Source organism: Pseudomonas sp. BTN1, assembly GCF_001907715.1.
GTDB lineage: Bacteria > Pseudomonadota > Gammaproteobacteria > Pseudomonadales > Pseudomonadaceae > Aquipseudomonas > Aquipseudomonas paracarnis.
In genome coordinates this window covers 1-57671 of sequence record NZ_MPBM01000029.1, presented here as the reverse complement: position 1 = coordinate 57671, position 57671 = coordinate 1, and the positions used below count along the sequence as shown (strand labels likewise).

Annotated in this window: 48 protein-coding genes; 37 read left to right on the top strand and 11 right to left on the bottom strand. The window is 56.4% G+C overall.

The window, feature by feature from the left end:
• Window positions 1-40 precede the first annotated feature (40 nt).
• The 3 genes from mupP to BMH52_RS15435 form a co-directional block, all read right to left on the bottom strand.
• Window positions 41-712, bottom strand: coding sequence for an N-acetylmuramic acid 6-phosphate phosphatase MupP (mupP, locus tag BMH52_RS15445; protein ID WP_073844218.1), 672 nt, complete (start codon window positions 710-712; stop codon window positions 41-43).
• Between the two features lie 4 nt (window positions 713-716).
• Entirely contained in the window at window positions 717-1415 is a 699-nt protein-coding gene (ubiG, locus tag BMH52_RS15440; RefSeq protein ID WP_003189760.1) for a bifunctional 2-polyprenyl-6-hydroxyphenol methylase/3-demethylubiquinol 3-O-methyltransferase UbiG, read from the bottom strand.
• Between the two features lie 64 nt (window positions 1416-1479).
• Complete coding sequence (locus tag BMH52_RS15435) at window positions 1480-2811, bottom strand: TRZ/ATZ family hydrolase (protein ID WP_019820640.1); 1332 nt, start codon at window positions 2809-2811, stop codon at window positions 1480-1482.
• Window positions 2812-2920: 109 nt separating this feature from the next.
• On the opposite strand from BMH52_RS15435, the gene mtnA reads away from it, so the two are divergent.
• The 28 genes from mtnA to BMH52_RS15295 all read left to right on the top strand — a co-directional run bounded on the left by mtnA (window position 2921) and on the right by BMH52_RS15295 (window position 38251).
• Window positions 2921-3991 (top strand): S-methyl-5-thioribose-1-phosphate isomerase, encoded by a 1071-nt coding sequence (gene mtnA, locus BMH52_RS15430; protein WP_073844216.1) that lies wholly within the window; start codon window positions 2921-2923, stop codon window positions 3989-3991.
• Between the two features lie 424 nt (window positions 3992-4415).
• Window positions 4416-7070: a DNA gyrase subunit A gene (gene gyrA, locus BMH52_RS15425; protein ID WP_014717617.1), complete on the top strand. Its 2655-nt coding sequence runs from the start codon at window positions 4416-4418 to the stop codon at window positions 7068-7070.
• Between the two features lie 242 nt (window positions 7071-7312).
• Window positions 7313-8398, top strand: coding sequence for a 3-phosphoserine/phosphohydroxythreonine transaminase (gene serC, locus BMH52_RS15420; RefSeq protein ID WP_019820637.1), 1086 nt, complete (start codon window positions 7313-7315; stop codon window positions 8396-8398).
• Window positions 8398-9492 (top strand): prephenate dehydratase, encoded by a 1095-nt coding sequence (gene pheA, locus BMH52_RS15415; RefSeq protein WP_032902668.1) that lies wholly within the window; start codon window positions 8398-8400, stop codon window positions 9490-9492. The genes serC and pheA overlap by 1 nt, the downstream gene beginning before the upstream one ends.
• A 9-nt stretch (window positions 9493-9501) precedes the next feature.
• Window positions 9502-10614: a histidinol-phosphate transaminase gene (gene hisC / locus BMH52_RS15410; RefSeq protein WP_014717619.1), complete on the top strand. Its 1113-nt coding sequence runs from the start codon at window positions 9502-9504 to the stop codon at window positions 10612-10614.
• A gap of 28 nt (window positions 10615-10642) precedes the next feature.
• Window positions 10643-12853, top strand: coding sequence for a bifunctional prephenate dehydrogenase/3-phosphoshikimate 1-carboxyvinyltransferase (locus BMH52_RS15405; RefSeq protein ID WP_256575793.1), 2211 nt, complete (start codon window positions 10643-10645; stop codon window positions 12851-12853).
• Window positions 12850-13539, top strand: coding sequence for a (d)CMP kinase (gene cmk / locus BMH52_RS15400; RefSeq protein ID WP_003189772.1), 690 nt, complete (start codon window positions 12850-12852; stop codon window positions 13537-13539). The genes BMH52_RS15405 and cmk overlap by 4 nt, the downstream gene beginning before the upstream one ends.
• Window positions 13540-13659: 120 nt before the next feature.
• Window positions 13660-15345, top strand: coding sequence for a 30S ribosomal protein S1 (rpsA, locus tag BMH52_RS15395; RefSeq protein ID WP_003189774.1), 1686 nt, complete (start codon window positions 13660-13662; stop codon window positions 15343-15345).
• A gap of 160 nt (window positions 15346-15505) precedes the next feature.
• The gene (locus BMH52_RS15390) at window positions 15506-15790 is read left to right on the top strand and encodes a hypothetical protein (RefSeq protein WP_003189775.1); all 285 of its coding nucleotides are present in this window, start codon (window positions 15506-15508) and stop codon (window positions 15788-15790) included.
• Between the two features lie 130 nt (window positions 15791-15920).
• Entirely contained in the window at window positions 15921-16217 is a 297-nt protein-coding gene (ihfB, locus tag BMH52_RS15385; protein WP_003189779.1) for an integration host factor subunit beta, read from the top strand.
• A 24-nt stretch (window positions 16218-16241) separates the two neighbouring features.
• Window positions 16242-16472 (top strand): lipopolysaccharide assembly protein LapA domain-containing protein, encoded by a 231-nt coding sequence (locus tag BMH52_RS15380; protein ID WP_073844212.1) that lies wholly within the window; start codon window positions 16242-16244, stop codon window positions 16470-16472.
• A gap of 331 nt (window positions 16473-16803) precedes the next feature.
• Window positions 16804-18159 (top strand): Wzz/FepE/Etk N-terminal domain-containing protein, encoded by a 1356-nt coding sequence (locus tag BMH52_RS15375; protein WP_073844210.1) that lies wholly within the window; start codon window positions 16804-16806, stop codon window positions 18157-18159.
• 646 nt (window positions 18160-18805) lie between these two features.
• A complete protein-coding gene (gene tviB / locus BMH52_RS15370) occupies window positions 18806-20083 on the top strand; it encodes a Vi polysaccharide biosynthesis UDP-N-acetylglucosamine C-6 dehydrogenase TviB (RefSeq protein ID WP_057710877.1) in 1278 nt (425 codons plus the stop codon).
• A gap of 49 nt (window positions 20084-20132) precedes the next feature.
• Complete coding sequence (locus BMH52_RS15365; RefSeq protein ID WP_082628830.1) at window positions 20133-21158, top strand: NAD-dependent epimerase/dehydratase family protein; 1026 nt, start codon at window positions 20133-20135, stop codon at window positions 21156-21158.
• 54 nt (window positions 21159-21212) lie between these two features.
• A complete protein-coding gene (locus tag BMH52_RS15360) occupies window positions 21213-22637 on the top strand; it encodes an oligosaccharide flippase family protein (RefSeq protein WP_073844208.1) in 1425 nt (474 codons plus the stop codon).
• A gap of 7 nt (window positions 22638-22644) precedes the next feature.
• The gene (locus tag BMH52_RS15355; protein WP_073844206.1) at window positions 22645-23550 is read left to right on the top strand and encodes a glycosyltransferase family A protein; all 906 of its coding nucleotides are present in this window, start codon (window positions 22645-22647) and stop codon (window positions 23548-23550) included.
• A gap of 50 nt (window positions 23551-23600) precedes the next feature.
• A complete protein-coding gene (locus tag BMH52_RS15350; RefSeq protein WP_057710881.1) occupies window positions 23601-24818 on the top strand; it encodes an O-antigen polymerase in 1218 nt (405 codons plus the stop codon).
• A gap of 17 nt (window positions 24819-24835) precedes the next feature.
• The gene (locus BMH52_RS15345; RefSeq protein WP_177345091.1) at window positions 24836-25867 is read left to right on the top strand and encodes a glycosyltransferase family 4 protein; all 1032 of its coding nucleotides are present in this window, start codon (window positions 24836-24838) and stop codon (window positions 25865-25867) included.
• A gap of 59 nt (window positions 25868-25926) precedes the next feature.
• On the top strand, window positions 25927-27810 hold the full coding sequence (asnB, locus tag BMH52_RS15340) for an asparagine synthase (glutamine-hydrolyzing) (RefSeq protein ID WP_073844203.1): 1884 nt from the start codon (window positions 25927-25929) through the stop codon (window positions 27808-27810).
• The gene (locus tag BMH52_RS15335) at window positions 27810-28952 is read left to right on the top strand and encodes a glycosyltransferase (RefSeq protein WP_073844201.1); all 1143 of its coding nucleotides are present in this window, start codon (window positions 27810-27812) and stop codon (window positions 28950-28952) included. The genes asnB (BMH52_RS15340) and BMH52_RS15335 overlap by 1 nt, the downstream gene beginning before the upstream one ends.
• Window positions 28952-30910 carry an asparagine synthase (glutamine-hydrolyzing) gene (gene asnB, locus BMH52_RS15330; protein ID WP_057710884.1) on the top strand — a complete coding sequence of 653 codons (1959 nt, stop codon included), beginning with the start codon at window positions 28952-28954 and terminating at the stop codon, window positions 30908-30910. The genes BMH52_RS15335 and asnB (BMH52_RS15330) overlap by 1 nt, the downstream gene beginning before the upstream one ends.
• A complete protein-coding gene (locus BMH52_RS15325) occupies window positions 30907-32037 on the top strand; it encodes a glycosyltransferase family 4 protein (protein WP_073844199.1) in 1131 nt (376 codons plus the stop codon). Before asnB (BMH52_RS15330) ends, BMH52_RS15325 begins: the two co-directional genes overlap by 4 nt.
• Complete coding sequence (locus BMH52_RS15320) at window positions 32034-33005, top strand: SDR family oxidoreductase (RefSeq protein ID WP_057710886.1); 972 nt, start codon at window positions 32034-32036, stop codon at window positions 33003-33005. Before BMH52_RS15325 ends, BMH52_RS15320 begins: the two co-directional genes overlap by 4 nt.
• A 37-nt stretch (window positions 33006-33042) precedes the next feature.
• Entirely contained in the window at window positions 33043-34065 is a 1023-nt protein-coding gene (locus BMH52_RS15315) for a glycosyltransferase family 4 protein (protein ID WP_073844197.1), read from the top strand.
• A gap of 97 nt (window positions 34066-34162) precedes the next feature.
• Complete coding sequence (locus tag BMH52_RS15310) at window positions 34163-36157, top strand: nucleoside-diphosphate sugar epimerase/dehydratase (RefSeq protein WP_057710918.1); 1995 nt, start codon at window positions 34163-34165, stop codon at window positions 36155-36157.
• A 110-nt stretch (window positions 36158-36267) separates the two neighbouring features.
• Window positions 36268-36600: a ComEA family DNA-binding protein gene (locus BMH52_RS15305; RefSeq protein ID WP_073844195.1), complete on the top strand. Its 333-nt coding sequence runs from the start codon at window positions 36268-36270 to the stop codon at window positions 36598-36600.
• Window positions 36601-36743: 143 nt separating this feature from the next.
• Window positions 36744-37388: a GntR family transcriptional regulator gene (locus tag BMH52_RS15300; RefSeq protein ID WP_073454510.1), complete on the top strand. Its 645-nt coding sequence runs from the start codon at window positions 36744-36746 to the stop codon at window positions 37386-37388.
• Between the two features lie 14 nt (window positions 37389-37402).
• Window positions 37403-38251, top strand: coding sequence for a DUF1989 domain-containing protein (locus BMH52_RS15295; protein ID WP_073844193.1), 849 nt, complete (start codon window positions 37403-37405; stop codon window positions 38249-38251).
• Between the two features lie 8 nt (window positions 38252-38259).
• Here BMH52_RS15295 and BMH52_RS15290 read toward each other — a convergent pair whose 3' ends face one another.
• Window positions 38260-38427, bottom strand: coding sequence for a DUF2897 family protein (locus BMH52_RS15290; protein WP_003172675.1), 168 nt, complete (start codon window positions 38425-38427; stop codon window positions 38260-38262).
• A gap of 111 nt (window positions 38428-38538) precedes the next feature.
• The gene (gene eat / locus BMH52_RS15285) at window positions 38539-39903 is read right to left on the bottom strand and encodes an ethanolamine permease (protein WP_073844191.1); all 1365 of its coding nucleotides are present in this window, start codon (window positions 39901-39903) and stop codon (window positions 38539-38541) included.
• A 413-nt stretch (window positions 39904-40316) separates the two neighbouring features.
• On the opposite strand from eat, the gene kdpF reads away from it, so the two are divergent.
• From kdpF to BMH52_RS15255, 6 genes are all read left to right on the top strand, one after another.
• Window positions 40317-40406: a K(+)-transporting ATPase subunit F gene (kdpF, locus tag BMH52_RS15280; RefSeq protein WP_003218754.1), complete on the top strand. Its 90-nt coding sequence runs from the start codon at window positions 40317-40319 to the stop codon at window positions 40404-40406.
• A gap of 8 nt (window positions 40407-40414) precedes the next feature.
• Window positions 40415-42109, top strand: a complete 1695-nt coding sequence (gene kdpA, locus BMH52_RS15275; protein ID WP_073844189.1) for a potassium-transporting ATPase subunit KdpA — start codon at window positions 40415-40417, stop codon at window positions 42107-42109.
• 15 nt (window positions 42110-42124) lie between these two features.
• Complete coding sequence (gene kdpB, locus BMH52_RS15270; RefSeq protein ID WP_177345090.1) at window positions 42125-44182, top strand: potassium-transporting ATPase subunit KdpB; 2058 nt, start codon at window positions 42125-42127, stop codon at window positions 44180-44182.
• A gap of 105 nt (window positions 44183-44287) precedes the next feature.
• A complete protein-coding gene (gene kdpC, locus BMH52_RS15265; protein WP_073844184.1) occupies window positions 44288-44833 on the top strand; it encodes a potassium-transporting ATPase subunit KdpC in 546 nt (181 codons plus the stop codon).
• A gap of 127 nt (window positions 44834-44960) precedes the next feature.
• The gene (locus BMH52_RS15260) at window positions 44961-47612 is read left to right on the top strand and encodes a sensor histidine kinase KdpD (RefSeq protein WP_073844182.1); all 2652 of its coding nucleotides are present in this window, start codon (window positions 44961-44963) and stop codon (window positions 47610-47612) included.
• 131 nt (window positions 47613-47743) lie between these two features.
• The gene (locus BMH52_RS15255) at window positions 47744-48433 is read left to right on the top strand and encodes a response regulator (RefSeq protein WP_019821397.1); all 690 of its coding nucleotides are present in this window, start codon (window positions 47744-47746) and stop codon (window positions 48431-48433) included.
• 115 nt (window positions 48434-48548) lie between these two features.
• Here the strand turns inward: BMH52_RS15255 and BMH52_RS15250 are convergent, their stop codons facing one another.
• Window positions 48549-49586 carry a patatin-like phospholipase family protein gene (locus BMH52_RS15250; RefSeq protein WP_003189836.1) on the bottom strand — a complete coding sequence of 346 codons (1038 nt, stop codon included), beginning with the start codon at window positions 49584-49586 and terminating at the stop codon, window positions 48549-48551.
• A gap of 216 nt (window positions 49587-49802) precedes the next feature.
• Here BMH52_RS15250 and BMH52_RS15245 point away from each other — a divergent pair, with 216 nt between their 5' ends.
• The 3 genes from BMH52_RS15245 to BMH52_RS15235 all read left to right on the top strand — a co-directional run bounded on the left by BMH52_RS15245 (window position 49803) and on the right by BMH52_RS15235 (window position 51772).
• Window positions 49803-50081 (top strand): hypothetical protein, encoded by a 279-nt coding sequence (locus tag BMH52_RS15245; protein ID WP_003189839.1) that lies wholly within the window; start codon window positions 49803-49805, stop codon window positions 50079-50081.
• Window positions 50082-50123: 42 nt separating this feature from the next.
• Entirely contained in the window at window positions 50124-50885 is a 762-nt protein-coding gene (locus BMH52_RS15240) for a CHAD domain-containing protein (protein ID WP_073454505.1), read from the top strand.
• A gap of 89 nt (window positions 50886-50974) precedes the next feature.
• Entirely contained in the window at window positions 50975-51772 is a 798-nt protein-coding gene (locus BMH52_RS15235; RefSeq protein ID WP_003189843.1) for an acyl-CoA thioesterase II, read from the top strand.
• 9 nt (window positions 51773-51781) lie between these two features.
• Here the strand turns inward: BMH52_RS15235 and BMH52_RS15230 are convergent, their stop codons facing one another.
• The 5 genes from BMH52_RS15230 to BMH52_RS15210 all read right to left on the bottom strand — a co-directional run.
• Window positions 51782-52144, bottom strand: coding sequence for an Mpo1-like protein (locus BMH52_RS15230; RefSeq protein WP_003189844.1), 363 nt, complete (start codon window positions 52142-52144; stop codon window positions 51782-51784).
• A gap of 117 nt (window positions 52145-52261) precedes the next feature.
• Entirely contained in the window at window positions 52262-52651 is a 390-nt protein-coding gene (locus BMH52_RS15225; RefSeq protein WP_073844180.1) for a hypothetical protein, read from the bottom strand.
• Window positions 52651-52992 carry a polymorphic toxin type 47 domain-containing protein gene (locus BMH52_RS29990; protein ID WP_073844178.1) on the bottom strand — a complete coding sequence of 114 codons (342 nt, stop codon included), beginning with the start codon at window positions 52990-52992 and terminating at the stop codon, window positions 52651-52653. Before BMH52_RS29990 ends, BMH52_RS15225 begins: the two co-directional genes overlap by 1 nt.
• A 291-nt stretch (window positions 52993-53283) precedes the next feature.
• Window positions 53284-53694, bottom strand: a complete 411-nt coding sequence (locus BMH52_RS15215; protein ID WP_019821405.1) for a hypothetical protein — start codon at window positions 53692-53694, stop codon at window positions 53284-53286.
• Window positions 53691-57671, bottom strand: a 3981-nt coding sequence (locus BMH52_RS15210; protein ID WP_073844176.1) for an RHS repeat-associated core domain-containing protein, incomplete at its 5' end; no start/stop codon positions are given. The genes BMH52_RS15210 and BMH52_RS15215, both read right to left, overlap by 4 nt.

Genomic DNA, 57671 nt, shown 5'->3' with positions numbered 1-57671 from the left:
CACATTTGGATCTCCATCGGTCAGTAAAGTCAGTGAGCCATCAGCAACTGCACAGGGCTTTATCCAGCACCTTGCGCAATTCCAGCGGGTGATCCACCACCACATCCGCGCCCCAGTGGCGGGGGTTGTCGTCCGGGTGGATATAGCCATAAGTGACCGCCGCCGTGCGCGTACCAGCATCGCGGCCGGATTCGATGTCGCGCAGGTCATCGCCCACGAACAGCACGCTGGCCGGGTCCAGGTCGAGCATCTTGCACGCCAGAATCATCGGCTCCGGGTCCGGCTTGCTGTTTTTCACGTGGTCCGGGCAGATCAGCACGGCCGAACGCTCGGCCAGGCCCAGCCGTTGCATGATCGGTTCGGCAAAGCGCACCGGCTTGTTGGTGACCACACCCCAGATCAACTTGGCTTTCTCGATGTCTTCCAGCAGCTCGGCCATGCCGTCGAACAGCTTGCTGTGGACTGCGCAATCCTTGAGGTAACGCTCCAGGAATTCCTGGCGCAGTTCCTCAAAACCCGGCGACTCCGGGTCCATCGAGAAGGTCACCGCGACCATCGCCCGCGCACCACCGGAAATTTCATCGCGGATGTGCTGCGGGTTGATCGGCGCCAGGCCACGGTCGGCGCGCATGGCCTGGCAGATGGCGATAAAGTCCGGCGCGGTGTCCAGCAGGGTACCGTCCATGTCGAAGAGAACCGCTCGCAACTTCACAGGCTTACTCCTCGCGCAGGGTCTGGATCATGTAGTTGACGTCAACATCGTTGGCCAGCTTGTAGTGCTTGGTCAGCGGGTTGTAGGTCAGGCCGATGATGTCCTTGACGGTCAGCCCGGCTTGGCGGCTCCACGCACCCAGCTCGGAAGGGCGGATGAATTTCTTGAAATCATGGGTGCCGCGCGGCAGCAGCTTCATGATGTATTCAGCGCCGATGATCGCGAACAGGTAGGCCTTGGGGTTGCGGTTGATGGTGGAGAAGAACACCTGGCCGCCGGGCTTGACCATACGGAAGCACGCACGGATCACCGAGGACGGGTCCGGCACGTGTTCGAGCATTTCCAGGCAGGTGACCACGTCGAACTGTTCGGGCATTTCCTCGGCCAGGGCTTCGGCAGTGATCTGGCGGTATTCCACGCTCACGCCGGATTCGAGCTGGTGCAACTGGGCTACGGCCAGCGGCGCTTCGCCCATGTCGATGCCCATCACGGTGGCGCCGCGCTGGGCCATGGCTTCGCTGAGGATGCCGCCGCCGCAACCGACGTCCAGCACTTTCTTGCCGGCCAGGTTGACGCGCTCGTCAATCCAGTTGACCCGCAGTGGGTTGATGTCGTGCAAGGGCTTGAATTCGCTCTCGCGGTCCCACCAGCGATGGGCAAGGGCTTCAAACTTGGCGATTTCGGCGTGGTCGACGTTGCTCATGGTGAATCCTCTGAATCTGATAAGTCGGTGTGTCGCGGCTGAACCCAAGGCTTCAGCCGCGTCGTTATTCGCTGTGCCCGCTGATGCGTTGGCCCCAGGCAATGGCCGTGGCGGTCAACTGTTGTTCATCCATGCGGGTCAATTGCCGGTCGTCGAGCAATGGCTTGCCGGCAACCCAAAGGTGTTTCACGCAATCGCGCCCGGTGGCATATATAAGCTGTGAGACCGGATCGTAGATCGGTTGTTGCGCCAGCCCGGAAAGATCAAAAGCGACGATGTCTGCCGCCTTGCCGACTTCCAGGGAGCCAATCTGGCTGTCCAGGCCCATCGCCCTGGCGCCGTTGAGTGTGGCCATGCGCAAGGCGCGGTGGGCATCCAGCGCAGTGGCCGAACCGGCCACGGCCTTGGCCAGCATCGCCGCCGTGCGGGTTTCTCCAAGCAGATCCAGGTCATTGTTGCTGGCGGCGCCGTCGGTGCCGATGGCCACGTTGACGCCAGCCTGCCACAAGCGCTCCACCGGGCAAAAGCCGCTGGCCAGTTTCAGGTTCGATTCCGGGCAGTGAATGACGCTGGTGTTGCTTTCTACCAGTAAAGCCAGGTCGTCTTCGCTGATTTGGGTCATGTGCACGGCCTGAAAGCGCGGGCCCAGCAAGCCAAGGCGAGCCAGGCGCGCCAATGGCCGCTCGCCGGTCTGCTCGATGGCTTGCTGCACTTCAAAGGCGGTTTCGTGAACGTGCATATGGATCGCGGCGTCCAGCTCTTCGGCGATCACCCGGATTTTTTCCAGGTTGGCATCGCACACGGTGTACGGGGCGTGTGGGCCGAAGGTGATTTTGATGCGCGGGTGGTGCTTGAGGTCGCCGAACAACTCGATACCCTGGCGAATCGCCTCGTCGGCACTGCTGGCGCCGGGGATCGGGAAGTCGAGGATCGGCAGCGCGATCTGCGCACGCATACCGCTGTTGTGCACGCAGTCACTGGCGACCTTGGGGTAGAAATACATGTCCGAGAAGCAGCTGATGCCGCCCTTGATCTGCTCGGCAATGGCCAGGTTGGTGCCGTCGCGCACGAACGCTTCATCGACCCACTTGGCTTCGGCGGGCCAGATGTGTTTTTCCAGCCAGGTCATCAGTGGCAAATCGTCGGCCAAGCCGCGGAACAGGGTCATGGCGGCATGGCCGTGGGCATTGACCAGGCCGGGGCTGAGCAGCATGCCGGGCAGTTCACGCACCTCTTGCGCCGCCAGCTTCAACGCCGCGTCCCGTGGCCCGATAAAGGCAATGCAGCCGTCGCGGATACCCAGGCCGTGCTCCTTGAGCACCACGCCAGCGGGCTCGACGGGTACCAGCCAGGTCGGCAGCAGCAACAAGTCGAGCGGGGCGGCAGTGGAGGTCATCGCAGGCTTCTTCCCAGGCAGCTATAAAAGAAGGGCGAAGTATACCCGAGCGTCCTGGCTGGCGGATCGCTATAATCCGCGGCTTTTGTTCATGAGTGCGGGGTAAGGGATGCGCGACCGACTGTTGGCTGCAGACAAAGTGAAGGCCATCGAATGGCGTGATGGCGCGCTGCACCTGCTCGATCAGCGCGTTTTGCCGTCCCGGACGCACTGGGTGGCCTGCAGTACCGTTGAGTCGGTGGCCGACGCCATTCGCACCATGGTGGTGCGGGGCGCGCCGGCTATCGGCATCTGCGCCGCCTATGGCTTGGTCCTGGCCGCCCGCGAGCGTATCGCCGAAGGCGGTGACTGGCAGGCTGCATGGGAAGAAGACTACGCCTTGCTGGCCCATACCCGACCGACCGCATCGAACCTGTTCTGGGCCTTGCAGCGCATGCGCGACCGCCTCGACCGCCTCAAGCAGCACGCCGACCCGCTGGCGGTGCTGGAAGCCGAAGCCGTCGCGATCCATGAGAGCGACCGGGAGGCCAATGTGGTCATGGCCCAGTTGGGCATGGAGCGGATTCGCAAGCACCAGGGCAATGCCCAGGCGATCCTCACCCATGGCAACGCCGGCGCGTTGGCCTCCGGCGGCGTTGGTACAGCCCTCGGGGTGATTCATGCCGCGTATCTGGAGGGGCTGGTCGAGCAGGTCTATGTCAATGAAACCCGCCCCTGGCTGCAAGGCTCCCGTCTTACAGCGTGGGAGTTGGCGGGCCAGGGCATCCCGGTGGCGGTGAATGCCGACTCCGCCGGGGCGCATATCCTCAAGACCAAAGGCGTGACCTGGGTGGTGGTGGGGGCTGATTGTATTGCGGCCAATGGCGATGTGATCAGTAAGATCGGCACTTATCAGTTGGCCGTGTGTGCCATGCACCATGGCGTGCGCTTTATGGTGGTGGCGTCGAGTTCGACCCTGGATTTGATGATGGCTACGGGGGAGGATGTTGCGCTGGAGCAGCGCGATATGGGTGAGTTGCTTGAGGTGGATGGGCAGCGGTTGGATATCGCGGCGTTTAACCCTGTGTTTGATGTGACCCCTGCGGACCTGATCGACGTGATCGTCACCGAAAAAGGCATTGTCGAGCGGCCAGACACTGCCAAACTGGCCAAGTTGATGTGCCGTAAGCGCCTGCATTGAGAGTGTCGGTGGCTGTGGGGGCTCTATCGCAGGCAAGCCAGCTCCCACCTTCAACCGTGTTCACACATCAAAGGTGGGAGCTGGCTTGCCTGCGATTGGCCCTTGAAGTCAATAAAACGTCTGCATTCCACCCTCGCAAAAAAGCACCATCGCGCCTCTGAGCCCCTCTCGTCCCCTTCAAGCCTGTCATCCGTCAAATTACTAGCCTCCATGCGCATCAGGGGGATAGGTGCGTGGCGGCGATTGTGATAACATCCGGCGGTTTCCAGGGCTGCCCCGAGGGGTGGCCTATAACGTGCAGATCCGTGTCATAACTCGTTGATTTGTCGTAAGTCGTTGTCAGGCACTGTGCCGGCAGCGGCGAGCTTCGTTCGTCCCGAATGGATGTGACGAGGTTTCACCCGAAAAAGGAATCAGGCTTCTCATGGGCGAACTGGCCAAAGAAATCCTCCCGGTCAATATCGAAGACGAGCTGAAACAGTCCTACCTCGACTACGCGATGAGCGTAATTGTCGGTCGGGCACTGCCTGATGCGCGCGATGGCTTGAAGCCCGTGCACCGGCGTGTGCTGTTCGCGATGAGCGAGCTGGGTAACGACTGGAACAAGCCGTACAAGAAATCTGCCCGTGTTGTCGGTGACGTGATCGGTAAGTATCACCCTCACGGCGACACTGCGGTGTACGACACCATCGTTCGGATGGCGCAGCCGTTTTCCCTGCGCTACCTGCTGGTAGACGGCCAGGGTAACTTCGGTTCGGTGGACGGCGACAACGCCGCGGCCATGCGATACACCGAAGTGCGCATGACCAAGCTGGCGCACGAGCTACTGGCCGACCTGCATAAAGAAACCGTGGACTGGGTGCCGAACTACGACGGCACCGAAATGATCCCGGCTGTCATGCCCACCAGGATTCCCAACCTGCTGGTCAACGGTTCCAGCGGTATCGCCGTGGGCATGGCCACCAACATCCCGCCGCACAACCTCGGTGAAGTCATCGACGGTTGCCTGGCCCTTATCGACAACCCTGAGCTGACCGTCGATGAGCTGATGCAATACATTCCCGGCCCGGACTTCCCGACCGCCGCGATCATCAACGGTCGCGCCGGCATCATCGAAGCCTACCGCACCGGCCGTGGGCGCATTTACATGCGCGCCCGCTCGATCATCGAAGACATCGACAAGGTCGGTGGCCGCCAGCAGATCGTCATCACCGAACTCCCTTACCAGTTGAACAAGGCACGCCTGATCGAGAAGATCGCCGAGCTGGTTAAAGAGAAGAAGCTGGAAGGCATCACCGAGCTGCGCGACGAGTCCGACAAAGACGGCATGCGCGTGGTCATCGAGCTGCGCCGCGGCGAAGTGCCGGAGGTGATCCTCAACAACCTCTACGCCCAGACCCAGCTGCAAAGCGTGTTTGGTATCAACGTGGTTGCCCTGATCGACGGCCGCCCGCGCATCCTGAACCTCAAGGACCTGCTGGAAGCCTTCGTGCGTCACCGTCGCGAAGTGGTCACCCGCCGTACCGTGTTCGAACTGCGCAAGGCCCGCGAGCGCGGCCATATCCTGGAAGGCCAGGCGGTTGCGTTGTCGAACATCGACCCGGTGATCGCCCTCATCAAGGCCTCGCCAACCCCGTCGGAAGCCAAGGAAGCGCTGATCAGCACACCTTGGGAATCCAGTGCCGTGGTCGCGATGGTTGAGCGCGCTGGCGCCGACTCGTGCCGCCCCGAGACCCTGGACCCGCAATACGGTCTGCGTGAAGGCAAGTACTTCCTGTCGCCAGAACAGGCCCAGGCCATCCTGGAACTGCGCCTGCACCGCCTGACTGGCCTTGAGCACGAGAAGCTGCTGGCCGAGTACCAGGAGATCCTCAACCAGATCGGCGAGTTGATCCGCATCCTCAGCAGCGCTGTGCGCCTGATGGAAGTGATCCGCGAAGAACTGGAAGTGATCCGCGCCGAATACGGCGACGTGCGCCGCACCGAAATCCTCGATGCGCGCCTGGACCTGACCCTGGGTGACATGATCCCGGAAGAAGAGCGCGTGGTGACCATCTCCCACGGTGGCTATGCCAAGACCCAACCGTTGGCGGCCTACCAGGCCCAGCGTCGTGGCGGTAAAGGTAAATCGGCTACCGGCGTGAAGGATGAGGACTACATCGCTCACCTGCTGGTCGCCAACAGCCACACCACGCTGCTGCTGTTCTCCAGCAAAGGCAAGGTGTACTGGCTCAAGACCTACGAAATCCCGGAGGCCTCCCGCGCTGCCCGTGGTCGTCCGTTGGTCAACCTGCTGCCGCTGGACAGTGACGAATACATCACCACCATGCTGCCGGTCGAGGAATACACCGAAGGTCACTTCATCTTCATGGCCACCGCCAAAGGCACCGTGAAGAAGACCCCGCTGGAATCCTTCAGCCGTCAACGCAGCGTGGGCCTGATCGCCTTGGAACTGGACGAAGGCGACGTGCTGATTTCCGCAGCCATCACCGATGGCGAGCGCGAAGTCATGCTGTTCTCCGATGGCGGCAAGGTCACACGCTTCAAGGAATCCGACGTACGAGCCATGGGCCGTACCGCCCGCGGTGTACGCGGCATGCGCCTGCCGGAAGGGCAGAAGCTGATTTCGATGCTGATCCCGGAAGAAGGCAGCCAGATCCTCACCGCTTCCGAGCGTGGTTATGGCAAGCGCACCGCCATCAGTGAGTTCCCGGAGTACAAGCGTGGCGGCCAGGGCGTAATCGCCATGGTCAGCAACGACCGCAACGGCCGTCTCGTCGGCGCGGTGCAGGTGCTCGACGGCGAGGAGATCATGCTGATTTCCGACCAGGGCACCCTGGTGCGTACCCGTGTGGCGGAAGTGTCGAGCCTGGGCCGTAACACCCAGGGCGTGACCCTGATCAAGCTGGCCAAGGACGAAAAACTGGTCGGCCTGGAGCGTGTGCAGGAGCCTTCGGAAGTCGAAGGCGAAGAGCTCGAAGGTGAGGAATTCGAAGGCGAGGTTATCGCAGCTGGCGATGACAACGTTGACGAGCCAACCCTCGACGCTGCCGCAGACGAAGAAGAACCGCAGGAATAAGCGGACACACAGGGGGCGGATGAAGATTCGCCCCCTTGTTGTTTGTCCCCTATGAAACACAGCGCCCTTTGCCTGGACGCGGTCCATGTGGGAGCTGGCTTGCCTGCGATGCAGGCGCCTCGGTCATTCAGTGATACCGCGGCGCTGCTATCGCAGGCAAGCCAGCTCCCACAGATGTCCGCTCCAGAATGAGGGCGCTGCTGACATGATTGCAGCCCCACCAGATCAGAGTGAGATTGGATGTGAGCAAGAGAGCCTATAACTTCTGTGCCGGTCCCGCGGCGCTTCCTGAAGCAGTCCTGCAGCGTGCGCAGGGTGAACTCCTCGACTGGCATGGAAAAGGCCTCTCCGTGATGGAAATGAGCCATCGCAGCGATGAGTTCGTGTCCATCGCCAACAAGGCCGAGCAGGACCTGCGCGACTTGCTGGACATCCCATCCCATTACAAAGTGCTGTTCCTGCAAGGTGGTGCGAGCCAGCAGTTCGCCCAGTTACCGCTGAACCTGCTGCCAGAAGGCGGGACTGCCGACTATATCGACACCGGTATCTGGGGTCAGAAGGCTATCGAAGAAGCCTCGCGCTACGGCCATGTCAACGTGGCAGGCACCGCCAAGCCCTACGACTACTTCGCCATTCCCGGTCAGAACGAGTGGAAGCTGTCCAAAGACGCGGCCTACGTTCACTACGTCGCGAACGAAACCATCGGTGGCCTGGAATTTGATTGGGTGCCGCAAGTAGGTGACGTTCCGCTGGTGTGCGACATGTCCTCGGACATCCTCTCGCGTCCGATCGATGTGTCCAAATACGGCATGATCTACGCCGGCGCGCAAAAGAACATCGGCCCAAGCGGCATCCTGGTCAATATCATCCGCGAAGACCTGCTGGGCCGCGCCCGTTCCCTGTGCCCCACTATGCTCAACTACAAGGTCGCGGCCGATAACGGCTCGATGTACAACACCCCGCCGGCGTTTGCCTGGTACCTGTCGGGCCTGGTGTTCGAATGGCTCAAGGAGCAGGGCGGTGTCGCGGCCATGGGTAAGTTGAACGAAGAGAAGAAGCGCACCCTGTACGACTTCATCGACGCCAGCGGCCTGTACAGCAACCCGATCAACCTCACCGACCGCTCGTGGATGAACGTGCCGTTCCGCCTGGCGGACGACCGCCTGGACAAGCCGTTCCTGGCTGGCGCCGACGAACGCGGCCTGCTGAACCTCAAGGGCCACCGCTCGGTGGGTGGCATGCGCGCCTCCATTTATAACGCCGTCGACATCCACGCCATCAATGCGCTGGTTGCCTACATGGCAGAGTTCGAGAAGGAACACGGCTAATGTCTGAGCAAGAACTCAAGGCCCTGCGCGTACGCATTGACAGCCTGGACGAGAAGGTCCTGGAGCTGATCAGTGAGCGTGCGCGCTGCGCCCAGGAAGTAGCCCGGGTGAAAATGGCGTCGCTGGCGGAAGGCGAAGTGCCGGTGTTCTACCGCCCCGAGCGTGAAGCCCAGGTGCTCAAGCGCGTGATGGAGCGCAACAAGGGCCCGTTGGGCAACGAAGAGATGGCGCGGTTGTTCCGTGAAATCATGTCCTCGTGCCTGGCGCTGGAGCAGCCACTGAAAGTGGCTTACCTCGGCCCTGAGGGCACCTTCACCCAGGCGGCGGCCATGAAGCACTTCGGCCATGCGGTGATCAGCAAGCCGATGGCGGCCATCGACGAAGTCTTCCGTGAAGTCGCCGCCGGTGCGGTGAATTTTGGCGTGGTGCCGGTGGAAAATTCCACCGAAGGTGCGGTCAACCACACGCTGGACAGCTTCCTCGAACACGACATGGTGATCTGCGGTGAGGTGGAGTTGCGTATCCACCACCACCTGCTGGTGGGTGAAAACACCAAGACCGACAGCATCAGCCGTATCTATTCCCACGCCCAGTCCCTGGCCCAGTGCCGCAAGTGGCTGGACGCCCATTACCCGAATGTCGAGCGCGTGGCGGTGTCCAGCAACGCCGAAGCGGCCAAGCGGGTCAAGGGTGAGTGGAACTCGGCGGCGATTGCCGGCGATATGGCCGCGGGCCTCTACGGCCTGACGCGCCTGGCTGAGAAGATCGAAGACCGCCCGGATAACTCCACGCGCTTTTTGATGATCGGCAGCCAGGAAGTGCCGCCCACCGGCGACGACAAGACTTCAATTATCGTTTCTATGAGCAACAAACCCGGCGCGCTGCATGAGCTGCTGGTGCCGTTCCACGATAACGGGATTGACCTGACGCGCATCGAGACTCGTCCTTCGCGCAGCGGTAAGTGGACCTATGTGTTCTTTATCGACTTTATGGGCCATCACCGCGACCCGCTGGTCAAGGGCGTGCTGGAGAAGATCAGTCAGGAAGCCGTGGCACTCAAGGTGCTGGGCTCTTACCCGAAAGCGGTTTTGTGAGGCTTTGACATGAGTGGCAATTTCCTCGCCCTGGCGCAGCCGGGCGTGCAACAACTCTCGCCTTACGTTCCAGGCAAGCCTGTGGACGAGTTGGCCCGCGAGTTGAATCTGGACCCGTCCAAGATCGTCAAACTGGCGAGTAACGAAAACCCGCTGGGCCCGAGCCCCAAAGTGTTGGCGGCGATTCGTGAAGAGCTGGCCGAGCTGACCCGTTATCCCGATGGCAACGGTTTTGCCCTCAAGTCGCTACTGGCGGACAAGTGCCGGGTCGAGTTGAATCAAGTGACCTTGGGCAACGGCTCCAACGACATCCTTGAGCTGGTCGGCCGTGCCTACCTGGCGCCAGGTTTGAATGCGGTGTTCAGCGAGCACGCGTTTGCGGTCTACCCGATTGTGACCCAGGCGGTGGGGGCAGATGCTCGCGTGATTCCTGCCAAGGACTGGGGCCATGACCTGCCGGCGATGCTGGCGGCCATCGATGCCCAGACTCGCGTGGTGTTTATCGCCAACCCGAACAACCCGACCGGCACCTGGTTTGACGAGCAGGCACTGAACGAATTCCTGCAGGACGTGCCCCAGCATGTGCTGGTCGTGCTGGACGAAGCCTACATCGAGTACGCCGAAGGCAGCGACCTGCCCGACGGCCTGGATTTCCTTGCGGCCTACCCGAACCTGCTGGTGTCGCGTACGTTCTCCAAGGCTTATGGCCTAGCGTCGTTGCGGGTCGGTTATGGCTTGTCCACGCCTGTGGTGGCCGATGTGCTGAACCGCGTGCGCCAGCCGTTCAACGTCAACAGTCTGGCCCTGGCGGCCGCCTGTGCGGCGGTGAAGGATGCCGAATACCTGGAAGAAGGCCGTCGCCTCAACGAAAGCGGCATGCTGCAATTGCAGGAAGGCTTTCGTGAGCTGGGCCTGGGCTGGATTCCGTCCAAGGGCAACTTCATCTGTGTCGATCTCGGCCAAGTGGCCGCGCCGGTGTTCCAGGGCTTGCTGCGCGAGGGTGTGATCGTACGCCCGGTAGCCAACTACGGGATGCCGAACCACCTGCGTATCACCATCGGTTTGCCGGCTGAGAACAGCCGCTTCCTTGAGGCGCTGGCCAAGGTTCTGGCCCGTGGTTGATGTCACTGCATTGCAACCTGCTGTGCCTATGATCGGTCGCCTGGTGGTGGTCGGTCTGGGGTTGATCGGTGGTTCCTTCGCCAAAGGCCTGCGTGAAAGCGGGCTATGTGGCGAAGTGGTGGGGGTGGACCTCGACCCGCAATCGCGCACGTTGGCGGTGGAGTTGGGGGTGGTGGACCGCTGTGAGGCGGACCTGGCCGTTGCGTGCCAGGGCGCGGATGTGATCCAGCTTGCCGTGCCGATCCTGGCCATGGAGAAGTTGCTGGCGGTACTGGCGGGCATGGACCTCGGGCAAGCGATCCTTACCGATGTGGGTAGCGCCAAAGGCAACGTGGTGCGCGCGGCACGATTGGCGTTTGGTGGCATGCCGCCGCGCTTTGTGCCGGGTCATCCCATCGCGGGTTCCGAGCAGAGCGGGGTGGAGGCCTCCAATGCGCAGTTGTTTCGTCGGCATAAGGTCATCCTGACGCCGCTTGCGCAAACCGATCCCACGGCGTTGGCGGTGGTGGATCGTCTCTGGCGCGAGCTGGGCGCGGATGTGGAGCATATGCAGGTCGAGCGTCACGACGAAGTGTTGGCAGCCACCAGCCACTTGCCGCATCTGCTGGCATTTGGCTTGGTGGATTCTTTGGCCAAGCGCAACGAGAACCTCGAGATTTTCCGTTACGCCGCCGGCGGCTTCCGCGATTTTACGCGGATTGCCGGCAGCGATCCGGTGATGTGGCACGACATCTTCCTCGCCAATCGCGAAGCGGTGTTGCGCACCCTGGACACCTTCCGCAGTGATCTCGACGCCTTGCGCGACGCGGTGGATGCGGGAGACGGCCATCAACTGCTGGGCGTGTTCACCCGGGCACGGGTGGCGCGTGAACATTTCAGCAAGATTCTCGCACGCCGGGCCTATATGGAAACCGCAGTGAACACCGATGATCTGACCTTCATCGCCAGCCCGGGTGGCCGCTTGAGCGGGCGCATCCGCGTGCCGGGTGACAAGTCGATCTCCCATCGCTCGATCATGCTGGGCTCGTTGGCCGAGGGTGTGACCGAGGTGGAAGGCTTCCTTGAGGGTGAGGACGCCCTGGCGACCTTGCAGGCCTTTCGCGATATGGGCGTGGTGATCGAGGGCCCGCACCATGGGCGCGTGACCATTCACGGTGTCGGCCTGCAGGGCCTGAAGGCTGCGCCGGGGCCGATCTACGTGGGCAATTCCGGCACGTCGATGCGCCTGTTGGCCGGTGTATTGGCGGCGCAGCGCTTCGACAGCGTGTTGACCGGCGATGCCTCGCTGTCCAAGCGCCCGATGAACCGCGTGGCCAAGCCGCTGCGTGAAATGGGCGCGATCATCGAGACCGGGCCGGACGGGCGTCCGCCACTGAGCATTCGTGGCGGGCAATCGCTCAAAGGCTTGAACTATGTACTGCCCATGGCCAGTGCCCAGGTGAAATCCTGCCTGTTGTTGGCGGGGTTATACGCTGAGGGTAAAACCTCGGTGACCGAGCCCGCACCGACCCGCGACCACACCGAGCGCATGCTGCGCGGCTTTGGCTACCCGCTGGCGGTGCAGGGCGCGACGGCGTCGCTGGCGTCGGGGCATGGGTTGACCGCTACGCGTATTGAAGTGCCGGGGGATATTTCGTCTTCGGCGTTTTTCCTGGTGGCGGCCTCAATTGCCGAAGGCTCCGAGCTGTTGCTGGAGCATGTCGGTATCAACCCGACCCGCACCGGAGTGATCGACATCCTGCGGCTGATGGGGGCTGATATCACCCTCGAAAACCAGCGGGAGGTGGGCGGCGAGCCGGTTGCGGATTTACGTGTGCGTGCTGCTGCGCTCAAGGGCATCGAGATTCCACAGGCCCTGGTGCCGTTGGCGATTGATGAGTTTCCCGTGCTGTTTATTGCCGCAGCCTGTGCTCAGGGCCGCACTGTTTTACGCGGGGCCGAAGAGCTGCGCCTCAAGGAGTCCGATCGCATCCAGGTAATGGCCGACGGTCTGTTGGCTCTGGGCGTGAAGTGTGAACCCACGCCTGATGGGCTTATCATTGACGGTGGCCCGATGGGCGGCGGTGAAGTGCATGCCCATGGCGATCATCGGATTGCCATGGCGTTCAGTGTGGCTTCCCTGCGGGCGGCGGCGCCTATTCGTATCCTTGACTGCGCCAATGTTGCTACGTCTTTTCCGAACTTTCTGACACTGTGTGCCCAAGTCGGCATCCGTGTTGCCCAAGAGGCTCAATTGTGAATATCAAAGCACCGGTGATTACCATCGACGGGCCTAGCGGCTCGGGCAAAGGCACAATCGCTGGCATTCTGGCCAAGCGCCTGGGTTGGTGCCTGCTGGATTCTGGCGCGCTGTATCGCCTGCTGGCGTTCGCTGCGCACAACCATGGTGTGGACCTGACCAACGAAGAGCTGCTGACCAAACTAGCCGCCCATCTGGATGTGCAGTTCATTGCGGCGACCGAGGGTCAGTTGCAGCGCATCATTTTGGAAGGTGATGAAGTCAGCGATGTGATTCGCACCGAGAGTATCGGCGCGGGTGCCTCCCAAGTGGCCGCGCTGCCCGCCGTGCGCGAGGCGCTGCTGCAGCGCCAGCGCGCATTCCAGGAGGCGCCGGGCCTGGTGGCCGATGGCCGGGACATGGGCACGGTGGTGTTTCCCGAGGCGCCGCTGAAGATTTTCCTGACCGCCAGCGCCGAGGAACGGGCACGCCGCCGATACTTGCAGTTGAAGGGCAAAGTCGATGGTGTTAGTCTGTCGAGTCTGCTAGATGAGATCCGTGCACGCGATGAGCGTGATACCCAGCGTGCGGTAGCCCCGCTCAAGCCGGCGGCTGACGCCATACAGCTGGATTCCACGGAGTTGTCCATCGAGCAGGTGCTGGAACGCATCATGAGTGAAATCGCCATTCGCGATATCGCCGGGTGATCAAGAAGGCCGCAGGGGACCAGTCATAGTCCTGCGGTGGCTTCTTTTAACTGAAACTGACCCACACCGTCTGGGGTGTGGAGATGGGCGTATTCTTCGCCCTTATCAACAGGAATTAAAATGAGCGAAAGCTTTGCGGAACTCTTTGAAGAAAGCCTAAAAACCCTGAACCTTCAGGCAGGCTCCATCATCACCGGTGTTATCGTTGATATCGATTACCAAGCTCGCTGGGTAACCGTTCACGCTGGTCTGAAGTCTGAAGCTCTGATCCCGCTGGAACAGTTCTACAACGATGCTGGTGACCTGACTATCAATGTCGGTGACGAAGTTCACGTTGCTCTGGACTCGGTTGAAGACGGTTTCGGTGAAACCAAGCTGTCCCGTGAAAAAGCCAAGCGCGCTGAATGCTGGATTGTTCTCGAAGCAGCCTTCGCAGCTGAAGAAGTGGTCAAGGGCGTTATCAACGGTAAGGTTAAAGGCGGCTTCACTGTCGACGTTAACGGCATCCGTGCGTTCCTGCCAGGTTCTTTGGTCGACGTTCGTCCAGTGCGCGACACCACGCACCTGGAAGGCAAAGAACTGGAATTCAAAGTCATCAAGCTCGACCAGAAGCGCAACAACGTTGTCGTTTCCCGTCGCAGCGTGCTGGAAGCAGAGAACTCCGCCGAGCGTGAAGCTCTGCTGGAATCCCTGCAGGAAGGCCAACAAGTCAAAGGTATCGTCAAGAACCTCACCGATTACGGCGCATTCGTCGATCTGGGTGGCGTCGATGGCCTGCTGCACATTACCGACATGGCTTGGAAGCGTATCAAGCATCCTTCCGAAATCGTCAACGTTGGCGACGAGATCGATGTCAAGGTTCTGAAGTACGATCGTGAGCGTAACCGCGTTTCCCTGGGCTTGAAGCAGCTGGGCGAAGATCCATGGGTTGCTATCAAAGCTCGTTACCCAGAAAGCACCCGCGTAACCGCGCGTGTTACCAACCTGACCGACTACGGCTGCTTCGCAGAGCTGGAAGAAGGCGTGGAAGGCCTGGTACACGTTTCCGAAATGGACTGGACCAACAAGAACATCCACCCTTCGAAAGTCGTACAAGTCGGCGACGAAGTGGAAGTTATGGTTCTGGACATCGACGAAGAGCGTCGTCGTATCTCCCTGGGCATCAAGCAGTGCAAATCTAACCCATGGGAAGATTTCTCTGGCCAGTTCAACAAGGGCGATAAAATCTCCGGCACCATCAAGTCGATCACCGATTTCGGTATCTTCATTGGTCTGGACGGCGGCATCGACGGCCTGGTTCACCTGTCCGACATCTCCTGGAACGAAGTTGGCGAAGAAGCTGTTCGTCGTTTCAAGAAGGGCGACGAGCTGGACACCGTTATCCTGTCGGTTGACCCAGAGCGCGAGCGCATCTCCCTGGGCATCAAGCAACTGGAAAGCGATCCGTTCTCCGAGTACGTTCAAGAGAACGACAAAGGCGCCATCGTTAAAGGCACTGTGAAAGAAGTTGACGCCAAAGGCGCCATCATCGTTCTGGCCGACGATATCGAAGCGACTCTGAAAGCCTCCGAAATCAGCCGTGACCGCGTTGAAGACGCGCGCAACGTACTGAAAGAAGGCCAGGAAGTAGAAGCCAAGATCATCAGCGTTGACCGCAAGAGCCGCGTGATTCAGCTCTCCATCAAGTCGAAAGACGAAGTGGAAGAGAAAGAAGCTATCCAGAGCTTGAAAGAAGCTGCTCCGGAAGCTGCTGCTGATACCACCATGGCGGCACTGCTGCGCCAGGCAATGGCTAAGCAGAACTAAGTTCTGTAAAGCTGTAGAAAAAGGGCGACTTCGGTCGCCCTTTTTTGCACCTGAAATTTGATGAAGCAACTGCACCGAACCAAGGCATTCAGCCCAATGTCAGAACTGACTATAGTCTTGAAAACGGCTATTTCGCGTTGCTGACTCAATAAGGGTTTGAATGAACAGAATTATCGTAATACTCGCCTTGCTCGTGCTTGCAGGCTGCTCCTCCACCAGTGCCAAGACCCACGCCAAGCGTGGCGTCAGTGGCATCGAGATCGACTGCTCTGGCCTGGGCAACAAGTGGGAAAAGTGCGAGAAGCGCGCCGCCCGTGAGTGCAAGATGCAGGGCTACAAGGTCATAACCCGCTCCAGCGATGCAGAGGACGAAGAGGGCGACTACCTGTTCGGCTGGAACCCTGCTGGCGCGGTGACGCGGACCATGTTGGTGATCTGTAAGTAAGGGGTTGGCTGCTTGCTGAGCGTGTTTATTCAGCCTCAGATAAGTTGACACATGGGCTGTTCAAATTCATCAACTCATGCTAAAACCTTCGGAGCGCTTTTCCTAGCTGCTTGAAAAAGAAGGGAAAAATATGACGAAGTCGGAGTTGATCGAACGAATTGTCACCCATCAAGGGCTGCTCTCATCCAAGGATGTAGAGCTGGCTATCAAGACCATGCTTGAGCAAATGTCCCAATGCCTGGCCACCGGAGATCGCATCGAAATCCGCGGCTTCGGCAGCTTCTCCCTGCACTACCGCGCACCCCGCGTAGGCCGCAACCCAAAAACCGGCCAATCCGTCAGCCTCGACGGCAAATTCGTTCCCCACTTCAAACCGGGCAAGGAATTGCGCGATCGGGTGAACGAAGAAGAGGAAGAAGGCGTCTGAGTGTTTTTGGGGAAGGAGAAGAGTATGCGTGGGGTTAAGCGCGTTGTTGCGGTGTTGATTGCAGTGCTTGCGGCTTTGGTGGTTCTGGCGTTTGTGCTGGAGAACCAGCAGGGTGTGGTGCTGTCATTCCTGGGGTGGAGTACTGCGCAGATGCCGGTGGCGGTGTTTGTGGTGGTGGCTTTGATCGTGGGGATGTTGATTGGGCCGGTGTTGGGGGTGGTTGTGCGTAGGCGGCGGGGTAAAGCGATTGCTTAGTATTGCTCTTGGCGGGCTCTAAGAGCGAATGATGACCGTTTGTCAGAAATGTTATCACGCTTGAAGCCGGTAATTCTTTATGGTGGCCTATCGACTTAACCCCGTTGGTCGTAACAGTTCCCTCGGAAAAATCAGAAGCATCTGACATACATGTCAAGACTTGTAATGTTCCGGAGAGATGGCAGAATAGAATCTGTTCTCGATAACAGTCATTTTGTGTGCTCAGAATTTGGCAGGGACGCTGGGTTTTGGCGGTCATCCAATTAGAAAAAAATACACATCAGGTCTGCATAACGAGCCCGCAGTTTCTCTTTGAAGGCAGGTTTTTGTTGTGAGTAGTAGCTTCCGAATTCCCCCGACACCTTCGTCCGAAGAAGTTGATCTCGCGGTCCTTTTTCAATCCCTCTGGCGACAGAGAGTCCTTATAGCCGCTGTGACGCTAGTCGTTGGCGCTCTGGCTGTGATCTATGCCTTTTCGGCGACTCCGGAATTTCAAGTCAGCAGCGTTTTGCGTCCAGCGGCGATCAATGATCTGGATGCATTGAATCGGTCTGGGGTATACGTCCTCCCAGCGGGTGAGGCGTTGAACAAAGTCGGAGCATCTCTTGAGTCTTATGATACGCGGTTAAGCTTCTTCCGAGCCCGTCAAAGTTTATTTAAGGCCTTCGAGCGTCCAGGGAGAACCCTGGAGCAGAGTTTTGATGAGTTCAATCGCAACTCCATCAATCTGATTTTGCCAGATCCCAAGAAATTAGACTCCCTCAGCGCCTATATCAAGCTGGAGATGAGCTACCCTAAAGGGATAGATGGCGTGACTATCCTCAACGAATTCATCGAGTTTGCCATTGCCACCGAGCGACGGCAGATTAGCGCGGACCTGAGCGTCATCATCAATAACCGACTGAATGAAATTCAAGGCAAGCTCAAGGCCGTCCGCTCGGGATATGAAATTGATAAAGAGGCAAAAATTGCCAGTTTGACCGAGGGTGATGTGCTTCGTCGTGCTCAGTTGCAGGACGAGCTAAAGGCTCTGAGGGCTCAGCTTAAGACTATTCGTCGTGATAGGCTTGCATTGTTGAACGAAGCAATCGGCATCGCTAAGTCGCTGGGTATCAAAAAACCAGCCACCCCGTCGTCACTCGGTGATGCAGATCGCAGCGGGGGTGGCAGCACGATGCATACCGAGATTAATAATCAGCAGATTCCGTTGTATTTCATGGGGGTTGATGCGTTAGAGGCTGAGAAAAATGCTCTCCTTCAGCGCAAATCCGATGACTTCACAGAGGGGCGTATCGCGCAAATCGCTAAAGAGCTTCAGTTGCTGCAATCCAACCGGCAGATTGAGGTTTTGAATCGTCGTGAAAATGAAGATCTGTTTTTAAGCAACGTGGAGCCCCTTCGTGCTGAAGAGGCGCGCCTACGCAGCTTGAATATTGATATGAGTCGCTTGAAGCTGGTAACTATTGACAAGCAGGCGTTGGAGCCACTGGGGCCTATCAAACCTAAGAAGGCGCTCATTTTGGCGGTCGGTCTGATTCTTGGCGGCATGCTAGGTATTCTCCTTGCCCTCATTCGTACAATGGTTGTAAATAAACGCCAGCTGATCATGAAATGCGTGCCTTTTAATGCTTCAGATATCGCCATCGAAAAGAAGGCCTCTTCTGAAGGCATCGTCCGACAGCCTTAGGAATGAGCTCGTCTATCACACATTGAGCAGGCATGCATACCACGCGCGGTGTGGGTGCTATTTATTCCCGTTTCCCTCCTTTGAAATAGGAATATGTACCTATGTCAAATTACTTTTGGGTCATGCCTGAAAAATACTCGGGTGATTCTATCCTGAGCAGAAAGATTCTGTGAACAGTGATCCATCACGCTGGCCAAGTGTAACGAACCACTTATTTGTATTTACATCCCGTAGTATGATTGTCAAATTTCATGGAACCGTTTTATTTGAAAGGCATCCAACGATTTATGGCACAAAGCCATGCAAGCAAGGTCCTGTGCTTTTTTTTGCTGCAGTGGGTACGTGAGGCCTGCGCTAGCGATGGCGTTCCGATCCGAGCGCGTTACGTTAGTGTTGATTCTGTTTGTCAGCAGGGGCAGGTTCGGGCAGGCATTGGTAAGAGCAATAAGCTTCGTACGTAATGTAATGAATAATGTAAGTTAATGAGAACCCTCAAAAGAAGTATGAGCGAGGGAGCGTTGGAAGCGTATAGGGCAACGGTATCTGGAAACAGATCGATCTCACTGAGTGGGTTTTGAGCTTGAAGAACTTCGTACTGGAATTGTTTCAGTAAGTATTTTGGATTTTGATCATTTAGGTTTTAATTATGCAGAAACTGGAAGATATTAAGCTCGCCATCATCGGCCTTGGTTATGTTGGCCTCCCCTTAGCAGTAGAGTTCGGCAAACAGCGATCGGTGGTTGGATTTGACATTAACCAGCCGCGTATCCAAGCGTTGAAAGCGGGGCATGATTCAACCCTCGAAGTCAGCGACGAAGAGCTCAAGCAGGCCAGCTATTTGAGCTACAGCTGCGACTTGGCTGAGCTGGCTGCTTGCAACACTTTTGTTGTCACAGTTCCGACCCCGATTGATGAGTACAATCAGCCAGATTTGACGCCGCTGATAAAAGCATCTGAAAGCATTGGCAAGGTGTTGAAGAAGGGTGATTTGGTTATTTACGAATCGACTGTCTACCCTGGCGCAACTGAGGAAGATTGTGTTCCTGTACTTGAAAAGGTCTCAGGGCTGACATTCAACGTTGACTTTTATGCTGGATACAGCCCGGAGCGAATCAATCCTGGTGATAAAGAGCATCGTGTCACCACGATCAAGAAGGTGACGTCTGGCTCGACGCCGGAAATCGCTGACTTGGTGGACGCGCTGTATAATCAAATTATCGTCGCGGGCACCCATAAAGCTAGCAGTATCAAAGTTGCAGAAGCCGCTAAGGTTATCGAGAATACTCAGCGTGATTTGAACATTGCGCTTATCAATGAGCTGGCCATCATCTTTAATAAGATGGGTATTGATACTGAGGCTGTCCTTCAGGCAGCGGGTACAAAATGGAACTTTTTACCTTTCCGGCCGGGTCTGGTAGGCGGGCATTGTATCGGTGTCGATCCCTACTATTTGACGCATAAGGCCCAATCCATTGGCTACCATCCTGAGATTATATTGGCAGGACGTCGCCTTAATGACGGTATGGGCGCCTACGTTGTCTCTCAGTTGGTCAAGGCGATGCTCAAGGAGCGAATTCATGTCGATGGCGCTCGCGTATTGATCATGGGGCTGACATTCAAGGAGAACTGCCCGGATCTACGCAATACCCGCATCGTTGACATCGTCAAAGAACTTTCAGAATACAACATTGAAGTCGATGTCTACGATCCATGGGTTAACGCCAGTGAAGCTGAGCACGAGTATGGGATAACGCCGGTCTACGAACTCGAAACAGAAAAGTATGATGCCATCGTGCTGGCTGTGGCGCATACACAGTTCCGCGAGCTAGGTGCCAAGTCGATTCGGAGTTATGGCAAGTCTAAGCATGTACTTTACGATCTGAAGTATTTGCTGAGCACGGAAGAGTCGGATATCCGTCTCTAAGACTAATGTCTCTATTTGCTAACTCACTATTAATCTTGAGTATATAACTATGGCCCGCTATGAACAACTGTTAGATTTGCTTCAGGTATCTCCGAAAACTTGGCTAATCACCGGGGTAGCAGGTTTCATCGGTTCTAATTTGCTGGAAGTGCTTCTTGGTTTGAATCAGCGGGTCGTTGGATTAGATAACTTTGCAACAGGTCATCAGAGGAATTTGGATGAAGTAAAAAGTGCCGTTTCCTCTGGTCAGTGGGCTAACTTTTCTTTTGTTCAGGGAGATATTAAAGTACTAGAAGATTGCCATAAGGCTTGCGATAGCGTTGACTACGTTTTACATCAGGCAGCGTTGGGATCGGTACCACGTTCTCTTAATGATCCGATTACTACCAACAATACGAATATTGATGGTTTCCTAAATATGCTAGTGGCAGCACGGGATGCAAAAGTAAAAAGCTTCACATACGCCGCAAGTAGCTCAACATATGGAGATCATCCAGGGCTGCCTAAGGTAGAGGACATCATTGGCAAACCACTGTCTCCTTACGCAGTGACCAAATACGTTAACGAACTGTACGCTGACGTTTTTGCCAAGTGTTATGGGTTTGATACTATTGGCCTTCGGTATTTTAATGTGTTCGGTAAGCGCCAGGACCCTGAAGGTGCATATGCGGCAGTGATACCCAAATGGGCGGCTTCCATGATAAAAAACGATGACGTTTTTATCAATGGTGACGGTCAAACCAGTCGGGACTTTTGTTTTATCGAAAATACTATCCAAGCGAACCTACTGGCTGCCACTACGACGGACTCGGCTTCGCGCAATCAGGTTTACAACGTCGCGGTCAGCGGTCGAACAGACCTAAATATGCTTTTTACGTCTTTGCGTGACGCATTGGCAAAAAATGGGATTAACTATGATAAGACCCCGGTGTATCGGGATTTCCGAGCTGGAGACGTTCGCCATTCACAAGCTGATATCAGCAAAATAAAAAAACACCTTCAGTATGAGCCTCGCTTTGACATTGTTGAGGGCGTCGAAAGAGCTATGCCATGGTACGTACGTTTTTTGAATTAACGTTATTCTTTTTTTAATGTATGTATACATGGACCATAGACAGGGGGCAATAAGTTGCTAGCAAAACACGGTGCCGCTTATCTGGTTGTAAAGTTGATACCGGCAATATTGTCCCTATCGGCCTTGGTGATTTTTACGCGTATTTTGACGCCTGCTGAGTATGGAGTTTACTCACTGACTATCTTGGTTGCTGGTGTAGGTAATGCGGTGTTACTACAGTGGTTGAGCTTGGGGGTTGGTAGGTATCTTCCTGCTGTAACTGATAAAAAAGATGAAGAACGCTTGTTGGGAACTGCGAGATCGATTTCATTTATTATTTTTGTAGTCGTGATTGTTTTGTCGCTTATGTGCGCGGCCCTAGGCGCGTTTTCATCATTTTCAATAGTATTTTGGATGGTCGGTTTTTTGTTTGCGATCCAGGGTTGGCATGAACTTAACCTAAAGGTTTTAAATACATCTTTAAACCCTTTTGATTATGGGAAAGTACTCACCGTAAAAAGTGCAGTTGGCTTTTTTCTATCTGTAGTTGCGGCCTACCTGGGCTTTGGTGCAGAAGGGATATTGGCCTCGATCATAGTAGGTTCGATTGCCGCATGCGTAATCAGTAGGCGGATATGGAGTGGTTTGCCTTGGTTTTTTATCAATAGGGATTACCTGAGCAAATTATTCGCTTATGGTGCTCCGTTAACGATTACTTATCTCTTGATATTTGTTATTGATGCGTCTGATAGGTTTTTCATCGAGCGCATGGTGGGGGTTGAGGCTGTCGGCGTTTATTCAGCTTCGTATGAGCTGAGCCAGTATTCAATCGGCATGCTGACATCGGTCGTTCATTTGGCTGCCCTGCCATTGGTGATAAATGCACTGGCTAAAGAGGGCTTGCTGGCTGCGGGTTTAAAACTGCGTCAGACCTTTTCATTAGTGTTTGCGGTGGCTGTGCCATTGTCGGCAGGAATGGCGTTGACCGCCCCTGATATAGCGTATTCCATACTCGGGGATAAGTTTAGAGAGGGCGCTACTGTGATCATCCCTTGGATCGCGCTGGCGATGTTTTTAAGTACGATAAAATCATATTACTTCGATTACGCATTTCAACTGTCAAACTCCACTCGAATACAAATGGGTATTGTCTTCGTGAGTGCCGTCGTGAATGTTGTTTTCAACTATTTTCTCATTGCCGAATATGGCGCTACGGGCGCTGCGATTTCGACGGTGATCGCTTTTCTTGTTTCCTTGATATTGAGCTGGGCTTTGGGGCGACGCGTATTTGCTATGCCGCGTCTTCCCTATAAAAATGCGGCGCAAATTATAGTTGCTGTGGTGGTTATGGCAGCAGTAGTAAGCAGTATCAATTTTGAGTTGTCGGTGTGGTCTTTTTCGTTAAAGGTGATTTTGGGTGGTGCGGCCTATATAGCTGTATTACTACTATTTAACGCCAGAAACCTGATTGCCAATGTTTCTGCGTTGTTAAAAAAATAATTGCTGAGTGTTAGGGGGGAATTTGCCGTATTTTACAGTGTTTACGCCGACTTATAATAGAGCATATATTTTGAGTCAGGTGTATGAGTCGCTTAGGGTGCAGACGTTTCAAGATTTTGAGTGGCTGATTATTGATGATGGTTCCACTGATGGGACGCAGGCACTTGTCGAGGAATGGATAAAAAAGAAAGAGCTGAATATCCGTTACATTTATCAGAATAACCAAGGTAAGCATGCCGCGCATAATGTTGCGGTCGAGCATGCAACAGGTTATTTGTTTTTGGTTTTCGATTCCGATGACCGATGTGTTAACACAGCTCTGGAACGATTGAAGTTTCATTGGGAGGATATTGACATCTCACAGAGAGATCAGTTTTCGACGCTCTCAGTTCTATGCATGGATGATGAAAGTAATGTATTGGGTCAAGAGTATCCAAATTATATATGTGATATTGCTGATCCGGATCTACAGCGTCAATACCGTTCCATGGGCGATAAGTGGGGCGTTAATGTCACAGAAATATTGAAGCAGTATGAGTTCCCCATAATTGCGGGTGAGCGATTTATTGCTGAAAGCATTGTTTGGAATAGAGTTTCACTTGTCTATTCTGCTAGATTTGTTAATGAAAAGTTATGCATAAAAATTTATCGAAATGACGGGCTCACGCAGTCCTCGGTACGAATTAGGGTTAACAATCCATGTGGCGCCAGTCTGGTGTATCTTGAAGAGTTCAAGATACTGAAGGGCATCGCTAGCAGGTTCAAATCGGCTATTAATTATGTACGATTCGCCCTAAGGACAAACAAAATGGAAATAATATTTCCAAGTTGTAAAGCATCGCTCTTGATGATGTGTGCGTTTCCTGTGGGCTGTGCTTTTTATTTTGTTGATTCCTATCGGGTGAAAAAGTAAGGAACCAGGTTTTTGAATTTTGCTGACTGCTTATAAGAGGTTGAAGTGGTATGTATAGCTTTTTAGCAGGCTTGACTCTGTTGGCGGTCGCAATTTTATCGCGCGCAACCATGAGGGATCCGTTTCATCCTTCGTTTATATTTCCTGCCATTTGGGGCGGCGGATTATGCTTAATAGCCTTCACTCCTCTGTTGGGTTTTTATGCCGTTGAGTCTGACGCTCTGCTAATTTTTATTCTGGGCGGGGCAATATTCAGTGCGGTGTCTATTTGTATAAGCCTGTTTGCCAAAAGCTTCGTGCATAAAGGCTTTTTTTGTCGCGAACTTAATTTTAATGATCTGTTTTTGCTATTCGCCTTCATGCATCTTCTGGTTTTGCCGGTTGCTTATAGTGATTTGTCTGCACTCGGTTCTGACTTTGAGCAGATATCATACGCCGCAAGGGCAATGTCGGTTGCTGGGGAGTCAGTATTCGGTCGGCTGACAGCAAACTATCTGCTGCTGGGGCTGGTAATAATTCCGTTATTTACGATAGCCTTGGCTCAACGGAGAATAGGGTGGCTCAAGTATCTCATAATCGCTTTTCCATGGTGCGCTCTGATATTGGTTGGGAGTGGTAGGGCAGGGTTGATACAGATGCTGTTAGGCCTGGTATTTATTTATCGGGTGGTGCATCAAAAACTTCCCGTTAAAATTATGGCGACCTTGGGTTTATTTTTTTTGGTAGTTTTATTTGTAGGCGCTATAGCCACAAATAAAATCGATGTAAGTTCAGATGAAAGTGTAGGCGAAGTTATGTCTATCATGCTGACGCACATTGCAGGTTATGCGCTTCAAGGGCCGGTTCTGTTTTCGCTATATTTTGATGGGACGGTTCGAGTCTTCGAAAACTGGAACCCCTTCATATCCGTTTGCCACTTACTTTCCATGGTTCAGTTGTGCACCCCTTTACCCATGCACTCAGAGTTTAACTTATATGGCGATGGGTTAGAGGGTAACGTTTATAGCTTGTATTTTTCCATTTTTCCCGGGTTCGGCGTGTTGGGTGTCGTTTTTTTTATTGCGCTGTATTCGGCGGCTTCAACCTATGCTTACCTGAAGGCTAAGCAAGGCCATATCTTTTATATGGTGATCTCTGCCTACTTGTATTCAGCGATTGTATTATCATTGTTTTCCGATACGTTTCTACCTTCGCTATGGTTTTTCATGAAGGTGTTTGTGATTGTAGTCTTTGTGTTGTTGTTTTTTTCAAAAAAACCAATTTCATAATTTATAAGGTTGACGGTATGAAAGATGAAATTTCGGTTATGGCATTCACGCAGGGTGATAAGGTGCCGAGCACACGGTTTAGAGTGGACTATTTAAAGCGTGGATTAGAAGCCAAAAATATTAAAATACATGTCTCCAACGCTTATGAAAGCGCTTATCCGCCCAGTGCCCGCGCGCAAAGATTACTTTGGATTATCAAGGAATTCTACTCCAGGCTTTTTGGTGTGTGCAAGAGCTTTAAATATGATGTGATCATACTACAGAGAGAGATGATTTCGACGATTCCTACTCTGGAAAGGTTTACCAAAAGACCGCGAATTTTAGATGTTGATGACGCGATTTGGTTACACAGAAATGGGTGGGCGGTAGAGCAAATTACGAAGCGTGTCGATCACATAGTTTGTGGAAATAGTTATATTGCCGACTATTTTCGCAAGTTTGGTAAGCCGATGACTGTTATTGCCACGCCCGTTGATGTTGATAGATTTCGTCCTTTGAAAAAAGACTTCGCTGCTAAAATTATTGGATGGTCGGGCACTTCCGGAGGATTCAAGTTTCTATATGATATAGAAGACGCCCTGGCTCAGGTCCTCAAGGAAAACAAAGGTTGGAAGCTACGCGTTGTTTCTGACCAGCGTCCGCGTTTCGACAAGATTCCTGGTGAGGCTGTTGAGTTTGTACAGTGGGCAGTTGAGAATGAAGTCAGCTCTATTGCAACCATGGACATTGGCCTCATGCCGTTGGATGATACGGAGTGGTCGCGAGGCAAGTGCAGTTATAAGATGTTGCTGTATATGGCTTGTGGTATTCCGATCGTGGTATCCGACTTTGGTATGAATAGCGAGATCTTAAAAAATGGATTTATCGGTTATGGAGTGGTTACGCCTGCTGAGTGGTATCAGTCTTTGAACGCGTTGATTAATAATCCGTTAGACAGAGATCGTGCAGGCCAACATGCCCGGGATGTCATCGTCAACAAGTATTCCCAGCATCAGGCGGTTAATGAGTGGGAGAGAATAATCAGAGAAACTGTTGAAAAAAGCAGCTGATGGCGAAATAAGTATTTATACTGTTTGGCTGAAGAATTTTAATAGGGAAGGGTTTCGTAGTGTGTGGAATAGCCGGTTACTTTCATTCGACGCCGTCCTCTATAACTGATCGTCATGTCGTTCAGATGGTCCAGGCCATAAATAAGCGTGGCCCCGACGGCTCTGGAACGTGGACTGATGATGCACAGATTGTATTAGGTCATGCTCGTCTGGCTATTCAGGACCTCTCACCAGCCGGCCACCAACCGATGGAAAGCGCGAATGGGCGTTATGTGATCGCGTTCAACGGCGAAATTTATAATCATCAGACGCTGCGCAAATCACTCGAAAGTCAATTCGAGGCTCCTGCTTGGCGTGGCCGCTCCGACACGGAGACTCTTTTAGCGTGCTTCAACAGTTGGGGCGTCGAGAAAACGCTTCAAGCTACCGTGGGTATGTTTGCTATCGCTTTGTGGGATCGTGTAGACAATAAACTCGTCCTTGCACGTGATCGGCTGGGTGAAAAGCCGCTTTATTGGGGCTGGTTGGGTGACATTCTGGTTTTCGGGTCTGAGCTTAAAGCGCTTAAGCAACATCCAGACTTCAAATCAACTGTTGATAGGAATGCGTTGGCTTTATACCTTCGCCATAATTATGTGCCGGCCCCGTACAGTATATATGAAGGTATAGAAAAGCTGATGCCTGGCCACTATGTCAGTATTTCCTTGGGCCAAAAAAGAGAGTCGGTTAAGCCAGCTTTTTTTTGGTCGTACAATGACGCTGTTGTGAGGGGTTTGGATCAGCCGCTAGTTGGCAGTGAAACTGCCATTGTAGACGCGCTTGAATTGCAGCTAGCTGAAAGTGTTGGGATGCAAATGCTATCCGACGTGCCCCTGGGTGCGTTTTTAAGCGGCGGCGTCGACAGCAGTCTAATTGTTGCCCTGATGCAGAAACAAAGTCGGCGGCCAATCAAAACCTTCACCATCGGTTTCAGTGAGGCAGGCTTTAATGAAGCGGAGCATGCCTTGGCTGTCTCCCGTCACCTGGGTACCGAGCACACGGAAATATACATTCAGCCGAAAGACGCGCTGGATGTTATCCCTCACTTGCCAGCGATTTATTGTGAGCCATTTGCCGATAGTTCGCAGATTCCAACGTTCTTGGTTAGCCAACTTGCAAAACAGCAAGTCACGGTCGCTCTGAGCGGCGACGCGGGTGACGAGCTGTTCGGTGGCTACAACCCCTACCAATTCACACCGCAGGCGTGGAACCACGTCAGTAAAGTGCCGGTTTCTTTGCGGCGATTGGCCGCGAGCTCACTCAAACTACTGCCTCTGAGGGGCAGGGTTGAAAAGCTGGTGGATATTATGAATACCCCCACCCGAGAAGATTTTTATCGTCAGATGATCAGTCACTGGAAGGATCCTCTGGTCGCAGTGATAGATGCAAAAGAGCCTGCAACGCTGTTGAATACACCCACGAGCTGGCCTTCCACTACGGGCAGGTACGAAGAGTGGATGATGGCGATGGATGCGCAAACCTATATGGTCGACGATATCTTGGTAAAAGTTGATCGCGCCGCGATGGCCAACAGTCTTGAAACACGTGTTCCATTGTTGGATCACCGCATTGTCGAATTGGCCTGGCGTATTCCCTTGCCTATGAAAATTCGTGAGGGCGTAGGCAAGTGGGTATTAAGAGAGGTGCTCTATCGGCATGTTCCTCGGCAGTTGATTGAGCGGCCAAAAAAAGGATTTTCCATTCCTATCGCTTCGTGGCTGAGGGGCCCATTGCGTGAGTGGGCCGAAAATCTTTTGAGCGAAAGCCGGCTACGTCAGGAGGGTTTTTTCCACCCTGCGCCTATCCGTCAGATCTGGGCACAGCACCTTGCTGGACATGCGGATTATTCGAGCAGGCTGTGGGGCGTTTTGATGTTCCAGGCTTGGCTCGAGGAGCAGGGCTGATGAAAGTTACCCATGTAATTGTCGGCCTTAATATCGGCGGCGCTGAGTTGATGTTGCGTCGACTTTGTGAGTCTTTCAACTCCAGCTCCGAAGACGAGCACCGTGTTATTTCATTGACGGATCTGGGCGAAGTCGGCGCATTGCTGCGTGCTCATGGCGTCACCGTTGATACTTTGGGCATGCGTGGCGCCTGGGATGTTTTTAGCGCATTCAACAAGCTGGTGCGTCTTTTACAGTCTACTAAGCCTGATGTGGTTCAAACCTGGATGTATCACGCTGATTTGTTGGGCGGTTTGGCCGCACGCTGGGTCGGCGTAAAAGGGCTAATTTGGGGCATCAGAACCACTGATGTCAGCAAGGGAGGAGGTAAGTCAACGATAGTTATTCGCAGGCTGTGCGCCTGGCTTTCTGCTATTTTGCCCAGCGTTATTGTTTGCGCTGCCGAAGCGTCGCGAACGACGCATGTCGCGGTTGGTTATTCCCCGAAAAAGATGATCGTCATACCCAACGGGTTCGACCTTGAGCGTCTAGTAGCTTCATCCGAAGAGCGTGAAGTTATACGATCAGCGCATGGTATTGGGGTGAATGACTTTGTTATCGGTAGCCTCGGACGTTTCAACGAAGTCAAGGATCACGCGGGTTTCATTAAGTCCGCGGGACTCGTTGCCGCTCGTTTCCCACACGTTAAGTTCTTAATGATTGGACGTGATGTTGATCATGGCAATATTGCGCTAATGGCTGATATAGCTGCGACCGGATATGCTGATCGGTTTGTACTATTGGGTGAGCGCAAAGACGTGGCGGGATGTTATAGGGCGATGGATATGTTCTGCCTGCATTCGTTTACTGAGGGATTCCCCAATGTACTAGGTGAGGCCATGAGTATGGCATTGCCTTGTGTAACTACCGATGCCGGTGATGCAGCCTTTCTTCTTGGCGGAAACGGAATTGTCGTACCTGTACACGAACCTCAGGTATTGGCTGAAGCATTGGCGAAGGTGGTGGGAAAGACTGACGCGGAGCGTACAACGATGGGGCAGGGTGCCTATACTCGGATCTTCGAAAATTTCACGATGAAATGTACCGAGACAAAATTCAAAAAAATTTATGACCGGCTTTACTTAAATCAGGATGTTCAGTGATGTGTGGTTTCAGCGGAATTTTCCAGTCCTGTATTGGCGATTTGACAGCAATCGTCAACCGGATGAACGATGCCCTCACACACCGTGGCCCTGATGATCGTGGCGTTTGGGTCGATGAGAATGTGGGGCTTGCGCTCGGACATCGACGTTTGGCCATTGTCGATCTGTCCGAGGCGGGTCGACAGCCGATGCATTCTAGTTGCGGAAGATTTGTAATTGTTTTTAACGGCGAAATCTATAATCACCGCGAGCTAAAGCAGAAGTTGGAGGATGAGGGGCTGTCGCCGGCGGAATGGCGAGGACATTCTGATACCGAAGTGCTGCTGGAAGGCCTTGTAAGCTGGGGCGTCGAAAAGACCCTGCAGGCGTCCGTTGGCATGTTTGCCTTCGCGCTTTGGGACAGGCAAGAGCAAGTGTTGACACTTGCGCGTGACCGGATGGGCGAAAAGCCTTTGTATTACGGCTGGCAAGGGGACGCGCTGCTTTTAGGCTCCGAGTTGAAGGCGATCAAGGCTTTCCCACAGTTCACTGGGGAAGTGGATCGTAATGCACTCACGTTGTTGCTTCGTCATAATTGCATTCCAGCTCCTTACAGTATTTATAAGGGCATTGCGAAGCTTGAGCCGGGTCACTACGTAATCCTTACGCTGAACAATCTTCCCGCCGCAAAAATCGCAGTTCCTCAATCTTACTGGCGTCTCAACGACGCCGTTGCGAGAGGCATTGCCCAGCCCTTTGAGGGAACTGCTTCTCAGGCGACGGATTTGCTAGATGCACAATTACGTTCCAGCATTGGCCAGCAAATGCTGGCTGACGTACCTTTGGGCGCGTTTTTAAGCGGTGGTGTTGATAGCAGTACGGTAGTAGCTCTAATGCAGGCGCAAAGTGCTCAGCCGATTCGTACATTTACTATCGGTTTCGACGAAGGTGGTTACGACGAAGCTGTACATGCCAAAGCCGTCTCCCAGCACCTGGGTACGCAGCATACGGAGCTATATGTTCGTCCGGAGGACGCGTTAGCAGTGATTCCACGCCTGCCATCGATGTATTGCGAGCCGTTCAGCGATAGTTCGCAGATCCCGACCTTTTTGGTCAGCCAATTGGCTAGCAAGCAGTTGAAGGTTGTGCTCAGCGGTGACGGTGGAGACGAGCTTTTCGGTGGTTACAATCGCTATCTTAGCGCTAAGAAAGTCTGGTCGAAAATGCAACAGCTACCTCCGTTTGCCAGGCAAGCAAGCGCCGGGCTTTTAAGGTCACTTTCGCCCTCCAGCTGGGATCATCTGTTTCGTATCTCTAAGCCACTACTGCCCAAGCGTCTACACCTCAGTACGCCGGGAGAGAAAGCACATAAATTGGCTAATGTTCTGACGCTTGCGGACGGCCATGAGTTCTATCTTCAGTTGAACAGTCACTGGACCGATCCTGCAAGCGTAGTGATTGATGGCGAAGAGCCGAAAACCATTTTCACCGAGCCTTCACGCTGGCCACAAACTGACAGCTTTGAGCATTGGATGATGGCGATGGACGCCCAAACCTATATGTCGGATGACATCATGGTCAAGCTAGATCGTGCAGCCATGGCCGCAAGTATTGAAGGGCGTGTGCCATTGCTCGATCATCGAGTCGTCGAACTGGCTTGGCGCATGCCGCTCGATTTGAAGATTCGTAACGGTCAGGGTAAGTGGCTGCTGCGGGAAGTTTTGTATAGATATGTACCCAAGGAACTCATCGAAAGGCCAAAGCAAGGTTTTGGTATTCCGCTGGGTGCTTGGTTGCGCGGACCTTTAAGGGAGTGGGCTGAGTCATTGTTGAACGAAGCACGCCTACGGCAGGAGGGATACTTCCATCCTGAACGTATCAGGCACATGTGGCAGGAACATCTCGAGGGGCGCGGTAACTGGCAGCCTCATTTGTGGACCATTTTAATGTTTCAGGCATGGCTGGAAGAACAGGCATGAGTAAAATTCTTCTGTTCATCGTCAACGATCCGGCTTTCTTTCTCTCCCATCGGCTGGCTGTGGCCAAGGGCGCTCAGACAAAGGGCTATAAGGTTCATGTGGCGTGCATGCCAGGCCCGGCAGTTGCGGCTATTGCTGCGGAGGGTTTTGAGTTTCACTCATTGCCACTGTCACGTAGTGGTCGAAATCCTCTCGCCGAGCTTGGCCTTATGTTCACTATTTGGAAGCTACTTTGGCGATTGAAGCCGGACATACTGCACTTAGTAACCATCAAGCCAGTTTTGTATGGTGGAGTCGCTGCTCGTTTTGCGCCGGTTAAAGGTGTTGTTACGGCTATTTCAGGGCTGGGTTTTGTGTTTCTTTCAAGGGGACTCAAGGCTCTTGTTACGCGTAAAGTAGTCAGCACTTTTTACCGTCTTGCTCTGGGAAAGCGTAACCTGCGCTCGATTTTTCAGAATCCCGATGATCGTGATTTGCTGTTAAGCATGAGCGGCCTTAACGAATCTAAAGCCGTGATGATTCGTGGTTCCGGCGTCAACTTGTCACTTTACACAGCGATTCCGGAGCCTGAAGGACTTCCTGTGGTATGCCTGGCAGCTCGATTGCTACGTGATAAAGGTGTCGAGGAGTTCGTTGAGGCGGCAAAAATACTCGCTGCACGCGGCGTCAAGGCGCGGTTTCAATTGATAGGTGATATTGATCCAGGCAATCCGGCTACCGTGACTCGTACGCAAATAGATCAGTGGCGAGAGGATGGTGTGATCGAGTTACTCGGTTATCGCGATGACATCGCTACACTGTTCGCTGCAGCGAATATCGTCACTTTGCCCTCTTATCGTGAGGGGTTACCCAAGGTCCTGGTGGAGGCCGCAGCCTGTGGCCGTGCGGTTGTAACTACAGATGTGCCCGGATGTCGAGACGCAATAGACCCTGACATAACGGGTTTTTTGGTTCCCGTACGTGATGCAAAGGCGTTGGCCAACCAATTGCAGGTGCTGATCGAAGATCCGGCCCTGCGCAGTCGTATGGGCATGGCTGGCCGTGAGCTGGCTTTGCGTGCTTTTTCGATTGAAAAGATCGTAGAACAACATTTGGATGTGTATGGGCAGTTGGAGCGCATAGTTTGAATCAGAGGAAGACAGTCTTTGTTACGGGCGCTAGCGGCTTTGTGGGCGCCGCGCTTGTTGATCGGTTGGCATCCGCAGACGACTGTCAGGTGCTGGCACTGGTGCGTCGAGAGGGTGTTACGCTCCCTGCCAATGCCGTCCCTGTGCTCGTTAGTGCCGATTATCTAGCCACAGAATCTTTGCTTGCCCTCGAAGGGGTCGATGTGTTGGTTCATTGCGCAGCCCGTGTTCATGTAATGTCTGATGCTTCGAGTGATCCGCTGACTGAGTATCGTAAGGTCAACGTAGACGGAACGCTGAAGCTGGCACAGCGAGCAGCGCACGCCGGAGTAGAACGTTTCATTTTTATCAGTTCAATCAAGGTGAACGGAGAAGCAACTCAGCCTGGCGCTCCCTATACGGCAGACGATGTGCCAGCCCCTTGCGACCCGTATGGCGTTTCAAAAAAGGAAGCCGAAGAGCAGCTAAAGATACTGGCCAAAAAAACCGGGATGGACGTCGTTATCATTCGCCCCGTTCTCGTTTACGGCCCGGGAGTGAAAGCCAACTTTCGCAGCATGATGAACTGGCTTAACAAAGGCATTGTTTTACCTTTGGGAGCTATACGCAATCAGCGAAGCCTAGTCTCGCTCGACAATTTGATTGATCTGATTGTGGTTTGCTTAGATCACCCCGCAGCAGCTAATCAAATATTTTTAGCCAGTGATGGTGATGACATGTCGACTACCGATTTGTTGACGCGCATGGGGATTGCACTGGGTAAACCAGCCCGATTGATACCTGTGCCCGCTGCTCTTTTGCAGTTAGGTGCTGCGTTGATAGGACGTAAGGCTATTGGCCAGCGGCTGTGTGGTTCGCTGCAGGTCGATATTGCTAAGACTCGCCGGCTATTAGAGTGGACACCACCTTCCACTGTGACCGCTGCCCTGCGCAAGACAGCTGAAAGTTTTCAGGGCAGCTTGAAGTAAATAGTGACCCTTCTCGGGACCGTAATTGGAGTTGTTGATGAATCATTTACTGTGGCTTGCGCCTGCAGTCGCGGCGTTTGCTCTTTTCCTGACGTGGTGTTTACGGCGCTACGCACTCGCCCGTAGTCTGATTGACGTGCCTAACGCACGTAGTTCGCACTCAGTCCCGACTCCTCGAGGCGGAGGAGTGGCTATTGTGTTGAGCTTTCTAATTGCGTTGCCTTTCCTGCTCGTAGGCAACGAAATAACGCATTCCTTTACATGGGCATTATTGGGTGCGGGGGCCGCAGTTGCAGTGCTCGGATTTCTTGATGACCACGGTCATATCGCTGCCCGTTGGCGGTTGCTAGGGCATTTCAGTGCCGCGATCTGGGCCCTGTTTTGGTTGGGAGGCTTGCCAGCGATAGTGCTGCCGGGAGTGGTCATCGACCTTGGTTGGCTCGGGCATATCGTCGCTGCTTTTTATCTGGTGTGGGTGTTGAATCTATACAACTTCATGGATGGAATTGATGGCCTGGCCAGCGTTGAAGCGATATGCGTCTGCCTCGGAGCCTGCCTGATCTATTGGCTGAATGGGGATCAAGCGCTTATCTGGGCTCCGCTGCTATTGAGCATGGCGGTACTGGGTTTTCTCTACTGGAATTTCCCGCCCGCCCGAATATTCATGGGGGATGCAGGTAGCGGTTTTCTCGGTGTAATCCTTGGTGTGCTCTCCCTACAAGCTGCCTGGCACAACCCTGATTTGCTGTGGGTGTGGCTTATCTTGCTTGGGGTTTTTATTGTCGATGCGACATTTACGCTCATTCGTCGCTTGATGCGAGGAGATAAAGTGTATGAAGCCCATCGCAGTCATGCCTATCAGTTCGCCTCACGCCAAGTAGGGAGCCATTTGCCCGTCACTCTCTCGGTGTTAGTGATCAATGTCTTCTGGCTGCTCCCTCTTGCACTTTGCGTTGTATTGTTGGGACTGAACGGGTTGCTTGGGGTTTTCATAGCGTACGTCCCACTGGTAATCCTGGCAGTCAAATACAAGGCAGGTGAGCTGGAGAGGGCTACCTGATTTTTCGTGAGTAGATTTACGCGGTCATTAATGCTCTGAAGTGTTTAAATATGACAAAGCAGTAGCGCCAGGAGCAACAAAGGTGTTTAAAGGGTTCATGAATACAATACGATCATATTTGCTGGGCCTACCCCGTCGCCGCAAGCGCATCCTGCAGGTTGTTGCGGACGTTCTTCTTGTGTGGTTTGCACTGTGGATGGCGTTCCTCGTTCGCTTAGGGGTGGATGACATGATCAACCCTATAGCACTGCATCGCTGGTTGTTCCTGAGCGCACCAATCGTCGCCATACCGCTTTTCATCCGCTTCGGCATGTACCGGGCGGTCATGCGCTATTTTGGTAATGACGCGCTGATCGCAATCATCAAGGCGGTAAGCCTTTCATCCGTGATTCTGGGGGTGGTGGTCTATTGGTATAGCAATCATCAAAACGTGGTGCCGCGCTCAATCATCTTCAACTATTGGTGGCTGAGCTTGATCATGGTTGGTGGCCTGCGGTTGGCTATGCGTCAGTACTTTTTGGGGGATTGGTTTGCTGCAGCCCAGCATGTACCGTTTACCAACCGTGAAGACGGCTTGCCGCGTGTTGCAATCTATGGCGCCGGCGCTGCCGGTAATCAGTTAGTAGCGGCCCTGCGTATGGGGCGTGTCATGCGTCCCGTAGCGTTCATAGATGATGATGACAGCATTTCAGATCGAGTGATTTCAGGACTGCAGGTGTACAAACCTCGTCATATTCAGCGAATGATTGATGCCACTGGCGCCCAGGAAATTCTGCTTGCAATACCGTCCTCTAATCGCGGTAGGCGACGTGAAATCCTTGGTTTTCTTGAAGGCTATCCGCTGCATGTACGCAGTGTTCCGGGCTTCATGGATCTCGCCAGCGGTCGTGTGAAAGTGGATGACATCCAGGAAGTTGATATCGCTGATTTGCTGGGACGTGATTCAGTGCCCGCACAAGGGGAACTGTTGGAGCACTGCATTAAAGGGCAAAGCGTTTTGGTGACTGGTGCTGGTGGCTCTATAGGCTCTGAGCTATGTCGTCAGATTCTTGCACTACGTCCTACTACGTTACTGTTATTCGAACACAGTGAATTTAACCTCTACAGCATTTTGTCTGAGCTTGAACAACGCATCATCCGTGAGTCGTTGCCGGTCAGGTTGCTGCCTATCCTTGGATCAGTACGCAACCAGAATAAGTTACTGGATGTCATGAATACATGGGGTGTGGACACTGTCTATCACGCAGCAGCTTATAAGCACGTACCGATGGTCGAGCACAACATTGCAGAGGGCGTGTTGAATAACGTCATCGGTACTCTAAATACGGCGCAAGCAGCGCTGCAGGCGGGTGTTGCTAACTTCGTCCTGATCTCTACTGACAAGGCTGTGCGCCCAACTAATGTTATGGGGAGCACTAAACGTCTTGCAGAGTTGACTCTCCAAGCCCTCAGCCGTGAATTGGCTCCTATATTGTTCGGCGATAAGTCGAATGTTTCCCGTGTCAACAAGACCCGCTTCACTATGGTTCGCTTCGGAAATGTACTGGGTTCATCTGGATCGGTGATTCCGCTTTTTCATAAGCAAATCAAATCTGGGGGGCCTCTGACGGTAACTCATCCCAAGATCACTCGTTACTTCATGACTATCCCCGAAGCGGCACAATTGGTGATCCAGGCGGGTTCTATGGGCCTTGGGGGGGATGTGTTCGTGTTGGATATGGGGGAGCCGGTGAAAATTGTCGAGCTAGCCGAAAAGATGATTCATCTCTCTGGCTTAAGTGTTCGCTCTGACAAGAATCCCCACGGTGATATTGCTATCGAGTTCTCTGGCCTGCGCCCAGGGGAAAAACTTTACGAGGAGTTGCTGATAGGTGATAACGTCGTTGCCACCCAGCACCCCATGATCATGAGTGCCAACGAAGACTGTCTGGCTTGGGATGTGCTCAAGGATAAGCTGACCGAGTTACTCGCGGCTGTAGAACAGGACGATTACGATCGTGTTCGTCAGCTTTTACGCGAGACGGTAAGTGGGTATGCCCCCGACGGCGAAATCGTTGACTGGATCTACCAACAACGCCGCCTGGAACCGTGAATAATACCCTGTTACTCATCCATTTTTGACACTCTCCAACCATCGCCTAACGTAGAAAAGCAGCTTCGGAAAAGCTGCTTTTCCCTCACCGATGTCATGGAGCGTCACCAATGCAAAACCTCTACATTTCCTCCCTAATTTTCGCCTTCCTCACCAGCCTCTCCGTCGCCACCACCGCCGCGCCGTCTATCAAGCCAGAACCCCCAACCCCGATCTCCACCCAAATGACCAAGACCGAGCAATCCACCAAGGTCAACCTCAACGCTGCCGACGCCGAAACCCTGCGCCGCGATCTGTTCGGCATTGGTGCTTCCAAGGCGAAGGCAATCATCGCCTATCGCGAGAGCAACGGCCCGTTCACGGCGGTGGATGAGTTACTGGAAGTGAAAGGCATCGGCAAGGCATTGCTGGAAAAGAATCGCGACAGGCTGGTTATTAATTGAGGATCTGAAAACAGCGCGGAGGGCCGGTCATACACCGGCCTTTCCTTTAACTAACCGACCTTGCGATTTCCTCACTGACGCAGCATTGGCACGAAACGTGGTTACCTCTTCCTCAGTGATTGTTCAACAATCCCGAGGTAACAATGCCACTCACTTTATCTTTAGCCGACCAGATCGCCCTGGAACTGCGCGCCGACATCATAGGCGGCCGGCTGTTACCAGGCATGCCGTTGATCGAGGTCGATCTGGTCAAGGCCTACAACGCATCACGCAATACGATTCGCGAGGCGCTGCATCGTCTCGGCCAGGAGGGCCTGACTCGCTATGTCCGCAACAAGGGCGTCATGGTTCGGCGCTTGGAGCGAGCAGAAGTGCGCGACCTTTTCGTCGTCCGCCGCACCCTGGAATTGCAGGCCATAGCCCAATGCGGCCCGCTGACGGACGCTCAATCAGGCCGTATGCAAAACGCCATCGACGCCACCACCCTGGCCCGGGAGCGCGAAGATTGGCGAGCCGTGGCCACCCACAGTCTGATGTTTCACCAACAGATCGTCGCGTTGATGGGCAGCCCGTTGTTCGACGAGTTCTTCGCCCAGGTGATTGCCCAGTTGCGCCTGGCGTTCTGCGCCGCGCCTGACGAGCAACGTTTCCAATCACCCTGGCTGGAGCGTGACCATGAGATATACACACTGCTAACCCGCAACCAAACCCAGGCCGCCAGCGAGGCGATGAGTCTGTACCTGGATGACTCGGAACACCTTTCTCTCGCTTTGTTTGATCAACCTTGATGGAGGAGTGCCCCATGTACAAAAACTATCCCGCCGCGTACCAGGTCAGCAAAGGTTCGGCGTTGCAGGTGGATACGGCGTTCTATGAGCGTATTCGTGATCAGAAAACCCAGCGCACGTTGATCGAACAGTTCGAGGTGCCGATCCGCACGGGGAGGGCGTGGAAGGTGCCGGCGGGGCATGTGTTTCGTGTGACCACGCCGGTGGGCCCGCAGGTGGGGGATTTCAATGTCTGGAACGCTAACGACCCACGCGAACGTTTGTGGGCCGCGCGCACCCGGCAGCTTCAAGGCGCCCATGTCAGCACCCATGATCGGTTGTGGTCGAACCTGCCTTTTCTACGGCCCTTGGTCACGATCACCGATGACAGCCTGGCCAGCTACGGCATTGATGAGCACGGTGGGCGTTTGCACGATTTGTTGGGCACGCGATGCGACCCCTATGTGAACCGTATGTTGACCGGGGAGGACTTTCATCACCATTGCCACTCGAACCTGACGCGTGCGGTATTGCCCCATGGGCTGACGGAGTTCGATGTGCATGACGTGTTGAATATTTTCCAGTGCGCCGGGCTCAATCAGGATGACATGTACTTCATGAAAGCCTGTCCGGCGAAGAAGGGCGATTACCTGGAGTTTTTTGCCGAGATTGATCTGCTCTGTGCGTTGTCGACGTGCCCTGGCGGGGATTTGTCGCTACCGATGTGGGGGCCGGATGCGCAGGATCCGCTGACGGTGTGCCGTCCGTTGGGGGTGGAGATCTACCGGTTGGAGGATGAGTTGCTCAATGACTGGAGCCAACCGGAACGTGCTGCCTACAAGGGGCAGCACGGCTTGCATATTGCCAAGGCGGATTGGGAGTAACGCAAGATTTAGCGATCCTGCGCATCCTTGGCATCTGCCTGCGCATTGCGCTCGGCTACGCGTTTGCGTTGTTCGTCGGTGAGTTCCACCTTGTTGGCGCTGTCACGCAGCATCATCAGGCCACCGACGATCGACCCGATCGCTACTACCATAATCAACCATGCATACCACGGCATAAGACGCTCCTTGAGGCAGAGGGTCGTGGGAGAATTTTCCCACGGTAATCACTGCTTTGAGTGACGGGCTTTCTGAGTAGTTCAGTGTAGGCCCGTTCTGCCTCATAGGCGCTATTGTCCGGTCAACATTGCATCCGCCGGCGCATCGACGCGGTCTTGTGCGGTCATCTGGAAGTAGATGAAACCCACCGCCATAAAGCCCAGGAAGATCAGTCCGATCAAGGCATTGAACCAGGCCATCGCTACCAGGCACACCACGGCCAGTACTAATGCAATGCCTGGCACGATGGGGTAGCCCGGCGCGCGGAAGGTGCGTTCCAGTAGTGGTTCGGTCTTACGCAGTTTGAACAGGCTGAGCATGCTCATGATGTACATGACGATGGCACCGAACACCGCCATGGTGATCATCGCGGCGGTCAGGGTCATGCCGCCCAGGTTGATCAGGCCGTCGCTGTAGATGGCGGCGATACCCACCACGCCGCCGGCGAGGATGGCCCGGTGCGGTGTCTGGAAACGTGAGAGTTTGGCCAGGGAAGACGGCAGGTAACCGGCGCGGGCCAGGGCGAAGAACTGGCGCGAGTAGCCGAGAATGATGCCGTGGAAGCTTGCCACCAGGCCGAACAGGCCAATCCATACCAGCATGTGCAGCCAGCCGGAGCTGTCGCCCACCACGGTTTTCATCGCCTGGGGCAGTGGGTCGTTGATGTTCGACAAGGTGCGCCAGTCGCCTACGCCGCCGGCGAAGAACATCACGCCCATGGCCAGGATCACCAGGGTGAGGATGCCGCTGATGTAGGCCTTCGGAATGGTGCGCTTGGGGTCCTTGGCTTCTTCGGCGGCCATGGCCGCGCCTTCGATGGCGAGGAAGAACCAGATCGCGAAGGGGATGGCGGCAAACATACCGGCAATCGCCGGGGCACTGAAGGTGTCGGAACCGGCCCAGCCATTGAGTGCAAAATTGCTGAAGCTGAACGCCGGGGCGACTACGCCCATGAATACCAGCAGTTCGGCGACGGCCAGCACGCAGACCACCAACTCAAAGGTGGCGGCAAGTTTCACCCCGAGGATATTCAGGCCCATGAACACGATATAAGCACCGACGGCCGCGTGCTTGGGGTCGAGTGCCGGGAATTGCACGTTCAGGTACGCGCCAATGGCCAGGGCAATCGCGGGCGGGGCGAAGACGAATTCGATCAAGGTGGCCAAGCCGGCAATCAAGCCGCCTTTCTCACCGAAGGCGCGACGGCTGTAGGCAAAGGGGCCTCCTGCGTGGGGAATCGCAGTGGTCAGTTCGGTGAAGCTGAAGATAAAGCAGGTGTACATCGCGGCGACCATTAATGATGTCACCAGAAACCCTAAGGTCCCGGCGACGCCCCAGCCATAGCTCCAGCCGAAATATTCGCCGGAGATCACCAGCCCGACGGCGATGCCCCATAGGTGCAGGGTGCCCAAGGTGGGTTTGAGTTGTGTGTTCATTGTGGGGTGCTCCCTGAACCGTTTGGAATGATTCAAGGTGTTGCAGTGGTTATGCCAAGCCTCAGAACTATGTCGTAAAGCAGTGCCTATGTCGCCGGGGGGACGGTTTGGCGTTTGAATGTGGCATGAGTTGCACCACATAAGTGCGGTGGTGACTTGGCGGGCGCTTTCGCGGGCAAGCCCGCTCCCACACTTGACCGAGTGTTAACTGAAAGAACGCAGTCGAATGTGGGAGCCTGGCTTGCCCGCGAAGAGGCCCTCCCAGCCACTGCAAATCCCGCTGTAAACCCCGCGTAAACCCACTCTTTACGCCATCTTTACGCCCCACCCACCACCTCGCTCTCGTTCCTTTACACCCCTCCTGCGGACAATGCCCCCACACGCGGCAATCGCCGCAAGACGGGGAGACTTCCATGAGTGTTCTGGACGGGGTGTCACTGCTATTGGCCGTGGCGCTGTTCATTTATCTGCTGGTTGCGCTGTTACGCGCGGATCGGAACTAGGAGCGGCTATGCACAGTTATGACTATTGGCTGATCATCGCCTTCTTTGCCGTGGTACTGGTGCCGGCTCCGTTCCTGGGGCGGTTCTACTACAAGGTGATGGAGGGCCAGCGCACCTGGCTCAGCCCGGTGCTGGGGCCGGTGGAAAGCGCCTGTTATCGCCTGTCGGGTGTGGACGCACAGCAGGAACAAAGCTGGCAGAAGTACATGCTGGCCTTGCTCGCATTCAACCTCGCCGGCTTCCTGCTGCTGTTCTCTATTCTGTTATTTCAAGGCTCCCTCCCGCTGAACCCGCAAAACCTGCCGGGCCAGGAATGGACCTTGGCGTTTAATACCGCCGTCAGTTTCATGACCAATACCAACTGGCAGAACTACAGCGGTGAGGCGTCCCTAAGTTATCTAAGTCAGATGGCCGGCCTCACGGTGCAGAACTTCGTCAGCGCCGCGACCGGCCTGGCCGTGCTGGTCGCACTTTGCCGTGGGATCGGGCGCAAATCTGCCCAGACCCTGGGTAACTTCTGGGTCGACATGACCCGCGCCACCCTCTACGGCCTGCTCCCGTTGTGCCTGGTGCTCGCACTGTTTCTGGTATGGCAGGGCGTGCCGCAAACCTTCGCCCACTATGTTGATGCCGTCACGCTGCAGGGCGTGGACCAAGTGATTCCCTTGGGCCCGGCCGCCAGCCAGATTGCGATCAAGCAATTGGGCACCAACGGCGGTGGCTTCTTCGGCGTGAACTCGGCGCATCCGTTCGAAGACCCGACCGCCTGGGCCAACCTGTTTGAAGTGGCCTCGATCATTCTGATTCCGGTGGCACTGGTGTTTACCTTCGGCCACTACGTCAAGGATCTGCGTCAGAGCAGGGCGATCCTCGCGTGCATGCTGGCGCTGTTCTTGATCGGCGGCGCGACGTCGCTGTGGTCCGAATACCAGCCCAACCCAACCCTGAACAACCCGGCCGTAGAGCAAACCGCCCCGCTGGAGGGCAAGGAAACACGCTTCGGCACCACCGGTACCGTGCTGTGGTCGGTGACCACTACCGCGGCGTCCAACGGCTCGGTCAATGGTATGCAAGACAGCCTCAGCCCGCTGAGTGGGATGGTGGCGCTGGTCAACATGATGGTCGGCGAAGTGATCTTCGGCGGTGTCGGTGCCGGTATGTACGGCATGTTGCTTAACGTGTTGATCGCGGTGTTCCTTGCCGGCTTGATGATCGGCCGCACCCCGGAATACCTGGGCAAGAAACTCCAGGCCAGGGAAGTGCAATTGTTGGTGGTGACCCTGCTGGTGATGCCGGTTGGTGTGCTGGTGCTGAGTTCTATCGCTGCCAGCCTCCCGGGCCCGGCAGGCGCCATCAGTAACCCAGGCCCCCACGGCTTCAGTCAATTGCTGTACGCCTACACCTCGGCCAGTGCCAACAACGGTTCGGCGTTTGCTGGCCTCGGCGCTAACACCCCGTTCCATAACCTGATGCTGGGCCTGGGCATGTTGATCGGCCGATTCGGCTACATCCTCCCGGTACTGGCCCTGGCCGGCAGCCTGGCGATGAAGAAAGCCGCACCGATTGGCCAGAACAGCTTCCCAACCCATGGCGCGCTGTTTGTGACCCTGTTGACCGTGACCATTTTGCTGGTGGGCGGCCTGACTTTCCTGCCGACGCTGGCGTTGGGTCCCATCGCTGAACACTTGAGCATGGGCTTCTAGTTAAGGGATATGAAAATGAATATGCCTGCAAAAAACGCGGCCCCGGTCAAACCCCAGGAGCCTGCCAAAACCGCCATCTCGGCTCTCTGGCGCCCGGCGCTGGTCCAGGCGTTCGTCAAGCTCGACCCACGCCAACTGCAACGCTCGCCAGTGATGCTGGTGGTGGAGCTGACCGCCATCCTCACCACCGTATTGTGCTTCGTGCCCGATACCACCGTGCCCACCTTTGTTGCGGTGCAAATCGCGGTGTGGCTGTGGTTCACCGTGCTGTTCGCCAACTTCGCCGAAGCCCTGGCCGAAGGCCGCGGCAAGGCCCGCGCCGACAGCCTCAAGGCGGGCAGCGAAGGCTTGAGCGCCCGACGCCAGGAATCCGATGGCAGCTTCAAGGTGGTGCCGGCCACCAGCCTGCGCAAGGGCGATGTGGTACGTGTTGCCGCCGGGGAAATGATCCCCGGTGACGGCGAGGTCGTCGAAGGGATTGCGGCGGTCAACGAAGCGGCGATTACCGGCGAATCCGCCCCGGTGATCCGCGAGTCTGGCGGCGACCGTTCGGCCGTCACCGGCAACACGCGGCTGGTGTCGGACTGGCTGCTCATCCGCATCACCGCCAACCCGGGCGAGTCCACCCTGGACCGTATGATCGCGCTGGTGGAAGGCGCCAAACGCCAGAAAACCCCCAACGAAGTTGCGCTGGATATTCTGCTGATCGGCCTGACCCTGATCTTTCTGCTGGTGGTGGTGACCCTGCAGCCGTTCGCCCACTTTGCCAATGGCAGCTTGCCGCTGGTGTTCCTGGTCGCACTGCTGGTGACGCTGATTCCCACCACCATTGGCGGCTTGTTGTCGGCCATCGGGATTGCCGGCATGGACCGCCTGGTGCGTCTCAACGTGATCGCCAAGTCTGGCCGCGCGGTGGAAGCGGCGGGGGATGTGCATGTGTTGCTGCTAGACAAGACCGGCACCATCACCTTTGGTAACCGTCGTTGCTCGGCCGTGGTGTCCGCGCCTGGCGTCAGTGGCCGCGAATTGGCCGAAGGCGCGCTGCTGGCGTCCCTGGCGGATGACACGGCGGAAGGCAAGTCCATCGTTGAATACCTGCGCGCCTTGCACCCCCAGGCCGAGCCGAGCCTGGAGGCGTTGACCGCCGTGCCCTTCAGCGCCGAGACCCGTTTGTCCGGTGTCGACTATCAGGGCCGTGTGTTCCGTAAAGGCGCGGTGGACTCGCTGCTGGCGTTTATCGGCCAGCAACGCAGCGACCTGCTGCCTGCGCTGTCGCGGGAAATCGACAAGATCGCCCAGAGCGGCGGCACGCCCTTGCTGGTGTGCGCCGATGGCAAGTTGCTGGGGGCGATCCATCTCAAGGACGTGGTCAAGCCCGGTATCCGCGAACGGTTTGCCGAGTTGCGCAAGCTGGGGATTCGTACCGTGATGGTCACAGGCGACAACCCGCTGACCGCCGCCGCGATTGCCGCTGAAGCGGGGGTGGACGATGTGCTGGCCGAAGCCACGCCAGAGAAGAAACTCGCGCGTATTCGCCATGAGCAGAACGATGGACGCCTGGTTGCTATGTGTGGCGATGGCGCCAACGATGCCCCTGCGCTGGCCCAGGCTGACGTCGGCATGGCGATGAACGACGGCACCCAGGCCGCTCGCGAAGCCGCCAACATGGTCGACCTCGACAGCGACCCGACCAAGCTGCTGGACGTGGTGCAGATCGGCAAGGAACTGCTGGTGACCCGTGGCGCGCTGACGACCTTTTCCATCGCCAACGACGTGGCCAAGTACTTCGCGATCCTGCCGGCGCTGTTCGCCTCGATCTACCCGCAACTGGGCGTGCTCAACATCATGCACTTGCAGAGCCCACAGAGCGCGATCCTCTCGGCCATCGTGTTCAACGCGCTGATTATCGTGGTGCTGATCCCATTGGCCCTGCGCGGTGTGCGCGTGCAGGCGGCGAGTGCGGCGGCGTTGTTGCGGCGCAATCTGCTGATCTACGGGCTGGGCGGATTATTGGTGCCGTTCGTGGGCATCAAGGCCATCGACATGTTGCTGACCGCGCTGCACCTGGTCTGACCTGATCGTTCCCACGCTCCGCTGATTGTTCCCACGCTCCGCGTGGGAACGCCGCCGCCCCGGACGCTCCGCGTCCCACCGCACCACTGAATTGAGGAGTCTGAAATGTCCAACATCATCCGCCCAGCCCTGAGCTTGCTGGTACTCATGACCCTGATCACCGGCGTGGCCTACCCGCTGGTAGTCACCGGCGTGGCCCAAGTGGCCTTCCCCGATCAAGCCAATGGCAGCCTGGTGCGCGACGCCAGCGGCAAGGTGCGTGGCTCCAGCCTGATCGCCCAGGACTTCACTGGTGACCGCTGGTTTCACCCACGCCCGTCAGCCGGTGCTTTTGCCACCGTGTCCAGCAGTGCCAGTAACCTGGGCCCGAGCAATCCGGCCTTGGCCACTCGCATAGTCGAAGAGGCCAGCAAGCAGTCAGTACCGGGCCAGGGCCCAGTGCCACTGGCCTCGCTGACCACCTCCGGCAGCGGCCTTGATCCGCACTTGCCACCGCAGGCGATTGCCTATCAACTGGCGCGAGTAGCGGCGGCGCGAAATGTGCCGGTGTCGACCTTGCAGCGGTTGCTGGATGAGCACATCGAAAGCCCGTTGGTTGGCCCGCCCGTCGTAAATGTCCTGGCCCTGAACATGGCTTTGGAAACGTTGTAAGCCTTGCGACCGCCATCGCGGGCAAGCCCGGCTCCCACATTTGGAATGCATTCCACTGTGTGAGCCGGGCTTGCCCGCGATGGCGGCCTTGAAGACTCTCCATCAATACCTGAAGGAACCCCCGAGCATGAGCGACGCCGGCCGCGCCGATGCCCTGTTAGCCGATCTGCCCCGGGACGGCCGTGGCCGGCTTAAAGTCTTCCTCGGCGCCGCGCCCGGTGTGGGTAAGACCTACGCCATGCTCCAGGCGGCCCATACCCAACTGCGCCAGGGCGTGCGCCTGATCGCTGGGGTGGTCGAAACCCACGGCCGCGCCGAGACCGAAGCCTTGCTCAGCGGCCTGCCGCAACAACCGCTGTTGCGCAGCGAATACCGTGGCGTGATGCTCGAAGAAATGGACCTCGACGGCCTACTCGCCGCCAAGCCAAAGCTGGTGCTGGTGGATGAACTGGCCCACAGCAACGCCCCCGGCAGCCGTCATGAAAAACGCTGGCAAGACATCCAGGAACTGCTCGCCGCCGGCATCAACGTGTTCACCACGGTCAACGTCCAGCATCTGGAAAGTCTCAACGACCAAGTGCGTGGTATCACCGGCGTGCAAGTGCGCGAAACCCTGCCGGACTGGGTGCTGCAAGAGGCCGACGAACTGTTGCTGATCGACCTGCCGTCTCGCGAGCTGCTCGAGCGCCTGCGTGACGGCAAGGTGTATGTGCCCGAACAGGCGCGTGCGGCCATCGATGCGTTTTTCACCCAGACCAACCTCATGGCCCTGCGCGAACTGGCCATGCAAACCGCCGCCGCCCACGTCGACGATGACTTGGCCCAGGGCTACCGCCAACTCGGCCAGGCCGCGCCGGCAGTGCGTGGGCGCCTGTTGGTCGGTGTGGATGGCGATGCGCAAGCCGAACGACTGGTGCGCCATGCCAGCCGCGTGGCCCAGCGTCGGCATTTGCCCTGGAGCCTGGTGCACATCGACAACGGCCGTGCTCGGGATGAGCAATCGCGCCTGCGCCTGCAAAACGCTCAGCAACTGGCAGAGCGGCTGGGCGGGGAAGTGGTGTTGCTGCGCGCTGGGGAAGTGGCCAAGACCCTGATCCAGCACGCCGTTGAACGCCGTGCCAGTTTAGTGCTGGTGGGGCAGTCACGGATGCGCTGGCGGCGGCGCCTGTTCGGTGGCGGCTTGGCGGCACGCCTGTTGCGCAATGCCCGCGGCTTGGAAATCAACGTCCTCGACAGCGATGACATGCCTGCACCGCCACGTCTGCCGGAGGTACGCGGGTTGGTGTGGTTCGATTACGCCCTGGCGGTGGTGGCCACCTTTGTCGCTGCCGCAGTGGCCTGGGCCGTGTCCAGTGCGTTGGCGCTGCCGAACATCTCTTTGGTATTTCTCGCCGCCGTGCTGCTGGTGGCGGTGCGCAGCAGCCTGGGGCCGTCCCTGGTGTGTGCGGCACTGTCGTTTTTGACTTACGATTTTCTGTTTATTCCGCCGAATTTTTCCTTCGCCATCCAGCGCGAAGAAGACGTGCTGACCCTGTTGTTCTTCCTGTTGATGGCAGCGTTGACCGGCAACCTCGCCGCACGCCAGCGCCGCCAGTTGCAGGCGTTGCGCGATACCCAGGAAGAAACCAGCGAGCTGCTCGACCTGTCGCGCAAGCTCACCGCTGCCACCGACCGCCAAGCTGTTATCAGTGCCGCCGCCCACCATCTGCAAGGTTGGAACGACCTCGACCTGTGCCTGGTCAATCGCGACGGGCAGGGCGGCTGGAAGGTCGAGACCGGTGGCCCGTTGACCCTCACCGAAGCCGAACGCGCGGCCGCTGATTGGGCCTGGCAGCATGACCAGCCGGCCGGCATGGGCACCGGCACCTTGCCGTTTGGGCGTTGGTGGTGGTGGCCGTTGTCGGGTGAAGAGGGGCCCTTGGGGTTGCTGGGTGTCAGTGCCAAGCCTGGCCTGGAATTGAGCGGGCAACGTCGACGTTTACTCACCGCGTTGAGCCAACCGCTGGCCCAGGCGCTGGCGCGGGCACAACTGGGGCAGGAGCTGGAATCGGCGCGCCTGCACGGCGAAACCGAACAACTGCGCAGCGCTTTGCTCGCGTCGGTGTCTCACGATTTGCGCACGCCATTGACGTCCATGCGCGGCAGCATCGACAGCCTGCTGGCCCTGGGTGAAGCCATCCCGCTGGAGGATCGCCGCGAATTGCTCGAAGGCACCCGTGATGAAGCCGAGCGCCTGGACCGCTATATCCAGAACCTGCTGGACATGACACGCCTGGGTCATGGTGCGCTGAAACTGGCACGCGATTGGGTGTCGCCCGGCGATATTGTCGGCAGTGCCCTTGGGCGACTGCGCGCCGTGCTGGCGCCGTTGCAGGTGAACACCGATGTGCCGCCGGAGCTGCCTTTGTTGTATGTGCATGCGGCGTTGATTGAGCAGGCCTTGGTCAACGTGTTGGAAAACGCCGCACGGTTTTCGCCCCCCCAGGGCCGCTTGCAGTTGCGCGCTGGGGTGCAGGATGAGCAGTTGTTTTTTGCCGTGGCGGATGAAGGACCGGGGATTCCCGAGGAGGAGCGGGCGAAGATTTTCGACATGTTCTACACCGCTGCCCGTGGTGATCGAGGCGGACAGGGCACCGGCCTCGGCTTGGCGATCTGCCAGGGCATGGTCGGCGCGCACGGCGGGCATATCAGCGTGGCCGATGGCATTGACGGGCGGGGCACCTGCATCACTTTGTTTCTGCCGTTGCCGACACCACCTGTCCTGGAACACAACCTGTAGGAGCGAGCTTGCTCGCGAAGGTCGTTAACGATAATGATGACGTCCTGAATGCACGCGGTGCCTAGAGGTTTTTCGCGAGCAAGCTCGCTCCTACAGGGGGGTGATTTTTTAATGGGTTTTGATGAGACACCATGAGCCAGACCGCGACGATTCTTGTCATTGATGACGAACCGCAGATCCGCAAATTTCTGCGCATCAGCCTGGCTTCCCAAGGCTATAAGGTCATCGAAGCTGGCACCGGCAACGAAGGCCTGGCCCAGGCGGCCTTGAGCAAACCGGATTTGCTGGTGCTCGACCTGGGCCTGCCCGACATGGACGGTCAGCAGGTGCTGCGCGAGTTTCGCGAATGGTCCACGGTGCCGGTGCTGGTGCTGTCGGTGCGGGCCAGCGAAGGTCAGAAGGTCGAGGCCCTCGACGGTGGCGCCAATGACTACGTGACCAAACCGTTCGGCATCCAGGAGTTTCTTGCCCGTGTGCGTGCACTGTTGCGCCAGGCACCGGCCGGAGAGGCCCAGGAAGCCGCCTTGAATTTTGGCCCGTTGACGGTCGACCTGGCCTATCGTCGCGTGCTGCTCGACGGAGCTGAAGTGGCGCTGACCCGCAAGGAATACGCAGTGCTGGCGCAGTTGGCACGCCACCCTGGGCGGGTGATTACCCAACAGCAATTGCTCAAGGACATCTGGGGGCCAACCCATACCGAGGACAGCCACTACCTGCGGATCGTGGTGGGGCACCTGCGCCAGAAGCTGGCGGATGACCCGACCCGGCCACGGTTTATCGTGACTGAGGCGGGGGTGGGGTATCGGTTGCTAGGTGCCTGAATCTGTGGTGCCTGCGCTGGCGCCATCGCAGGCAAGCCAGCTCCCACAGTTGAAATACATGCCCCCGTGGGAGCCGGGCTTGCCCGCGATGAGGCCATCTGCAACACCCACACGCTCAACTCTGTTCGCTTTCATACCGATCCAACGTATCACTGGCAATCTCCCGCCCCAAAGCGATCAACTCCGGCGCTTTATAGAACTCGAAAAACCGGCACACCCGCTTTGGCACGTTGATCAGCACATCGGGCGGATACCCAGCGATCTTGTATTGCGCCAAGGAGGTTTGCATCACCTCGAAACTCTGGTTGATCAGGTCCAGCAGCGATGCAGGCCCGACGTTGTCGATGATGAACGAGCCGGTCGCCGACTTCGGTGCGCCGGCTTTCTCCGGCGCCGCGGCAGGTTGCTGGGCTTCGGGTTCGGCAGACTCCAGCCACGGGTTGATTTCGGCGGCCTGGGCCTGCAAGGCTTCTTGTTCCAGTTTCATCAACTGCTCGGCCTGTTTGCGGCGAAACGGCAGGTGCGAACCCAGTGACTTGGCCAGGCTGTTGAAGCGGCTCTTGAACGCTGGCGGGCGCTGGATCACCGGCAATTGATAATGCTTCTGGTTGGTGGCGTTGAGGTTGACCGCAATGATCAAGTCACAGTGGCTCGACACCACCGGCACGATGGGCAGCGGGTTGAGCAGGCCGCCGTCCACCAGCATGCGGTTGCCTTGCATCACCGGGGTGAACAGGCTGGGGATGGCCGCCGAGGCGCGCATGGCCTGGTGCAGGCAGCCTTCCTGGAACCAGATCTCCTGTTGGTTGGTGAGGTCGGTGGCGACGGCGGTGTAGGGGATGCGCAGCTCCTCGATATTGATATCGCCGACGATCTTGCGGATTTGCCCGAACACCTTCTCACCGCGAATCGCTCCCAGGCGAAAGCTCACGTCCACCAGGCGCAAGACGTCGAGGTAGTCCAGGCTTTCGATCCAGTTGCGGTACTCGTCGAGCTTGCCGGCAGCGTAGATCCCACCCACCACGGCGCCCATGGAGCAGCCGGCGATACAGGCGATGTCATAGCCGCGTCGTTCGATTTCCTCGATCACCCCGATATGGGCGTAGCCCCTGGCACCACCGGAGCCCAGCACTAAGGCAACACGTTTCTTCATGGCCAGATCCTTCGCAAAACAGGGGCCCACAATGCACCCATCAAGGGGCCTGCTTCAATCCTTGCTGACAGCGCGCAAGATTTTTCCAGGCTGGCGATCAGGCTCGGGTATGCTCTGGCAATAGGTACTACCGATTTCAGGCTAAGGACAAGGCACTTTTCCCTGTAGGCAACGTCTACAGGCTACGACTGAATTTGTATATTTGAGGTGTCATCAATGAAAGCCTGGATCTGTGTGCCTGTGATCGTGCTGGCCTTGGCTGGTTGTGCCGGGAAAACCGCGTATCGCGACAGCTGTGGCTCGCAATTGGACGCCGCCTGGAAAGAACTGGACCTGGCCAAGGCCGAAGGTTTTGCCGGCACTGTCAGCTACTCCAAGGCGTTGTCGCTGTTGACTGGCGCCAAGACTCAGCAGCAGTTTGAAGCGTTCGAGGGCTGCTCCAACAAGGCCGAGAAAGCGCGGTTCTACATTCGTGAGTCTCGCGCCGGGCGATGACCCCGCAGCGGGCAGGATTTTTCATCGGAAAGTGAGGGCAGGATGTCAGCGTTGGTCAATCAGTTAGTCGCTCAGGTCATTGGCCTGGAAGTAGGGTTACTGAGCTGCCAGGCTCGCCTCGCCGCCGTCACTGACGATGAAGCCTTGCATGATTTGCGCACCACTGTGCGACGCCTGCGCAGCCTGTTGCGCCCTTTGCGCGGGCTGCCCGGTGTCGAACAGCTTGAATTGGCCGCCAGCACGGTTGGCCAACTGACTACGCCGCTACGCGACCGAGAGGTGCTGGCGGCGTATTTGCATCAGCACGGTTATCACGACGCGGCTGATCGACGCCTGCGTCTGCAGCCCGAGGCTTATCGCCAGGTGGCGCAAAGCCCGGAACTGGCGCACTTGCTGCTGATCCTGGATGCGTTCCCACGGTTTATCCGCGCATCCCAGCACCAGAAACTGCTCAAGGGCTTGCGCCCGCGTATCCAGAAACGCCTGGCCAAGCAATGGCAGGCACTCGATGGCGCCTTGAAGGACCCCGATCATGACCGCCACCGGCTAAGGTTGCTGATCAAACGTGTGCGCTATGCCGCCGAGGCGTATCCCGAGCTGGACAAATTACCCACCAAGGCCCTGTCGCACTTGAAGAAAGCCCAGAGTGCGCTGGGTAACTGGCATGACTGTTGGCAGTGGCTGGCCCAGGCCGGCCATGAGCCAGACCTGCAACCCTGCGTAGCAGTGTGGCAGCGCACCATGCTCAAGGCGCAAGGCAAGGCCGACCGCGTGTTGGACACACTCAGCGCCGAGTGTTTTTAAACCGGTCCGGTTTTTGGCCGGAATAGGCGCTGTGCCTGTGCAATTCGATGGTTAAGATTCCTCCAGGATTTTCTTGATGTGAGGTCGCCATGCGCTTTAGTGATTTGCTCGACGCTGCCCGTAGCAATCCGCTGGATGTCACCATCCCTGCCGAATGGGCCCAGGGCCGGGCCACCTTTGGCGGCTTGGTCGCCGCCTTGCAATACGAGGCGCTGCGCGCCCAGGTGCCGGCTGACCGACCGCTGCGCTCGCTGGCCATCACCTTTGTCGGCCCGGTAGCGCCGGATGTACCTGCCAGCTATCAAGTCGAAGTGCTGCGCGAAGGCAAGGCGGTCAGCCAGTTGCTGGGGCGCGTGGTGCAGAACGGTGAAGTGGCGACCCTGGTCCAGGCCAGTTTTGGCGCCTCTCGCCCCTCCGAAATTGACGTGGCAAGTGAGCCGCCACCGGTATTCAAACATTGGGATGAGTGCCAGGAACTGCCCTATATCAAGGGCGTTACCCCCGAATTCATGCGTCATTTGGCAATGCGCTGGAGTGTCGGTGGCCTGCCGTTTACCGGCAATAAATCCCGCGACATGGGCGGCTGGGTACGGTTGCGGGGGGATGTGAAAGAGGAGCCACTGACCGAGGCGCATATCCTCGCCCTGGTCGACGCCTGGCCACCGGCGTTGCTGCCACACCTGAAAAAGCCCGCGCCGGGCAGCACCCTGACCTGGACCATCGAGTTCATCCAGCCGTTGCAAGACCTGACTACGCTCGACTGGTGCCAGTACCACGTCAACATCGAACACGCCCGCGACGGCTATGGCCACGCGGCCGCTGCGTTGTGGAGCCCGACCGGCGAGTTGATCGCCCTCAGCCGCCAGACCGTGGTGGTGTTCGCCTGAACCCGCCGGTCAGTGGTGGTGCCGCTGCCGCCAGGCGCGCCACCAGCCACCGCTGAGCACAAAGCGCGGGAAGGTCACGAACTGCTCGACCACCAGGCGCTGCACCGCATCTTTGCGATCACTGAACGGCTCACTGGCCTGGGCTTCCAGGCTATGGCCGTGACGCTGCAACGCCAGGCCCGCGACAATGCCAATCACACCGACCGCGAAGCTGGCCAGGCTCAGGCTGAACACGCCCGACACGATCAGTAGGAAACCGACGATAAACAGCGGCACGGCAATCAGGTGCAACGCCAGGTTGGTTGGGTGCTGATGGTTCTGTGGGTACTGACGCCATTGCCAGGCGGGGAGATTGGGGTGACGTTTGCCCATGGTGGTGAATCCTCTGTCCGTTGAAACAACTTGAACAGAGTTTAGGTTGAGGTGGGCAGGGTGGCGAATTGGGGCTGGCTATGGGGGTCATAGGCTGCAATTTAGGCGGAGTGACCCTCATGCCCAAATGACACAGTCATGATCATCCATATGTACCAAGAACGTCAGCTCTTTATCGGTTATCCAAAACGGATATCCGGTGGTTTCGGCTAACACAGAGGCTAGCACTCGAGCGTTTTCCATTCTCCAGGCGCTATACGCTGAGTCAAATACCAGCAGAACCAGGCCATTCCCGCTAATGCGATGCGGCATCTCCTTCCAAAAGTCAGGGTTGTGTTCGGTGCTTTTCTCGTTCAGTTCGATGGGATCAAGCACATTGCTCTGCGCTTTGAAGAATTTTCTCGTCAGAGAGCTTATCAACAAGTTGAGTTCGCTCGAATCAAGCTTTCCAGCGTCGAGGTTCAGCGCATTAGAGGCTTCGTCTATTTCGTCTTCCAAGTAACTCATCAGGGGACACCTATTCTGGACCGGCTGACAGGAACCAGTTGGAGCAGTATATGGCCTCTTTTGGCTCCTCCGTCGCCTCTCTTTCCAGGTGTTTGATAGCCAATATGAGGTGATTTCGGGCCTTCTTTACTTGGCACGAGCATAGGATCGTCAATATTCACTTCCGCTCCTCTATTGGGACCGGTTTGTACTCGCCATTCTGTTGGAAATGATTTGCCATATTGGTCTTTGCCCCATTTCGATACGCTGTATTCGGACCTGGGTATACCCGTTCTGCGAAAAGCCTCATCCAAACCATCGGTGGGAAAGAGTAGCGCCGTGGGTGTGAATGTGGGAAGGATTCCAGTCTGTTAAGCGCAGATCCCCTGTGGGAGCGGGCTTGCCCGCGAAGGCGGTGTGTCAGTCACTGCCTCTGTTACTGCACTACCGCTTTCGCAGGCAAGCCAGCTCCCACTTTTGATCTTCGTTGCTTTGAGTATTGCGTTCGCTTGACTGATCGGCACCAAGGCTTACCTCCGATGTTGTTGGGTCAGTTTGCACATGCATTGGCTGGTTCACAGTTATCGAGGTCAAGTCCCATCCCATATTCGATATTCAGAGTGTCTAGGGTAAGGAGATTTACCTGAACGGCATCAAGACTGTATGAAGTACAAATTAGATGTGGACCCTTCGATTTTCTTGGCTTTGCCCTTTTTTAGGTACGCATTGAACTCACGTTCCAAGGCTTGTTTATCTGTATATTTTTTGTACTTGCAGGGTGTTTCGCATGCGTACATATACAGCCTCCACGAGTCGAAACCGTCGACCCTATCGTCCGGGCCGTAATCAAAGTCGACACATATTTCAGATAAGTAAACACTGCAACCAATACCGTGCAGCTCGTAGGTGACATTTGCAGCGACCGTCCCACGCTGCGGGATTTTTTTGGATCGCCACAGACCAATGATATTTTTGGTTCCAAACACTTGCTCAAGTAAGTCGGTAGCCTTTTTTACTTGCTCCAAGTATTCTGTGATCAAATGTTCTAGCGTCTGAGCTCTCATCGTCTAGGCCTTTCCAGTCTATCCAGTCCTACTGCATTTGAAGCGTCTATTACGTCCTGGGTGCTGTTGAACGAGCTGTTATGGTCACCTATATTCTGGATTAGTTTTATGGTGACTGGCGTCTTTGTTTGTCTTGCAGCGGCAGCTCGGTGGTGCCCATCAACAATATAGCGTTGCTCGTTATACTCAAAAACGTCTATTGGCGTATTTTTATCGTATCCGTCGTTTCGCATACTGCGAGCAATTTCTTCCACACGCTTGGTTGACCGCTTCCCTTCAATGCTGTGTGTTCTATTTAAGAAGGTTGCGTCTACTCCGTGAACAAGAGGAGCTGAAGGCTGTCCATCATCCACGCTCGATTTGTAGGATGGATCGTCAGCACTCGTTTGCTTTTTACACCCATCATCGCCTGGGCATGAATTCAAGCCTAGCGGGTCTACCCACCCTGTCGGATTGGGCACGTACTGGTAGCCATTGATCCCACCCGCCAACTTCACCGGGTCCGGCGTCAGATAGCGACCAACATCCGGATTGTAGTAGCGATGGCGATTGTAGTGCAGTCCGCTTTCCGCATCGAAATACTGCCCTTGAAACCGCAGCGGGTTTTCGATGTTGCCCACGTCGAGCCGGGCGATCTGGCCGAAGGCGCGGTAGTGGGCGGACCAGACGATTTCGCCCTCGGGGTTGGTCAGTTCCTGCGGGGTGCCGAGGTGGTCGAGTTGGTAGTGGTAGGGCTTGGTTTCTTTTGGGCCGAAACCGTCCAACAGTGCCAGTGGGCGGAAGCTGCCGGATTCGTAGAGGTAGCTGCGATGGCGTTCTGCATGGTGTTCGGCAATTAGCTTGTCGCCTTGCCAGAAAAACTCGGTGGTTTTGTCGTCCACGGTTTTGCTGATGCGGCGTCCAAATGGGTCATAGCGATAGCTGGCGGTTTCGCCGTTCGGCTTTGTGATGCTGATTAATCGATGCTGGCAGTCGTAGCGGTACTCAGTGACAAGTTGCTGGCCCTTGCCGCGTCGTTCGCGGATGAGGTTGCCGAAGGCGTCGTAGTCGTAATGGCGGTCGCCCTGGATCATCAGGCGGTTGGCCGCGACGATGTCCGGGCCGGGGCGGTCTTGCATCAGCAGGTTGCCGGCCGGGTTGTGGCCGAAGCGTTCCTGCACGTCTTGGGAGTGGTCGGCGCGGGTCAGGCGGGCGAGGGGGTCGTAGTGGTAAAGGTGTTCGCCTTTGCGGGTGTCGAGCAGGCGGGCGAGGTTGCCGGCTTTGTCGTAGTCGTATTGGCGCTGGTAGAGGTGGTTTTGTTGCTGCGTTACCGCGTGGGCGTGCAGGCGGTGTTGGTCGTCGTAGTGGTAGTGGCTGAGCAGTGGGCCTTGCTGGCGCTGATGTTCGCGGCCGTTCTTGAACAGATGTGAGGTGAGCACTTCACCGTTGAGTTCGACGGTGGCGAGGTGGCCGCCTTTGTCGTGGTTGAAAGTGACGCGGTTGTTGTCTGGCAGGCACAGGTGTTGAAGCTGGCCGCAGGCGTCGTAGCGGTAGCGCAGGGTGCCCCAGCCTTGGTGTTCGGCGGTGAGGCGGTTTTGGCGGTCGTACTCGTAGGCCAGCGCCCAGTGACCGTCTTCGGCGCTCTGGAGGTTGCCTTGGCGGTCGTAGGCATAATCGATAATGCTGTTATCGGGGAGGGTTTTTCTTACGAGGCGTCCGGCGTGGTCGCGCTCGTAACGGGTGATTAGCTGACTGCCATCGTCGCCGTATTCGGTTTTCTCCAGCAGGTTGCCGTTGAGGTCGTAGACGTAGGCGGTGCGTTGGCCGTCGAAGCCGGTTTCCTGTTGGATCAGGCCATTGGGGTGGTAGTCGAGCTGGTAGGTTTCGCCGACTTCGTTTTCGATTTCGGTCAGCAGTAATCGAACGTTGTCGTAGCGGTATTTGACCTGGGTGCCGTCGGCGTTGATACGGCGGCTGATCAGGTGCAGGCCATTGGCGTATTCGTAGCGGGTGACGTGGCCGAGTTCGTCGCGTTCGGCGATGATTTTGCCGTAGGGGTTGTAGCTGAATTCTCGTGTGGCGCCGCCTGGCAAGACGAGGCGAATCAACCTACCGACGCTGTCCCATTCATAAACGGTCTGCGCGCCATGCTCATCTTCACGGGCAATCTGTCGCCCTAAATCGTCATAGCGATAGCGCTTGAGCCCACCATTGGGCAATTGCTCTTCAAGCAACTGCCCACGCTCGTTCCACACCAGCCGATGGCAACTGCTGTCGGGATACCAAACCGCAACTAATTGCCCATGTTTGTCATAGCTGTAGTCAGTCGAATTGCCATCCGGGTCAATCTTGCGGATGACATCGCCCTGAACATTGCGCTCATATTTCCAGACCGCCTCCCCACGCCTGACAACCCGAACAAAACCGTTGTCATGTTCGTAGGAAGTCGGCTCATCATCCCCCGGAAACAGCGCCACCAAGCGTCCGGCGTCGTCATATTGATAGGCCGTCACCGCGCCCATCGGGTCTTGCTCGACGGTCAGCCGGCCCTTGGCATCGTAGGATTTGTAATGCTGAGCGCCATCCGGATCGATGCGCTGCACCAAGCGCGCCCGGTCGTCATGGACATAGACTTCCTGGCTACCATCGGCGTTATGCACGGTGACGCGCCCGTCATCCCCCCAGGCGTAACACGTGTCCATCTGCGAAAAACTTGCCCAATGCCGGACGCAGCGCGCCGCCTTGCCCGCGCGTTCCCATTCCCAGAAGAAACTCGCGCCACCGGCCAGTTGGCGCTCAAGAATGACGTGCTGATCGTCGTAGCGATAACGCTCGCTTTCCCCGACAGCATTGGTCGCGCAGACCAGTCGTCCGTGTTCGTCATAGGCGTAGGAAACAAGGTTCTGCTCGGTCTCCCACACGTAGGGCTCACGCCCTTTGGCGCGATGCACCTGATAGTCCACCGCGACGATGCGACCCAACTCATAACGCAGCAGCAACGAACGACCGGCGCCGTTATCCAGCCGCTCAATCCGCCCTGAACGATCCCGGCAAAGGCGCAGGCGGTTGTCATACGCGTCGCTGATCGAGACCAGCACACCGTCGCGAAAGTGATAGAAACGCGACGCCTGGGCCAGCACCAACTCATCAGGAGCCGAACCCAAGTAGATCGCCGCTTCAGCCAGGCTATTGGTGATCGCGGGCCGAGAGTCGGTGGGCAAGGGCAGGGTAGTCGAGCGGTTCTCATGGTCAGTCCACACCACCAAATCGCCCGACACCACCAGCCGATGAGCCAGCGCATGACTCCAGCCAAACCCCAACCCACAATCAATGTCCACCGCACTGGTGCGGTACAGCCGCGTCCACTCAAACGGCAAGATCCCATCCAGCACGCCATCGGTGAGGGTCAGCAATTCCTCGCCAGTGACCATCGACACCGGGCAACCGTGGGTAACGGTCTTGTCCGCTGGCGCCGCCGCGTCCCCCTTCGGATTTGAAGCCATGGCCGGCACATCATCGACAGGCTCATGACGGACCAACGTCGTGCGCTGGGTCTTGCCGCGCACCATTGGCACCGGGTTCGAAACCAGCGTATCGCCCGCCTTCAACGGCACAGCCGGCACCGTCTTAATCGGCGTCGCCGCACTGCTCAGCAACACCGGCTTGGCGGCCTCCACATGGGTTTCCAGCCGAGGCCCCGTCACCTGCTCGGCCAGCAACTCCAACAACGCCCGCGCCCGCCCGGACTTGACGCCACTAAGCACCTGAGCACCCAGGCGCAGCTGTACTCCAATACCCCGCGTGGCCCAGATCAGCAGCAGATTGATCAAGACTTCGCCGGTGATTTCACCCAGCAGTTCGTACATGTCGGGTGGCGGCAGCATGCGTACCCAGGCCACCAGCGCCGACAGGTAGATAAACAACAGCGGCTCATCACTGAGTACCAGCAACCCCTTGGCCAGCGTGTCTTTGCCCAGCTTGAGCAGTGCATCCAGCTC

What these genes read in the sequence shown, in the direction of transcription:
- BMH52_RS15260 (WP_073844182.1), top strand. Translation starts at nt 44,961, where the DNA reads ATGAGCGACGCCGGCCGCGCCGATGCCCTGTTAGCCGATCTGCCCCGG.
- BMH52_RS15390 (WP_003189775.1), top strand. Translation starts at nt 15,506, where the DNA reads ATGAACAGAATTATCGTAATACTCGCCTTGCTCGTGCTTGCAGGCTGC.
- hisC (WP_014717619.1), top strand. Translation starts at nt 9,502, where the DNA reads ATGAGTGGCAATTTCCTCGCCCTGGCGCAGCCGGGCGTGCAACAACTC.
- rpsA (WP_003189774.1), top strand. Translation starts at nt 13,660, where the DNA reads ATGAGCGAAAGCTTTGCGGAACTCTTTGAAGAAAGCCTAAAAACCCTG.
- eat (WP_073844191.1), bottom strand. Translation starts at nt 39,903, where the DNA reads ATGAACACACAACTCAAACCCACCTTGGGCACCCTGCACCTATGGGGC.
- kdpA (WP_073844189.1), top strand. Translation starts at nt 40,415, where the DNA reads ATGCACAGTTATGACTATTGGCTGATCATCGCCTTCTTTGCCGTGGTA.
- kdpB (WP_177345090.1), top strand. Translation starts at nt 42,125, where the DNA reads ATGAATATGCCTGCAAAAAACGCGGCCCCGGTCAAACCCCAGGAGCCT.
- kdpF (WP_003218754.1), top strand. Translation starts at nt 40,317, where the DNA reads ATGAGTGTTCTGGACGGGGTGTCACTGCTATTGGCCGTGGCGCTGTTC.
- kdpC (WP_073844184.1), top strand. Translation starts at nt 44,288, where the DNA reads ATGTCCAACATCATCCGCCCAGCCCTGAGCTTGCTGGTACTCATGACC.
- ubiG (WP_003189760.1), bottom strand. Translation starts at nt 1,415, where the DNA reads ATGAGCAACGTCGACCACGCCGAAATCGCCAAGTTTGAAGCCCTTGCC.
- BMH52_RS15435 (WP_019820640.1), bottom strand. Translation starts at nt 2,811, where the DNA reads ATGACCTCCACTGCCGCCCCGCTCGACTTGTTGCTGCTGCCGACCTGG.
- BMH52_RS15345 (WP_177345091.1), top strand. Translation starts at nt 24,836, where the DNA reads ATGAAAGATGAAATTTCGGTTATGGCATTCACGCAGGGTGATAAGGTG.
- BMH52_RS15225 (WP_073844180.1), bottom strand. Translation starts at nt 52,651, where the DNA reads ATGAGTTACTTGGAAGACGAAATAGACGAAGCCTCTAATGCGCTGAAC.
- pheA (WP_032902668.1), top strand. Translation starts at nt 8,398, where the DNA reads ATGTCTGAGCAAGAACTCAAGGCCCTGCGCGTACGCATTGACAGCCTG.
- BMH52_RS15235 (WP_003189843.1), top strand. Translation starts at nt 50,975, where the DNA reads ATGCGCTTTAGTGATTTGCTCGACGCTGCCCGTAGCAATCCGCTGGAT.
- BMH52_RS15255 (WP_019821397.1), top strand. Translation starts at nt 47,744, where the DNA reads ATGAGCCAGACCGCGACGATTCTTGTCATTGATGACGAACCGCAGATC.
- BMH52_RS15335 (WP_073844201.1), top strand. Translation starts at nt 27,810, where the DNA reads ATGAAAGTTACCCATGTAATTGTCGGCCTTAATATCGGCGGCGCTGAG.
- ihfB (WP_003189779.1), top strand. Translation starts at nt 15,921, where the DNA reads ATGACGAAGTCGGAGTTGATCGAACGAATTGTCACCCATCAAGGGCTG.
- tviB (WP_057710877.1), top strand. Translation starts at nt 18,806, where the DNA reads ATGCAGAAACTGGAAGATATTAAGCTCGCCATCATCGGCCTTGGTTAT.
- BMH52_RS15365 (WP_082628830.1), top strand. Translation starts at nt 20,133, where the DNA reads ATGGCCCGCTATGAACAACTGTTAGATTTGCTTCAGGTATCTCCGAAA.
- asnB (WP_057710884.1), top strand. Translation starts at nt 28,952, where the DNA reads ATGTGTGGTTTCAGCGGAATTTTCCAGTCCTGTATTGGCGATTTGACA.
- mtnA (WP_073844216.1), top strand. Translation starts at nt 2,921, where the DNA reads ATGCGCGACCGACTGTTGGCTGCAGACAAAGTGAAGGCCATCGAATGG.
- BMH52_RS15295 (WP_073844193.1), top strand. Translation starts at nt 37,403, where the DNA reads ATGTACAAAAACTATCCCGCCGCGTACCAGGTCAGCAAAGGTTCGGCG.
- BMH52_RS15405 (WP_256575793.1), top strand. Translation starts at nt 10,643, where the DNA reads ATGATCGGTCGCCTGGTGGTGGTCGGTCTGGGGTTGATCGGTGGTTCC.
- BMH52_RS15315 (WP_073844197.1), top strand. Translation starts at nt 33,043, where the DNA reads ATGAATCATTTACTGTGGCTTGCGCCTGCAGTCGCGGCGTTTGCTCTT.
- BMH52_RS15300 (WP_073454510.1), top strand. Translation starts at nt 36,744, where the DNA reads ATGCCACTCACTTTATCTTTAGCCGACCAGATCGCCCTGGAACTGCGC.
- BMH52_RS15380 (WP_073844212.1), top strand. Translation starts at nt 16,242, where the DNA reads ATGCGTGGGGTTAAGCGCGTTGTTGCGGTGTTGATTGCAGTGCTTGCG.
- BMH52_RS15350 (WP_057710881.1), top strand. Translation starts at nt 23,601, where the DNA reads ATGTATAGCTTTTTAGCAGGCTTGACTCTGTTGGCGGTCGCAATTTTA.
- BMH52_RS15240 (WP_073454505.1), top strand. Translation starts at nt 50,124, where the DNA reads ATGTCAGCGTTGGTCAATCAGTTAGTCGCTCAGGTCATTGGCCTGGAA.
- BMH52_RS15250 (WP_003189836.1), bottom strand. Translation starts at nt 49,586, where the DNA reads ATGAAGAAACGTGTTGCCTTAGTGCTGGGCTCCGGTGGTGCCAGGGGC.
- BMH52_RS15305 (WP_073844195.1), top strand. Translation starts at nt 36,268, where the DNA reads ATGCAAAACCTCTACATTTCCTCCCTAATTTTCGCCTTCCTCACCAGC.
- BMH52_RS15290 (WP_003172675.1), bottom strand. Translation starts at nt 38,427, where the DNA reads ATGCCGTGGTATGCATGGTTGATTATGGTAGTAGCGATCGGGTCGATC.
- BMH52_RS15230 (WP_003189844.1), bottom strand. Translation starts at nt 52,144, where the DNA reads ATGGGCAAACGTCACCCCAATCTCCCCGCCTGGCAATGGCGTCAGTAC.
- BMH52_RS15325 (WP_073844199.1), top strand. Translation starts at nt 30,907, where the DNA reads ATGAGTAAAATTCTTCTGTTCATCGTCAACGATCCGGCTTTCTTTCTC.
- BMH52_RS15215 (WP_019821405.1), bottom strand. Translation starts at nt 53,694, where the DNA reads ATGAGAGCTCAGACGCTAGAACATTTGATCACAGAATACTTGGAGCAA.
- BMH52_RS15245 (WP_003189839.1), top strand. Translation starts at nt 49,803, where the DNA reads ATGAAAGCCTGGATCTGTGTGCCTGTGATCGTGCTGGCCTTGGCTGGT.
- gyrA (WP_014717617.1), top strand. Translation starts at nt 4,416, where the DNA reads ATGGGCGAACTGGCCAAAGAAATCCTCCCGGTCAATATCGAAGACGAG.
- BMH52_RS15310 (WP_057710918.1), top strand. Translation starts at nt 34,163, where the DNA reads ATGAATACAATACGATCATATTTGCTGGGCCTACCCCGTCGCCGCAAG.